This window comes from Bradyrhizobium sp. USDA 4452, assembly GCF_054063575.1.
This window is the reverse complement of sequence record NZ_JBSSGK010000001.1, coordinates 3955843-4011988: the sequence shown is the minus strand read 5'-3', so window position 1 is coordinate 4011988 and position 56146 is coordinate 3955843. Positions and strand designations below refer to the sequence as shown.

At 64.4% G+C, this 56146-nt stretch carries 51 protein-coding genes and 3 pseudogenes (2 of these 54 running past the window's edge); 25 read left to right on the top strand and 29 right to left on the bottom strand.

Annotated features, from left to right (window positions below; genetic code table 11):
- Both ACVISU_RS19305 and ACVISU_RS19300 read right to left on the bottom strand, forming a co-directional pair.
- On the bottom strand, positions 1–1116 hold the 5' portion of the coding sequence (locus ACVISU_RS19305; protein ID WP_456707972.1) for a recombinase family protein. 480 nt of this gene lie to the left of the window's left edge; 1116 of the gene's 1596 nt are visible here — the first part of the coding sequence; the start codon lies at positions 1114–1116; the stop codon falls past the left edge of the window.
- 497 nt (positions 1117–1613) lie between these two features.
- Positions 1614–2219, bottom strand: coding sequence for a hypothetical protein (locus ACVISU_RS19300; RefSeq protein WP_456707971.1), 606 nt, complete (start codon positions 2217–2219; stop codon positions 1614–1616).
- 199 nt (positions 2220–2418) lie between these two features.
- Between ACVISU_RS19300 and ACVISU_RS19295 the strand changes: the two genes are divergently transcribed.
- The 4 genes from ACVISU_RS19295 (at position 2419) to ACVISU_RS19280 (ending at position 6490) form a co-directional block, all read left to right on the top strand.
- The gene (locus ACVISU_RS19295) at positions 2419–3216 is read left to right on the top strand and encodes an enoyl-CoA hydratase/isomerase family protein (protein WP_456707970.1); all 798 of its coding nucleotides are present in this window, start codon (positions 2419–2421) and stop codon (positions 3214–3216) included.
- 210 nt (positions 3217–3426) lie between these two features.
- Positions 3427–3672 carry a hypothetical protein gene (locus ACVISU_RS19290; RefSeq protein WP_456707969.1) on the top strand — a complete coding sequence of 82 codons (246 nt, stop codon included), beginning with the start codon at positions 3427–3429 and terminating at the stop codon, positions 3670–3672.
- Positions 3673–3960: 288 nt separating this feature from the next.
- Positions 3961–6225, top strand: coding sequence for a fused MFS/spermidine synthase (locus ACVISU_RS19285; protein WP_050401791.1), 2265 nt, complete (start codon positions 3961–3963; stop codon positions 6223–6225).
- Positions 6226–6337: 112 nt separating this feature from the next.
- The gene (locus ACVISU_RS19280; RefSeq protein ID WP_456707968.1) at positions 6338–6490 is read left to right on the top strand and encodes a hypothetical protein; all 153 of its coding nucleotides are present in this window, start codon (positions 6338–6340) and stop codon (positions 6488–6490) included.
- 91 nt (positions 6491–6581) lie between these two features.
- On the opposite strand, the gene ACVISU_RS19275 is transcribed toward ACVISU_RS19280, so the two are convergent.
- The gene (locus ACVISU_RS19275; RefSeq protein WP_456707967.1) at positions 6582–8240 is read right to left on the bottom strand and encodes an alkaline phosphatase family protein; all 1659 of its coding nucleotides are present in this window, start codon (positions 8238–8240) and stop codon (positions 6582–6584) included.
- Between the two features lie 290 nt (positions 8241–8530).
- Between ACVISU_RS19275 and ACVISU_RS19270 the strand changes: the two genes are divergently transcribed.
- Positions 8531–9517: a tripartite tricarboxylate transporter substrate-binding protein gene (locus ACVISU_RS19270; RefSeq protein WP_456707966.1), complete on the top strand. Its 987-nt coding sequence runs from the start codon at positions 8531–8533 to the stop codon at positions 9515–9517.
- Positions 9518–9564: 47 nt separating this feature from the next.
- On the opposite strand, the gene ACVISU_RS19265 is transcribed toward ACVISU_RS19270, so the two are convergent.
- On the bottom strand, positions 9565–9687 hold the full coding sequence (locus ACVISU_RS19265) for a hypothetical protein (RefSeq protein WP_456707965.1): 123 nt from the start codon (positions 9685–9687) through the stop codon (positions 9565–9567).
- A gap of 154 nt (positions 9688–9841) precedes the next feature.
- Between ACVISU_RS19265 and ACVISU_RS19260 the strand changes: the two genes are divergently transcribed.
- From ACVISU_RS19260 to ACVISU_RS19235, 6 genes are all read left to right on the top strand, one after another.
- Complete coding sequence (locus ACVISU_RS19260; RefSeq protein ID WP_456707964.1) at positions 9842–10540, top strand: TetR/AcrR family transcriptional regulator; 699 nt, start codon at positions 9842–9844, stop codon at positions 10538–10540.
- A gap of 46 nt (positions 10541–10586) precedes the next feature.
- The gene (locus ACVISU_RS19255; protein ID WP_050401793.1) at positions 10587–10838 is read left to right on the top strand and encodes a hypothetical protein; all 252 of its coding nucleotides are present in this window, start codon (positions 10587–10589) and stop codon (positions 10836–10838) included.
- 477 nt (positions 10839–11315) lie between these two features.
- Positions 11316–12032: a septum site-determining protein MinC gene (minC, locus tag ACVISU_RS19250; RefSeq protein WP_456707963.1), complete on the top strand. Its 717-nt coding sequence runs from the start codon at positions 11316–11318 to the stop codon at positions 12030–12032.
- Positions 12033–12053: 21 nt separating this feature from the next.
- Positions 12054–12869 (top strand): septum site-determining protein MinD, encoded by an 816-nt coding sequence (gene minD, locus ACVISU_RS19245; protein ID WP_456707962.1) that lies wholly within the window; start codon positions 12054–12056, stop codon positions 12867–12869.
- Complete coding sequence (minE, locus tag ACVISU_RS19240) at positions 12869–13147, top strand: cell division topological specificity factor MinE (protein ID WP_050401856.1); 279 nt, start codon at positions 12869–12871, stop codon at positions 13145–13147. Before minD ends, minE begins: the two co-directional genes overlap by 1 nt.
- Positions 13144–13440 (top strand): hypothetical protein, encoded by a 297-nt coding sequence (locus ACVISU_RS19235; RefSeq protein ID WP_050401796.1) that lies wholly within the window; start codon positions 13144–13146, stop codon positions 13438–13440. The genes minE and ACVISU_RS19235 overlap by 4 nt, the downstream gene beginning before the upstream one ends.
- Before the next feature lie 94 nt (positions 13441–13534).
- On the opposite strand, the pseudogene ACVISU_RS19230 reads toward ACVISU_RS19235, so the two are convergent.
- From ACVISU_RS19230 to ACVISU_RS19220, 3 genes and pseudogenes are all read right to left on the bottom strand, one after another.
- A pseudogene (locus ACVISU_RS19230) lies at positions 13535–14341 on the bottom strand (NAD-dependent protein deacetylase); the annotation flags it as partial.
- 64 nt (positions 14342–14405) lie between these two features.
- Complete coding sequence (locus ACVISU_RS19225) at positions 14406–15569, bottom strand: LysM peptidoglycan-binding domain-containing protein (RefSeq protein WP_456707961.1); 1164 nt, start codon at positions 15567–15569, stop codon at positions 14406–14408.
- Between the two features lie 172 nt (positions 15570–15741).
- Positions 15742–16206 (bottom strand): Lrp/AsnC family transcriptional regulator, encoded by a 465-nt coding sequence (locus tag ACVISU_RS19220; RefSeq protein ID WP_050401799.1) that lies wholly within the window; start codon positions 16204–16206, stop codon positions 15742–15744.
- A 161-nt stretch (positions 16207–16367) separates the two neighbouring features.
- Between ACVISU_RS19220 and ACVISU_RS19215 the strand changes: the two are divergent.
- The 3 genes and pseudogenes from ACVISU_RS19215 (at position 16368) to ACVISU_RS19205 (ending at position 19376) form a co-directional block, all read left to right on the top strand.
- Positions 16368–17383, top strand: a pseudogene (locus ACVISU_RS19215) (1-aminocyclopropane-1-carboxylate deaminase).
- A gap of 280 nt (positions 17384–17663) precedes the next feature.
- Positions 17664–17909 (top strand): hypothetical protein, encoded by a 246-nt coding sequence (locus ACVISU_RS19210; RefSeq protein WP_456710858.1) that lies wholly within the window; start codon positions 17664–17666, stop codon positions 17907–17909.
- A 204-nt stretch (positions 17910–18113) separates the two neighbouring features.
- The gene (locus ACVISU_RS19205; RefSeq protein WP_456707960.1) at positions 18114–19376 is read left to right on the top strand and encodes a S1C family serine protease; all 1263 of its coding nucleotides are present in this window, start codon (positions 18114–18116) and stop codon (positions 19374–19376) included.
- Between the two features lie 154 nt (positions 19377–19530).
- Here the strand turns inward: ACVISU_RS19205 and ACVISU_RS19200 are convergent, their stop codons facing one another.
- From ACVISU_RS19200 to ACVISU_RS19185, 4 genes are all read right to left on the bottom strand, one after another.
- Complete coding sequence (locus ACVISU_RS19200; RefSeq protein WP_050401802.1) at positions 19531–20472, bottom strand: metallophosphoesterase; 942 nt, start codon at positions 20470–20472, stop codon at positions 19531–19533.
- Positions 20473–20555: 83 nt separating this feature from the next.
- Positions 20556–22304, bottom strand: coding sequence for a flavin-containing monooxygenase (locus tag ACVISU_RS19195; RefSeq protein WP_456707959.1), 1749 nt, complete (start codon positions 22302–22304; stop codon positions 20556–20558).
- Positions 22305–22524: 220 nt separating this feature from the next.
- The gene (gene recQ, locus ACVISU_RS19190; RefSeq protein WP_456707958.1) at positions 22525–24393 is read right to left on the bottom strand and encodes a DNA helicase RecQ; all 1869 of its coding nucleotides are present in this window, start codon (positions 24391–24393) and stop codon (positions 22525–22527) included.
- 243 nt (positions 24394–24636) lie between these two features.
- The gene (locus ACVISU_RS19185; protein ID WP_456707957.1) at positions 24637–25863 is read right to left on the bottom strand and encodes a DUF2235 domain-containing protein; all 1227 of its coding nucleotides are present in this window, start codon (positions 25861–25863) and stop codon (positions 24637–24639) included.
- Positions 25864–26196: 333 nt separating this feature from the next.
- Here ACVISU_RS19185 and ACVISU_RS19180 point away from each other — a divergent pair, with 333 nt between their 5' ends.
- Entirely contained in the window at positions 26197–26724 is a 528-nt protein-coding gene (locus ACVISU_RS19180) for a hypothetical protein (protein ID WP_456707956.1), read from the top strand.
- A gap of 12 nt (positions 26725–26736) precedes the next feature.
- On the opposite strand, the gene ACVISU_RS19175 is transcribed toward ACVISU_RS19180, so the two are convergent.
- From ACVISU_RS19175 to ACVISU_RS19135, 9 genes are all read right to left on the bottom strand, one after another.
- Positions 26737–28113: a vWA domain-containing protein gene (locus ACVISU_RS19175; protein WP_456707955.1), complete on the bottom strand. Its 1377-nt coding sequence runs from the start codon at positions 28111–28113 to the stop codon at positions 26737–26739.
- A 6-nt stretch (positions 28114–28119) separates the two neighbouring features.
- A complete protein-coding gene (locus ACVISU_RS19170; protein ID WP_456707954.1) occupies positions 28120–29067 on the bottom strand; it encodes an AAA family ATPase in 948 nt (315 codons plus the stop codon).
- 311 nt (positions 29068–29378) lie between these two features.
- The gene (locus ACVISU_RS19165; protein WP_456707953.1) at positions 29379–29690 is read right to left on the bottom strand and encodes a hypothetical protein; all 312 of its coding nucleotides are present in this window, start codon (positions 29688–29690) and stop codon (positions 29379–29381) included.
- A 173-nt stretch (positions 29691–29863) separates the two neighbouring features.
- Positions 29864–30496 (bottom strand): HAD-IA family hydrolase, encoded by a 633-nt coding sequence (locus ACVISU_RS19160; RefSeq protein ID WP_193791648.1) that lies wholly within the window; start codon positions 30494–30496, stop codon positions 29864–29866.
- 155 nt (positions 30497–30651) lie between these two features.
- Positions 30652–31338 carry a methyltransferase family protein gene (locus tag ACVISU_RS19155; protein ID WP_456707952.1) on the bottom strand — a complete coding sequence of 229 codons (687 nt, stop codon included), beginning with the start codon at positions 31336–31338 and terminating at the stop codon, positions 30652–30654.
- A gap of 96 nt (positions 31339–31434) precedes the next feature.
- Complete coding sequence (locus tag ACVISU_RS19150; protein ID WP_157113519.1) at positions 31435–31776, bottom strand: hypothetical protein; 342 nt, start codon at positions 31774–31776, stop codon at positions 31435–31437.
- Between the two features lie 36 nt (positions 31777–31812).
- On the bottom strand, positions 31813–31986 hold the full coding sequence (locus ACVISU_RS19145) for a hypothetical protein (RefSeq protein WP_172803598.1): 174 nt from the start codon (positions 31984–31986) through the stop codon (positions 31813–31815).
- A 57-nt stretch (positions 31987–32043) separates the two neighbouring features.
- Positions 32044–32238, bottom strand: coding sequence for a hypothetical protein (locus tag ACVISU_RS19140; RefSeq protein WP_050401861.1), 195 nt, complete (start codon positions 32236–32238; stop codon positions 32044–32046).
- 174 nt (positions 32239–32412) lie between these two features.
- Positions 32413–34872, bottom strand: a complete 2460-nt coding sequence (locus ACVISU_RS19135; protein ID WP_456707951.1) for a S8 family serine peptidase — start codon at positions 34870–34872, stop codon at positions 32413–32415.
- On the opposite strand from ACVISU_RS19135, the gene ACVISU_RS19130 reads away from it, so the two are divergent.
- On the top strand, positions 34871–35263 hold the full coding sequence (locus ACVISU_RS19130) for a hypothetical protein (RefSeq protein WP_456707950.1): 393 nt from the start codon (positions 34871–34873) through the stop codon (positions 35261–35263). The two genes, ACVISU_RS19135 and ACVISU_RS19130, sit on opposite strands and share 2 nt — an antisense overlap.
- Here ACVISU_RS19130 and ACVISU_RS19125 read toward each other — a convergent pair.
- Entirely contained in the window at positions 35222–35896 is a 675-nt protein-coding gene (locus ACVISU_RS19125) for a LuxR C-terminal-related transcriptional regulator (protein ID WP_456707949.1), read from the bottom strand. The genes ACVISU_RS19130 and ACVISU_RS19125 overlap by 42 nt on opposite strands.
- A 435-nt stretch (positions 35897–36331) precedes the next feature.
- Here ACVISU_RS19125 and ACVISU_RS19120 point away from each other — a divergent pair, with 435 nt between their 5' ends.
- Positions 36332–37093, top strand: a complete 762-nt coding sequence (locus ACVISU_RS19120; RefSeq protein ID WP_456707948.1) for a S1 family peptidase — start codon at positions 36332–36334, stop codon at positions 37091–37093.
- Between the two features lie 107 nt (positions 37094–37200).
- Here ACVISU_RS19120 and ACVISU_RS19115 read toward each other — a convergent pair whose 3' ends face one another.
- The 3 genes from ACVISU_RS19115 to ACVISU_RS19105 form a co-directional block, all read right to left on the bottom strand.
- Positions 37201–39423, bottom strand: coding sequence for an acetate--CoA ligase family protein (locus tag ACVISU_RS19115; protein WP_456707947.1), 2223 nt, complete (start codon positions 39421–39423; stop codon positions 37201–37203).
- Positions 39424–39590: 167 nt separating this feature from the next.
- A complete protein-coding gene (locus tag ACVISU_RS19110) occupies positions 39591–40160 on the bottom strand; it encodes a class GN sortase (protein WP_456707946.1) in 570 nt (189 codons plus the stop codon).
- Between the two features lie 202 nt (positions 40161–40362).
- Entirely contained in the window at positions 40363–42582 is a 2220-nt protein-coding gene (locus ACVISU_RS19105) for a marine proteobacterial sortase target protein (protein ID WP_456710857.1), read from the bottom strand.
- 252 nt (positions 42583–42834) lie between these two features.
- On the opposite strand from ACVISU_RS19105, the gene ACVISU_RS19100 reads away from it, so the two are divergent.
- The gene (locus ACVISU_RS19100; RefSeq protein ID WP_456707945.1) at positions 42835–43599 is read left to right on the top strand and encodes a helix-turn-helix domain-containing protein; all 765 of its coding nucleotides are present in this window, start codon (positions 42835–42837) and stop codon (positions 43597–43599) included.
- A gap of 10 nt (positions 43600–43609) precedes the next feature.
- Here ACVISU_RS19100 and ACVISU_RS19095 read toward each other — a convergent pair whose 3' ends face one another.
- The 3 genes from ACVISU_RS19095 to ACVISU_RS19085 all read right to left on the bottom strand — a co-directional run bounded on the left by ACVISU_RS19095 (position 43610) and on the right by ACVISU_RS19085 (position 47533).
- A complete protein-coding gene (locus ACVISU_RS19095) occupies positions 43610–44320 on the bottom strand; it encodes a DUF1614 domain-containing protein (RefSeq protein ID WP_456707944.1) in 711 nt (236 codons plus the stop codon).
- A 323-nt stretch (positions 44321–44643) separates the two neighbouring features.
- The gene (locus tag ACVISU_RS19090) at positions 44644–45864 is read right to left on the bottom strand and encodes an ABC transporter substrate-binding protein (RefSeq protein WP_456707943.1); all 1221 of its coding nucleotides are present in this window, start codon (positions 45862–45864) and stop codon (positions 44644–44646) included.
- 88 nt (positions 45865–45952) lie between these two features.
- Positions 45953–47533 (bottom strand): acyl-CoA synthetase, encoded by a 1581-nt coding sequence (locus ACVISU_RS19085; RefSeq protein WP_456707942.1) that lies wholly within the window; start codon positions 47531–47533, stop codon positions 45953–45955.
- 204 nt (positions 47534–47737) lie between these two features.
- On the opposite strand from ACVISU_RS19085, the gene ACVISU_RS19080 reads away from it, so the two are divergent.
- The 4 genes from ACVISU_RS19080 to ACVISU_RS19065 all read left to right on the top strand — a co-directional run bounded on the left by ACVISU_RS19080 (position 47738) and on the right by ACVISU_RS19065 (position 51839).
- The gene (locus ACVISU_RS19080) at positions 47738–48874 is read left to right on the top strand and encodes an acyl-CoA dehydrogenase family protein (RefSeq protein ID WP_456707941.1); all 1137 of its coding nucleotides are present in this window, start codon (positions 47738–47740) and stop codon (positions 48872–48874) included.
- A 134-nt stretch (positions 48875–49008) separates the two neighbouring features.
- Positions 49009–50178, top strand: coding sequence for an acyl-CoA dehydrogenase family protein (locus ACVISU_RS19075; RefSeq protein WP_456707940.1), 1170 nt, complete (start codon positions 49009–49011; stop codon positions 50176–50178).
- Positions 50178–50834: a glutathione S-transferase family protein gene (locus tag ACVISU_RS19070; protein ID WP_050401820.1), complete on the top strand. Its 657-nt coding sequence runs from the start codon at positions 50178–50180 to the stop codon at positions 50832–50834. Before ACVISU_RS19075 ends, ACVISU_RS19070 begins: the two co-directional genes overlap by 1 nt.
- A 174-nt stretch (positions 50835–51008) precedes the next feature.
- Entirely contained in the window at positions 51009–51839 is an 831-nt protein-coding gene (locus ACVISU_RS19065) for a helix-turn-helix domain-containing protein (protein ID WP_050401821.1), read from the top strand.
- A 13-nt stretch (positions 51840–51852) separates the two neighbouring features.
- On the opposite strand, the gene ACVISU_RS19060 is transcribed toward ACVISU_RS19065, so the two are convergent.
- Positions 51853–52383 (bottom strand): hypothetical protein, encoded by a 531-nt coding sequence (locus ACVISU_RS19060; protein WP_456707939.1) that lies wholly within the window; start codon positions 52381–52383, stop codon positions 51853–51855.
- Positions 52370–52798: a hypothetical protein gene (locus tag ACVISU_RS19055; protein ID WP_456707938.1), complete on the bottom strand. Its 429-nt coding sequence runs from the start codon at positions 52796–52798 to the stop codon at positions 52370–52372. The genes ACVISU_RS19060 and ACVISU_RS19055 overlap by 14 nt, the downstream gene beginning before the upstream one ends.
- 222 nt (positions 52799–53020) lie before the next feature.
- On the opposite strand from ACVISU_RS19055, the gene ACVISU_RS19050 reads away from it, so the two are divergent.
- The 3 genes and pseudogenes from ACVISU_RS19050 to ACVISU_RS19040 form a co-directional block, all read left to right on the top strand.
- Positions 53021–53887 carry a BKACE family enzyme gene (locus ACVISU_RS19050; protein WP_050401823.1) on the top strand — a complete coding sequence of 289 codons (867 nt, stop codon included), beginning with the start codon at positions 53021–53023 and terminating at the stop codon, positions 53885–53887.
- Between the two features lie 132 nt (positions 53888–54019).
- Complete coding sequence (locus ACVISU_RS19045; protein WP_456707937.1) at positions 54020–55648, top strand: acyl-CoA carboxylase subunit beta; 1629 nt, start codon at positions 54020–54022, stop codon at positions 55646–55648.
- Positions 55645–56146, top strand: a pseudogene (locus ACVISU_RS19040) (acetyl/propionyl/methylcrotonyl-CoA carboxylase subunit alpha); it runs 1479 nt beyond the window's last position. The gene ACVISU_RS19045 and the pseudogene ACVISU_RS19040 overlap by 4 nt, the downstream one beginning before the upstream one ends.

Sequence of the window (56146 nt, the reverse complement as noted above, 5' to 3'; positions counted from 1 at the left end):
TGCCCGGATAAGGCTTCCGAAACGGGAACGGTAGGCGCTGCTTGACGGCCCAAACTCTAACTCATCAATGATGATGCCGGACAAATAGCCGTGCTTCTCGAGTAGGCCCCGCAGCAGGTCCAGCAACTCTTCATCGGAGTAGGTCTTGGCGCGATCGTTGATGATCGTTTGTGCTGCCTGAAAGGTCTCGTCATCGACAATCGAGTCGAACGATTTGTCGTGTCGAACCCAGTGCTCGGGTGGGTTATGGACCCGGTGACCCTTCAGCTTGCAGGAGCAGTGGTTCCAGACATTGTTGCCGACATATTTTTCGTTGATCAGGATCTGGTGCACTGTGGCCCTACTCCAAGGGCGACCGAGATCAGTCAGGATTCTTCTGTCGTTGAGGACGCTCGCGATCTCGCGCTCGGCTTTGGCGTGATGCACGAAACTATCGTAGATAAAGCGGATGGTCTCGATTTCTTCATCCGGGCCCGGAATTAGGATGATGCGATCGGTCTGGATGCTCTTGTGTTCACCGCGAACTAGTTCTCCTTTGGGTACACCATTCTGATCGATCAATTGTCGCCGCAGCCCGAAGCCGGCCGGCCCGCCTTGACGATAGCCAAGTTCGATCAATCGGCGCTGCCCAGCAAAAACCTTAACGGATAGTTCGCGGCTGTATTCGCCGGCCATCGCCCGCTTGACACCCTTCACAATGGTCGAAACAGGGCTGCCATCATTCTCGAACTGTTCGGCGCAATAGCGTACCGAGATGCCGGCTCTTTTGCAGATGTATTCGTAATAGGCGCTTTCATCGGCATCCTGGAAGCGGCCCCAACGACTGACGTCATAAACCAGAATTGTCGAGAAGACTGCCGCGCCGTTTTGGACATCCTCGATGAGCTGCTTTAGCGCATCTCGATCATCTAGATTTAGGCCACTCTTGCCGCTGTCTTCGTAAGTCTTCTGTATCTGAAAGCCGTGCCGAGCGGCATATTCGCGAATAGCCTGTGATTGATTGGCGGTTGAGTACTGTTGATGGTCGGTCGACATTCGCACGTATTCGGCCGCAAGCGGCACTGCTTCCACGCGTGTTGCGGAAGTGGGTAAGTTTGATGATTCGAAGGCCGTCATGACTGCCCCACTAACGTCAAGAAGGGGTGATGATCTGTCTGGGAAGGCGAGACTATAGGCGTCTCCGGTGGAAAAATGCTTCCTAAAGCGGGCAGATCTCTTCCAGTGGATTTTGAGGCGCTAGCTGCTGATTACGCGCTGCTGATTGCAGAAGTGCTCCGCTCTGAGCTGGGTGATACACATCAAGCGCTCAAGCTGCTCATCCGTTGGACTGGTGCTAGCGAGAGGACTGCTAAAAACTGGCTAGCTGGAGTTAATGGTCCCAGTGGTGAGCATCTGCTAAGGCTCATGAGACACTCCGATGGAGTGTTCGAATGTATCCTGAAAGCGTCAGGGCGCCGGCCAATTGTATCCGACCGAAGGCTCGCGCGAGTCCGAGATAGTCTTAGCGAAACCGCGGCACTTTTGTCCGACTTGATCGAGCCAGCTGACACTAAACACTAGATGTCCCGATCACGATCTAATCGCAGCTACGAAAGGCGCGAATCTAGGTCTGATCAAGTTTCGATAATCTCGTCATTGTCTGAAACGAATAAAGCCGTGACCTTCAGACGATCTTTGACCATCTCAGGTAATTCAGACCACAGGCGCCGAAATTTTGGGACATCCGGAAAGGCGATAGAGTGCTTAGCGCGGTCGTCCGTCATACGCTGCATGAGTTCGCCGATCACTCCGACAAAATAATTGTTCTGCATTGGTGGGAGTGACCCGGTTCCTTTGCACTCAATAATCCACTTTTCGTTTCCCCGCGACGCTACGATATCAATGCCTCGCGCGCGTCCCCACGCGACTTGCACGGACCAACCGTCAGCTTCCAGCTTCGACTTGATTGCTGCTTTGACTTGATCTTCGCTCAGCGCACCTAGTGATTGCTTCGGAGCCAAGATCGTTAGATTGGGCACGGCCGTCATCCGCCCGGTCGCAAAGTTCACTAGTTTGCCCCTCGGTCCGCGCTCTCGTCGAATGGCATTGTTTTCGCACAAGCGTCGACAGATGATGTTTACCGTTTGTCGAGGTGTTATCTTGAGCGCAGCAGCGATTTCATCGTCATCCTTGCCAGGGAATCGCGACACAAATTCAAGCACGCGCTCAGAATTGTTCATTTCGAAGCTCGCAAATTCCATGAGATAAGGAGCCGTGGGCATACCTCTGCAGGGCGTCGGAAAGATTAGGGATGAAGCGCGCAGACGCAAGGTAATTGTGGGACGCCAGGTATTGATCAGCCTTCTAGGTGGGGCCAATCTGACTCAACCTGCCGGTCGCGTGTGAAGAGCCGGCGTCCGGCAACAGTGAGGATGTCCGATGCCCCTTATCTCAACCGAAGATCGCGGCGCGGTTCGCGTCATCACTTATGCTAACGCGCCATTCGGAACCATGACGGCCGCGGGCGCGGCCGAGATGTTTGATGCCGTCTTGGCTGCGGGCGAGGCGCTGTCGGTACGGGTGATTATTATCACAGGCGGTTTGCCCGGCATATTTATCCGTCACTACGAGGTTCAGGAACTCTCGGACGCTGCAGACGCGCTTGAGCGCGGGTTGCCGCGCGCGCCATCGCCATCCGGTGGTGTCCGACCGCCAGGCTTCCACGCACTCACGGACTTGATTGCGGCGGTCGAGAAGCCGGTTGTCGCGGCGATCAATGGTTTGTGTATGGGGGGAGGCTTTGAGCTTTCGCTGGCATGCGATCTGCGGATCGCGGGGAATGCCGTAACTGCTATCGGCCTCCCCGAGACGCGTATTGGTATCTTTCCTGGCGGCGGCGGCACGCAGCGCTTGCCTAGGGTCGTCGGGGAGGCCAGGGCACTCGAGATGATCCTACTGGGTTTGACCGTGACGGGAGCGCGGGCCCACGAAATCGGGCTGGTCCATGAGGTCGTCGCAGACCCCCTCGGGCGGGCTCTGGCGATCGCCGCCGAACTATCGAGCCGAGGGGCTGAGGGGCTGGCAGCCGCCAAGCGACTCACCCGCGCGGCCCTCGACCGTCCCCTGGCTGAAGGCTTGGCAGATGAGCGCAAGAGCTTTGGCGCTGTGATGAGGACGGCGTCGGCCCGTCAAGGCTTGCAGGCGGGCCGTCCCCCGGCCGAAATCCAGAGGCTTTAGGGTCAGGCAGTTGTCCCAAGGCGGGCGGGATTCGGGCCGATTTGCATGGCCTACGTAGTACGGAGAGCCCTGGAGATTCGGCTCTTCTCCCCTGGCGAGGGGACCTCAACCGCAGCAGATGAGCAATTCTTTTTCTAGATTCTCTCCCTCCGCCATTCGCACGATTTCGTACTTCTACGGTACTGGTGCGAACTCGCTGGCGGATGAGCTTTGATTGTCCTCGACCTGGCAGCGCCGGACGTCGTGGCTGCTGTGAGGCCGGCTCTACGGAAAGAGACCGCGCGCAGTCTTGGCAGCGCGCACCGCTGGACTCCGGTCAAGAACCTGACGTTCGCTGCGGACCTCGGTTACGTGATGCTCGACCAGAAGTACGCGAGCGGAAGCACGGTGACCCTGCCGGCGCAATCCGGCATCGCAAAGCCGGCCGGCGTCTACGAGCTCAAGGACCAAGAATAGCCTGGTCTTGATGCTGGGTGCCCGGCGCAATTGGTAAGGCCCTTGATACTTGGTGATGGCAACACCGGCGACAGCTCCTCGCCAACGGCTTGTCGGTGCACCAGGAATCTTGATCGCCGGGTCATAAATGTTGGGCGCTTTAAGGTGCCCAACACCGGCGATTGCTTTGCCATTCCACGCGATTTTGGGCGCTTGCTGGGCCGCCGATCCACGCTTCCTGAAGTCCGATTAACGCTTGCTTAGGCGCAGCTAATCTATCTTGCAAGCAGGGATTGCAGGGGCCGACGGATGTCACTTTTTGAGAACGCGCCGGAACCGACGCTTCCAGAGGTATCTTGTTCTGCCGATGATACGCGCCTGCTGCCGGTCCTCAGCGTGGCGACGCTGTTTGTATCCGCGCTGCTGCTGTTCCTGATCCAGCCGATGTTCGCCAAGATGGTGCTGCCGAAGCTCGGTGGCGCGTCTTCGGTCTGGTCGGTGGCGATGGTGTTCTTCCAGGCCGTCCTGCTTGTCGGGTATGCCTATGCACATCTGCTCGGCCGGTTGTTCGGGCCGCAGCGCGCGGGGCTCGTTCATCTGCTCCTGCTTGCCGTCACGGCCATGACCTTGCCGATCGCGATCGCACCGGATTGGGGTGCGCCGCCGGCCGATGGAACCGCGCTCTGGCTGTTCGGGCTGTTCGCGGCGTCAATTGGCCTGCCGTTCTTCGCGTTGTCGGCCAGCGCACCGCTGCTGCAGAGCTGGTTCGCCCGCAGCGGCCATCGCGAGGCCGGCAATCCCTATGTGCTCTATGCCGCGTCGAATCTCGGCTCGTTCACGGCCCTGTTTGCCTATCCCGTCGTTGTCGAGCCACTCCTTGCGCTGAATATGCAGGCGAGCATCTGGTCGTTCGGCTTTGCGGGCCTCGCGCTGCTCGTCATGGCGGTTGCCTTCGTGCTCGGACGTGGCAATGGCGCCGCAACGGCGACGGCGGCGCCAGAGACATCGGTCATCAGCGTGGCTGACAGGCTGCAGTGGATCGCGCTTGCGGCGATTCCATCGGGGCTCGTCGTTGCGGTGACCGCGCATCTGACGACCGACGTCGCGGCAGCGCCCTTTCTGTGGGTCATTCCGCTGGCGCTCTATTTGTTCACCTTCGTCGTCGTGTTCCGTGACCGGCCGTGGATCAGCCACGCGACCGTGGTGCGTCTCGTTCCGTTCGCCGCGGCCCCCCTTGCGATCAGCCTGGTCGGCGCCAAGGTGTTCTGGCTCACGACCATCGTGCTCCATCTCGTCGTGTTCACGCTGTTGACGTTGCTCTGCCATGGCGAGCTCTATGCCCGGCGTCCGCACCCGCAACGGCTGACCGAATTCTTCCTGTGCACCTCGTTCGGCGGGGTGCTGGGCGGCGCCTTCGCGGGACTGCTGGCGCCGCAGATCTTTTCCGGCAACTACGAATATCCGATCCTGATCGCGCTCGCATTGCTGGCGCTGCCCGGCATGTTCGCAGGCGGCGCGCGCCAGACGCTGATCAAGGCGTCGCCATGGCTGGCGGCGGCGATGGCGCTTGCCATGGTCTGGTACGTGACCCAGTTGCAGCTCCCGGCCTCCTTCGAACTGCCGTTCAGGACCCTATTGGTCCTGCTGGCGGCCTGCATGATCTTTTTGCGCCAGCGGCCGGTACCATTCGCCGGACTAGCGATCACCGGCCTGATGCTGACGACGTTCTGGCGCCCGGGCATGGCCCCGATCGAGACCGCACGCAGCTTCTTCGGGGTCCATACGGTGGTCGACCTCGCGGACGGCCGCGCACGGCTGCTGTACCACGGCAACACGGTGCATGGCGCAGAGCGGTTGCGGAACGACGACGGTACGCCAGTCGAGGGAGCGCCCCAGCCTCAGAGCTACTACTATCCGGGCAGCCCGCTGGCCGAAGGGGTTGCGGCGGCACGCGGCGCCCAGACTGGCTTCGGACGGGTTGCGGTCGTCGGTCTCGGCACCGGCACACTCGCCTGCCTGCGTCGCGGCGCGGAGAACTGGACGTTCTTCGAGATCGATCCCGAGGTGATCCGGATCGCGAGCAATCCGACCTTCTTCACGTTCCTGTCGCGCTGCGCGCCGGAGGCCAGGCTGGCGCTCGGCGATGCTCGTCTCACACTGCAGGCCTCACCCGATCGCTACAATCTGATCGTCCTGGACGCCTTCTCGTCCGATAGCATTCCTGTTCACCTGCTGACGCGTGAGGCGATAGCCGGCTATGTGTCGAAGCTGACGCCGCACGGGGTCATTCTCGTGCACATCTCCAACCGCCATCTCGATCTGGCGCCGATCATGGCGAATGTCGCGCGCTCGCAGGGATTGATCGCGCTCTTCAAGGAGGGGCATCCCGCCGGAGACGTCATGACCACGCTGAGGAGCGCGTCCCGGGTGGTGATGCTTGCGCGCACGCCCGAGGATGCAGGCGAGGCGGTACGGCATTGGTCCGCCATGCCGCCGGACCCGGCCAGCGCGCTCTGGACGGACGACTACTCGAATCTCCTTGGCCCCATGCTGCGGGCGAAGTTCGGCTCCTGAGCGCGCGCTGAAGTTGCGCCGCTGTTCTTCGCGTTCCTGTTCGTTGTCATCGAGTCGGGCTGTTGATGTGGACACAGGTGGGAATGCAGCACGCGGTCGCGGTCACGGGGCGGTGCGCCAGCGTCAATACCGCGCATTGCCCGACCTGCAGCCCGTGGCCGCGGCGTGCGGCAGCCAGGTCAATGCGAGCTATCAATTCCAGCTTCCGCAGATCCTCAATCCGGCGCCGTTCAAGCTGACGGCCGAGGCCTGCTTCCAGGCGTAGAAACTCGCCTCTCGAGGCGCCGCAAAGATATCGGCGCCCCGTGCCCGGGGCGCCGATCAGTAGGCCGTTCGGTGCGTTGTCCCGCTGCGCTTTATTTCAGCTTCAGGGGCTCGACGCCTTCGTCACGAACCGCCTGCAGGCTGCGCGGATTGAGGTCGAGCGCATGGAGGATGGTCGGCGCGATCTGGGTGGTGAAGGTCGTCTCCTCGACGACCTGCGCATGCTTGATGCGCGGCGAAGAGACCAGCAGCAGCACGTTGCGATCGTCGTTGGAGAAGCCGCCATGCTCGGCGAGCTTGCTGCCGCCGGTGCAGATCACGCCATGATCGGTGATGGCGATGAAGTCAGGCACCCGGCTGTTGTGGAACGGATCCTCGTACAGCCTGGTCAGTTCGTCGCGGTCGAGCAGCTTCTGGATATGCAGGTCGGCGGCGTGGGCGAGAATGTAGGCCTTGGCGTCTGCATAATAGGGATGACCGGTCGCCGGATTGGTCGCCTGCTGCAGCTCCGGCGACAACCAGACCAGCGCTTCGTCGTCGCAAATCTCGAAGCCGTTGGTGCCGAAGCCGGGCGCCTTGCTGTACAGCGCGTCGGAGATCGCCACGCGGTCCTTGACGTCGATCGGCGACTGGCCGTGCTTGGCGCTGACGATGATCAGCGTCGAATCGTAGAGGTTCTGCGCCTTGAGCTCGTTGACGAACTTGCCGAGCGCATCGTCGACGAACTGGAACTGCAGCGTGAGCGCGTTGCCGGGTGTCGCCTTGCCGTCGGCATAACCGCCGACCAGCGACTTGTCGGTGTCGGCATGGCCGGCCTTGGCAAGCTTCTGGCCGACGCTGACCGCCTGGAAGTTCATGCCGAAGATCGCGGGCACCGCCTGACGCTGGGTTCGCGAGCCGTCATAACCGTCGATCCAGTTCAGCACCGCCTTCACTTTCAGCGAGTCGTAGGAGCGGACGCCGGTATAGCTCGTGGTATAGTCGTCGCCGGGCTGGGCGCCGGGGTCGATCGTGTCCTGCGAATTGATCTCCGGCGTGAACAGCTCGTCGAGGCCCTTGCCCGACGGGCCTGCGAGGTCCTCATAGGCCGGATGCTTGTCGGACCAGGCCGTGCGCATCCCGGCTTCCTTGATGACTTCGAAGACCGTGTTGGTGCGCACGTATTCGTGGGGATAGACCGGCACGCACTGGCCGTTCACCAGCTTGCGCTGCATGTGATCCGGGTCGAGCTGGGTGTAGACTTGGCCAAGCGTGCCGCCGGCGGTGTAATCGGCGACCAGCCCGCTGGAGTAGTTGTAGGTCTTGTCGAGCGCTTCGAAATTGGTGAGCTCGGTCCCCGCCGGGCCCACGCAACCGGGGTCGCTAAGACCCTGGCTGGTATAGAACGCCTTGGCCGGATATTCGGTGCGGTCATAGCTGTCGTCGTAGAACAGGCCGCCACCCTTCGGCGTGGCGCCCGTGACTTGCGCGAGCATGCCGGGAAAGCTGTCGGATGGCGCGGTGGCGTAGGCGTTCGGATAGACGACGCCCTTTCCGGTGAGCTGGGCGAAGTTGCCGCCGGGGCGGCTTTCCACCCAACGCTTCAAATCGACGGCGTGCATGCCGTCGACGCTGATCAGCAGCACATGCTTGTAGCCACGGTGCTGCGGGTGATCATTGTCGTCATCCGCATGCGCAACTGCGACGTTGCAAGCCAGCACGGCCGACGCGATCGCGGCGGTCGATAAGAAATAGTCACGAAAACCACTCATGAGTTCGCCCCTCCAATTCTGGCCAGCTTGGATTCGCCTGCTCTGGCAGCGACAACTTGTCGCGGTCAATTGACGACGGGATGACGCTTTCTTGCGAGTTCGATGACCCGCGGTCGGGGCTGACCGCCATCCGAGGATCGTTGGAATTACCCAGTTCGAGCTACGCGCCGGCGGGGCGACGCCGCGCAACGGCAAGCTCCTGCCGTTCAAGCACGGACATCGCGTCTCTGACGTCTTGCGCTGGACCGCGCGACACTGCCGGCTCTATGAGAGCATGAGGGGGAACGCACATGCCCAGCCTTTCTCGCAGGCCATTCCTGCAACTCGCGCTCGGCGCGGCGACGCTGCCGCTGGCATCGCCCGGCGCGTTCGCCGAAACCATCGCGCGCCCGGTCACCATGATCGTGCCGTTCGCCGCTGGCGGACCAACCGACGTGCTCGCGCGGATCCTCGCCGAATACATGCGCGATACGCTCGGCCATCCCGTGATCATCGAGAATGTCACGGGCGCCTCCGGCACGGTCGCGGGCCTGCGCGCCTCGCGCGCAGCGCCTGATGGCACCACGATCACGATCGGGCATTGGGGCACGCATTGCCTCAACGGCGCGATCTATCAGCTGCAATATGACGTGCGCGAATTCGCACCGATCGCGCTGATCGCGAGCGGGCCGCAGCTGATCATCGGTCGGCCCGATCTGCCGGCGAAGAATCTGAAAGAGCTGATTGCCTGGCTCAAGGGCAATGCCGGCAAGGCCGCCGCCGGCACCGCCGGTCCGGGTTCGGGGGCGCATGTCGCAGGCGTGTTCTTCCAGCAGCTGACGAACACGAACTTCTCCTTCGTGCCCTATCGCGGCGCCGGTCCTGCGCTGAACGATCTGATGGCCGGGCATATCGACATCATGTTCGACCAGGCCTCCAACTCGCTGCCGCAGGTGAAGAGCGGAACCGTGAAGGCGTATGCTGTGACCGCATCGTCGCGGCTCGCATCGGCCGCGGAGATTGCGACGGTCGACGAAGCCGGACTGCCGGGTCTCTATATTGCGTACTGGCACGGCATCTGGGCGCCGAAGGGCACGCCGGCCGATATCGTGTCTGTTCTGTCGAAGGCGGTGATGGCAGCGCTCGCCGAGCCCGTCGTCCGGCAACGCTTCGCCGAGCTCGGCCAGGAGATCCCGTCGCCGGACAGACAGACCCCCGTTGCGTTGCGCGAGCATCAGGCCGCCGAAGTCGACAAATGGTGGCCGATCGTCAAGTCGGCCAACATCAAGGCGGAATAGGTTCGGCTGCAACGTTGCATCAAGCCTGGATGCATCGCGATCGATGGTCATCCCATGCCCGACAGCGTCGTGAAGCAGATCGAGAAGACCTGGCTGCCGACGTGACGAGCTGAGCCGCACCATTTCGGATAGCTCGGTTGCGCGAAGCCGGCGTCGATTGACGCAGGCATTTCTTAGAGCGAGTGCTCCTCACGTTCGCGTCATTCCGACTATCTATATGAAATTGATGGGCTTTCAGGTCGTTGCCCGCTCTTGAAAAGCAGCCTCGCCGAATTATATGTCCATTTGAACATATTCTGGTGAACGATGGTTGGAACGAAGACAATGGCCGCGCTGCCCGCCTCCCGGCCCAAGGGACGCCGCAGCAAAGACATGCCCGACGGCCGTCAGGCGCTGCTGATCGCGGCGACCGAGGCCTTCGCGGCCCAGGGCTTCGACGGTGCCGACCTGCGCAGCGTCGCCGCGGCGGCGGGCGTCGCGCCGAATCTCGTGCGCGTTCATTTCGGCAACAAGGCTGCGCTGTGGGAGGCCTGCGTCGACCGCATCGTCGCGCTTGCGATGCCCGTAATGGCCGAGGTGCACGCGATCGCGGTCGACGCCAACAGACCGCTGGGCGATCGCCTGCGTGATCTCATCGTCCGCGTCGCCACGTTTTACGCCGCGCATCCGCAGGTCCGGAATTTCGTGGTGCGCCATGGCGCGGAGGCGCCCGAGCGCTCGACGCTGGTGACGGAAAAGCTGTTGCGCCCGGCCTATGAGAGCGCGCGCGAGCTGTTTCAGGCCGGCATCGCGGCCGGCATCATCCGCAGTAGCCATCCGGCGCTGTTCTTCGCGCTGCTCAACGCGGCGCTCAACCAGCCGCCGTCATTTCCGATGCTGCTCGGCCGGTTCGCGCCCGAGATCGATCCCGCGTCCGCGTGGACCAAGCTGATCGACACCACGATCGCAACGCTTCTGCACCTGCCGCCGTCGCAAGCCGGCGCCGAACCCGCTGCCGGCAACGGCCGCGCGCCGCTGTCGTGACAACCGTCACGACCGACACTTCAACCTGCCATCCAGAGAGTGATCCATGAAACTTCGTCTTGCCCTCGTGCTTCTCGCTGCAACCGTCGTGCCCGCCATGGCCCAGTCCGGACCGAACGAATCGATGCAGCGTCAGGCCTGCATGGGTGATGCGGTCCGCCTGTGCGGCGCCTACATTCCGGATCGCGGCCGCATCAGGGATTGCATGGCGGCGCAAGTCGAGCAGCTCAGTCCGTCCTGCCGCGCGGTGTTCGATGCATCGGTGCAGGCCGAGCGTGCACCGTCGGCTCGGCGTTAATTCGCGCCCGGTCTCGAAAAGCCTGCGTCGTCGATGCGACGGCGCAGTGCGAGCCGGCCGTCCGTTACGGCATGGCTGGCACCCGGCAGTTCCTGCACTGAAAGTCGCTGCCGCGCTCGTCGGTGAGAATTTCGAAATTCTCCGAAACGCGCAAGATCCGATTGCGAAACGGGGCTATCTCGGCAAGCTCGGCGCAGCCCGTGCGCCGGCACTTCGGACACCGCAAAATCTCGGTCCAGCTGGATTTGGACATGACGTGACCCCGCGAATGCGCCGGAAGGATAAGCGATCAGGTTTGCTGAAATTTGATCCAGCTCAAAAACCGGGTCTCGTCGCCCCGGCCTTCTCCCATCTTCACCAGACCGTTGCCAAACGGCCACCCGTCCCAAATCAGTGAAAACCCCGACGTCCGTTAACCTTTGATTAACCATGCGGTCCGATTGTTAACCATTCGACAAGACAACCGAGTCAGAGGCGATGGACGCAACTCCACAGGTGGCACGTCAGCAGGTCCGCATGCGCGGCCGTTCCTATGTTGCGTTCGTCTTCACGCCCGTCGTGCCGGTCGTGTCCTGGCTCGCCGAGATCGACGCGACATTGGCGAAGTCGCCGGGCTTCTTCACCGGCAAGCCTATCGTGCTCGACCTCTCGGCGGTCGACCTCAGCCAGGCCGCGATCGCGCATCTGGTCGGCAGCCTCGCTGAACGCAACATCCGCATCCTCGGCATCGAGGGCGTCGAGGAGGAGAAGCTCGGCGCCAATTTGCCGCCGCTCCTGACCGGCGGCCGCGCCTGCGCGATCACCCATGTCGAGCCGAAGACGCCGCCGGCGCAGGAAAAAGCCAAGGACAAGGACAAGACCAAGCTGCCGTCGCTGCTGCTGGAGAGCCCGGTCCGCTCCGGCCAGTCGATCGTGTTTGCCGAGGGCGACGTCACCGTGCTCGGCTCGGTCGGCTCCGGTGCCGAGATCGTCGCCGGTGGCTCGATCCATATCTACGGCACGCTGCGCGGCCGCGCGATGGCCGGCATCAACGGCAATTCGTCGGCGCGGATCTTCTGCCAGAGGATCGAGGCCGAACTGCTCGCCATCGACGGCTACTACCAGACCGCAGATGAAATCGCCGACAGCTTGCGCAACCGGCCCGCCCAGGCGTGGCTCGAGGGCGAGATGCTGCGCATCACAGCTTTGAACTGATCGACCACAAGGAGAGAGAGAATGGCCAAGGTATTGGTCGTGACGTCTGGGAAGGGCGGGGTCGGCAAGACGACCTCAACCGCTGCGCTCGGCGCAGCGCTCGCGCAAATGGGCCAGAACGTCGTCGTCATCGATTTCGACGTCGGCCTGCGTAACCTCGATTTGGTGATGGGCGCGGAACGGCGGGTCGTGTTCGACCTCATCAATGTCGTGCAGGGCGTCGCCAAGCTGCCGCAGGCCCTGATCCGCGACAAGCGGCTGGAAAATCTCTGGCTGCTGCCGGCGTCGCAGACCCGCGACAAGGACGCACTGACTGAAGAAGGCGTCAAGCGCGTGATCGCCGACCTCAAGACCAAGTTCGACTGGATCCTGTGCGACAGCCCGGCCGGCATCGAACGCGGCGCGACGCTCGCGATGCGCTATGCCGACGAGGCCATCATCGTCACCAATCCGGAAGTGTCGTCGGTGCGCGATTCCGACCGCATCATCGGCATGCTGGACTCCAAGACGGTCCGCGCCGAGCGCGGCGAGCGGGTCGAGAAGCATCTTTTGGTCACCCGCTACGATGCCGGCCGCGCCGCGCGCGGCGAGATGCTCTCGATCGACGATATCCTGGAAATCCTTGCCACACCGCTGCTCGGCATCGTCCCGGAAAGCCAGGACGTGCTGCGCGCCTCCAATGTCGGCTGCCCGGTCACGCTGAACGCTGCGAGCAGCGCGCCGGCGCGGGCCTATACCGACGCGGTGCGGCGCCTGATGGGCGAGGCGGTGGAGATGATCGTGCCGGTCGAACGCAAGGGGCTGATGGACCGGCTGCTGCGACGGAGGGCGGCATGATGAACGTAATGCGGCTGTTTGGCGGCCGCTCTGCATCGGCGCCCGTCGCGCGGGAGCGGCTGCAGATCCTGCTGTCGCACGAGCGCGGCCGGACCGGCACGCCGGACCTTCTGGAGATGCTCCGCTCGGAAATCCTGGGCGTGGTCTCCAAGCATATCGACGTCGACCCCGACAAGGTCGTGGTCAAGATGGATCGCGGCAAGTTCGTCTCGATGCTGGAAGTCGACATCGAGGTTCCCAATGGCGTGCAACGATCGAAGATGGTGGCGGCCACATGACGGCAGACAGCGACAGTCACATCGCCTGGCAGCGCGCGCAGCTCAAGAAGCTGCGTGCGGCGTTGAAGGCGATCGAGGTCGATCAGCTCGGCAAGGCCAATTGCGGCCGCGCGACGCAGATGACGATCGATGAACTGCAGCGCAAGATCGGCGAGTCCGGCCGCTGCATCGCCGAGTACGAGCGCCGCACCCGTCGCCCGCTGGCAACCGACCTCGGCAGCCTCGCCAGCGTCAGCTGGACCCACTGGAACGCCAACATGCCGATGGCCAAGTCGCCGCGCCATCGCGCGTAGCGGGCGTGCGCATCGCCAAAGTCACGTCGGTCGTAACGGCATCGGAAGTTTTACCTCTCCCCGCTGGGGAGAGGTGAGCCGAAGCCGCTGTGACCTACAGCAAAAACGCCAGCGCCGTCTCGCAACTATCCTCGACCTTGAGCGTGAGCAGCTCGTCGGCGCGGGTGCGGCCGAGATTGACCGCGGCGATCGGCAGGCCAAGCTGCTCCGCCATCCGGACGAAGCGAAACCCCGAATAGACCATCAGCGAGGAGCCGACGATCAGAAGAGCGTCGGCCTGCTCGAGATGCGCCTGCGCCGACGCGACGGTGTCGCGCGGAACGTTTTCGCCGAAGAACACCACGTCGGGCTTCAGCACGCCGCCGCAGGCCTCGCAGGCCGGCACCACGAAGGACGAAAAATCGTGCTCGAGATCGGCGTCGCCGTCGGGTGCGTCAGTGGCGTCGAGCAAGAGCCAGGCGGGATTCAGCCGCGCCAGCTCACCCTGAAATTGCTCGCGCGGCATCGTCGCGCCGCAGCCGAGGCAACGGACGACATCGAGCCGGCCGTGCAGGTCGATCACGCGCTGGCTGCCCGCCGCCTGGTGCAGGCGGTCGACATTCTGGGTCAGCAGCAACTCACAGCGGCCCTGCTGTTCGAGTTTGGCCAGTGCGCGATGCGCACCGTTCGGCGTTGCCCGGCCGAACCGCCGCCAGCCGACCATGCTGCGCGCCCAGTAGCGCTGCCGCGTCGCCGCCTCACCCAGGAATGCCTGGATCGTGACTGGCCGTGTCCGCTTCCAGTTGCCGTCGCTGTCGCGATAGTCGGGAATGCCGGAATTGGTGCTGCAGCCGGCCCCGGTCAGGACAAACAGGCGCTGGTGGCCGGCGACGAAATCCTCGAGGGCGGGGTGCTGCATGGCAGCACATCTAGTGTAGCGCGCAGCCTTGCGCCAGACCTGCTACGCCGCCGGCAGGATGCCGGCCTCAACGAGTCGGCAGGACGAAGACCTGGCCGGGATAGATCAAATTGGGATTGCGGATCTGCTGCGAGTTGGCCCGATAGATCACGGCGTAGCGCTGGCCGGCGCCCAATGCGCGCTGGCTGATTCGCCACAGACTGTCGCCGCGGACCACGGTGGCCGTGGTGATCTTCGGCACGATCACCGCGGAGGGTGAGCTCGCTTCAGACGCGGCGGGTATTGTCGCCGCCGCGAGCTGCGGCGTGGCTACGCCCGCGCGGGCGGACGACGCTCCCGGCGCCGGGATCGATGCGGTCGTCGTCATGTCCGGAACGTTGAACGGCACCTCGGCACGCGCGCGGACCTTGCCGGAGCCGGCGTCGACGTCGTCAAGCCTAATCCGATAATCGCCGGTCGTTACGCCCTTGTTGATCGTGACCGAGAGGTGCCCCGCCGCGTCGGCAGTCGCGGATGTGATCAAGGCGTCGTTGAGATAGAGCCTGACGGTCGCACCGGGAGTTGCCTGAGCGCTCACATGGAGTTTGCCGCCCGGTTCGGTCTCGACGGCCTCGACGGCCAGCTTCCCGGCCGCCGGCGTCGTGGCTGCGGGTTGCGACAGCACGCGGATCGGCTTGTCCGGCGCCATCAGCGCCACCATCGGCCGCTCCCTTGCCGCAGCCTCGAGCGCCACTGCCACGCTCTGTCTGGAGGTCACCTGCTTGCCGTCATGCGTGATGCGCAGGGTCAGGTCGTAGTTTCCCGGCGGAAGCGGGCGCGGCACCATCACGAACTGGCCGGACTTGTCCGCCACGGCGTGATCGTGCACCTCGCCATTGCGCAGCAATTCCACCGTCGCGCCGGGTAGCGCCCGGCCGGCGACAACCGTCTGACCGGTCGGCTCGATGCTCACGACGTCGAATTCCGGCACCGCGTTGCCGTCCGGTATTGGCGACGGTCCTGCCAACGCGTTGGCAAGGGCCGCGGTCTCGGTCTGTGCCTTTGTCAGCGCAGTCTTGTCCTGGCTTGCCGCGTCTTGGTCTCGCGCGGTAGCCACTGGCGCCGTCGCCATCAGGCGCGTGTTCGTGCCCAGGATCTGCTGGGTTTGGTGGATGCCGAAGATAAGCGCCGCAGTGCCGCCGGCCGCAAGTGCCAGTAACGGTATGGCCAGTCGCATCGCCGTGACGTTCATGACTGTCATCCCCGGATGAATCTACCCGCGCATCCGCGCACGACTCTGCAGCCTGTGGGAGGCGGAGAGATTGCGCCGGTTTGCGGTGTCCAGCAAGTCGGATGAAAGGATTACTTCTCCCGGCCAGCCCGCGGTTCACCGCGAGCGGCCCGTGCGATGGTTCACGCCGGCCTCAGAACTCCAGCGCCGCATTGTCCACCACCTCCTTCATCACGAAGAAGGTGCGGGTCTGTCGCACGCCGGGCAACGCGATCAGCTGGTCGCCGTGGATGCGGTTGAAATCCTCCATGTCGCCGGCCCGGATCTTGAGGAAGTAATCGAAGTCGCCGGCGACGAGGTGGCAGTCGAGCACGCATTTGAGTTTCGCCGCCGCCTGCTCGAAGCTCGCAAAGCTCTCCGGCGTAGAGCGGTCGAGCACGACGCCGACCATCACGAGCGTGCCCTTGCCGACCTTGCGCGGCGCCACCATGGCGCGGACGCCGCTGAGAAAGCCCTCGTCGAACAGCGCCTGGGTCCGGCGATGGCAGGTGGCGGGGCTGACGCCGACCTGGTCGGCCAACTCGGCGTTGCTGAGCCGGCCATTCTTTTGCAGCAATCTCAACATCTTGAGGTCGATGCGGTCGAGCCGAGCGGACATGGAAGAATCTCTCACGATTGGTCAATCTGGTGAGAGAAAAGATATCATCTGGGTCAGATCAGGCAATATTCGATAAGCACGGCGCCCGAGTTAGAGAGCACCTTTCGCGCTGGGAGTGATAGGTCTGACCGCGTTCCAGAGACACCAAAGAGGATGCCAGCATGCTGGAGAAGTTCGCGCGCTACCCGCTCACATTCGGGCCGACCGCCATCGAGAAGCTCGATCGGTTGTCGAAGCATCTCGGCGGCAAGGTGGAGCTCTATGCCAAGCGCGAGGATTGCAATTCGGGGCTCGCCTTCGGCGGCAACAAGCTGCGCAAGCTCGAATACATCATCCCGGACGCGATCGCCTCCAACGCCGACACGCTGGTCTCGATCGGCGGCGTGCAGTCGAACCACACCCGCATGGTTGCGGCCGTCGCGGCCAAGATCGGCATGAAGTGCCGCCTGGTGCAGGAAAGCTGGGTGCCGCATGAGGACGCAGTCTATGACCGCGTCGGCAACATCTTGCTCTCGCGCGTGATGGGCGCGGATGTTCGCCTGGTCGACGAAGGCTTCGACATCGGCATCCGCAAGAGCTGGGAGCAGGCGATCGAGGAGGTGAAGGCGGCGGGCGGCAAGCCCTACGCGATCCCGGCGGGCGCCTCCGTGCACAAATATGGCGGGCTCGGCTATGTCGGCTTTGCCGAAGAGGTGCGCGCGCAGGAGCGCCAGCTCGGCGTCAAGTTCGACTACATCATCGTCTGCACGGTGACCGGCTCGACCCATGCCGGCATGCTGGTCGGCTTCGCGGCCGACGGGCGCGCGCGCGCAACGTGATCGGCATTGATGGTTCTTTCACGCCCGCGCAAACCAAGGCGCAGGTGCTGTCGATCGCGCAGAACACCGCGAAGCTGGTCGAACTCGGCCGCGACATCGTCGAGGACGACGTCGTGCTGATCGAGGACTACGCCTATCCCGCCTACGGCGTGCCGTCGGAGGAGACCAAGGCGGCGATCCGCCTCAGCGCGCGGCTCGAGGGCATGATCACCGACCCGGTCTATGAGGGGAAGTCGATGCAGGGCATGATCAATCTGGTGCAGAAGGGCTTCTTCCCGGCCGGCTCGAAGGTGCTCTACGCCCATCTCGGCGGCGCTCCGGCGCTCAACGGCTACGCCTACGCGTTCAGGAACGGCTGAGGGAGGGCACGGGTCACGCTGCTCCAAACCTCCCCTTGAAAAGGGGAGGTCGCTTTGCTCGCCAGAGCAAAGCGGGTGGGGATCTGCAGCCTCCGCGCGCGGCGTCGCTTGCGGCTGACCCCCATCCCGTCCTTCCCCCTTTCAGGGGGAAGAAGACGGACCGGCAGCCCGGATTACGCTTCGCTTCATCCGGGCTACGCCCGGCCCACGTCAGGTCCGCGTCAGCTTGGCTCGATATTTTCCCGTCTTGCCGGGCGAGTCAGGAGACCTTCGCGTGAGGATGATGAATGCGGGCGGCCGGGCCATCGCCGCGCTCGGCGTCGGCATCGTCGGGGTGGGGCATTGGTTTTGGGCTTGCCAAAGCCATGGCCATACGGCGCGCGCTCGCCTGCTGGCGATGAACAGCGAGGTCGAGCTCTGTGCCGGCATTTTCCTGATCGGCGTCGGCGTGCATGCCTTCGCATCGTGGTGCTGGCGCAGCGATCCAAATCCGCCGGCGCAATCCTCGGCTCGGGAGCCGCAATAGCCGCAGCTTGCACGGCGGTCGGAATATGTCCGGGTTGACATCTTTGGAACGAAATAGGAACATGCCCGCTGTAACCAGAGGATGTGGCGATTGCCTCATTCGCAGCGGTATTGCGTGGCCGCTGGACAAAAGGCCAAGCCGCGCACCACTTGCGGATGAATTTCTCCGCCTCCTATAAAGGGTTGTGGCTGGGGAGTGCGTGTCATGAGAGTTGTGATCTGGGCGGCGGCCATTGCGGCCGCGTGGCTGTTTGCGTCTGCAACTCCATCGAGCGCCCGTGGTCCCTACGGCTCGATCACGGTCGGCAATTGGAAGGGCGGCGCCTTCACCGACGACAAGAGCGGAGCGTTCACGCATTGCTCGGCAGGGAGCACCTACCAGAGCGGTATCTTCTTCATGGTGGCGATCGGCAACAATGGCAGCTGGCGGCTGGGCTTGGCTCATGACAGCTGGCGTTTGACGCCAGGCGAAGCCTTTCCGCTTGCGCTGACCTTCGACGGCCAGCCCGCGTTCAATGTCTACGGCATGCCGCTCGGCGAGAAGCTCGTGAATGTCGAGATGCCGGTGAATTCGGCGCTGATCAATCAGTTCCGCAAGGCGCGCCAGATGACGGCGTTCGCGCAGGGACAATTGTTTCAGTTCAACCTCAATCAGACTGCGCAATTGCTGCCGGCGCTGCTCAACTGCGTCGTCTCGGTGAAGAAGAACGGCGTCGCCAACGCCGGCGAGTTCGCGGTCGCGACCAAGCCTGCGGCTGCGCCGCCGCAGCAGGCTGCAGCACCCAACGCGCCGCCGGCGAAGCAGGCGCGATCAGGAACCGGCACCGGCTTCGTCGTCAGCGATAGCGGCCATGTCGTCACCAACCATCATGTCATCGAAGGCTGCAGCGAGATCACGGGAAATCTGAGCGGCGCGGCAGCCGTCAAATTGCGCCTGGTGTCCGACGACGAGACCAACGATCTCGCGCTGCTGCAGGCGCCGTCCCCGTTCAAGGATGTCGCGAGCATCCGGCTGAACTCGATTCGGGTCGGCGACGGAGTCGTGGCGATCGGCTATCCTTATCATGGCCTGCTGACATCCGATTTCACCGTGACCACGGGCATCGTCTCGTCGCTGAGCGGCATCCTCAACGACACGCGTCATCTGCAGATCAGCGCGGCGGTACAGCCCGGCAACAGCGGCGGACCGCTGTTCGATCTCGGTGGCGCCGTAGTCGGCGTGGTGGCTGCGAAGCTGGACGCCGTCAGGATGGCGCGGGCCACAGGATCGATCCCGGAAAACATCAACTTCGCCATCAAGACCGGCGCGCTGCGCGACTTCCTCGACAACAGCGCGGTGATGTACCGGACCGCCGAATGGCGCGATGGAACCAAGAAGGAGACATCCGATATCGCCAAGGATGCGCGCGGCTACACCTTGTTGATCACCTGCACGGTGAACGAGCAGAGCGCGAAGAAGGGCAATTGAGGCTTCGGCTGCCGTCTCCCTATCTTACGGCGGGCGACGGCATGCGGCCGCAAGAGGTATCATTACACCTGCAATTCGCCGTCCAAGCGCCCGCCGGCTACTGTGCATGGGGTTGTTTTCGATATTTGGCAACGCGCCTGCCACGTACGGGGGCTCAACCGAGCCGCCGCAGCGTATGCACCGTGATCTCGGCCGGGCAGTTGAGCCGCACCGGCGCCAGGCTGGTGCCGGCGCCGGCCGAGGTGTAGCCGGCAAGTTCACCGAACCGCCAGGCGCCCCGGCCCATCCGGCGCGGCAGCCGCGCCTCCAGCTTGATCGCGATGCCGCCGGGCAGGCAGAGCTGGCCGCCATGGGTATGGCCGCTCAGCATCAGGTCGAAGCCGGCCGCCGCCGCTGCGCGATAGGATTCCGGCGTATGCGCAAGCAGGATCGAGAACGCATCGCGCGGGATCGCCGCGGCAGCCTTTGCAATGTCGTCGGTGCGATAGAAATGCGCATCGTCGATCCCGGCGAGATGGATGGTCGCGCCATCGCGTGTGATCGGCTCCTGTTCGTTGAACAGCATCCTGATGCCCATCGCCTCCAGCGCAGGCGTCATGCGGATGCTGTCGTGATTGCCGAGGATGCCATAGAGCGGCAGCTTGATCCGCGCGCACAGATCCCGCATCAGCGCGAGACTCGCCTCGAACGGGCCGAACGTCTTGCCGCGATAATCGCCGGTCAGGACGCAGATGTCGCAGGCGACATAGCGCACGATATCAGCCAGATGCCGCATCGCGCCCTGGCTGATATCGGCGTGGAGGTCGCTGATGTGCAGGATGGTGAAGCCCTCGAACGCCGCCGGCAGCCGCGTCGACGTCACCAGATTGCGCCGCACCTCGACCCGGTCGGCGTTGCGCCGCGCACGGCCGTGTAGGCCCACCAGCTTGAGCGCGGTCTCGACGACCCATGGCGCCAGCTTCCAGTTCTCAACATTGAATACGAGCGTGCCCTGGCCGAACAGCTGCTTCTCATGCGCAGCCTCGATTCCAAGCCGGCGCACGACGTGATCCGCGCCGATCCGCTCGACCAATCCCTGCAATGCCGTGTCGGCCATCGTCCCCCGTGCGGCCGCGATGCGACACGCGGGCCGGCGCGACACTATCACGCGCAATCCCGGCGCGGATACCGCCGGCCGACTCAGACCACAGGAACCCGTTTGGCGGCGACCGCTGCCGGCGAGATCACCTCGATGTCGAGCGGCACCTGCCAGCGCTCGGTAAAGCGGACCTGCGGCGGTGCATTGCCGTTGCGGCCGCCCTGCAGCACGAAACCGTCATAGCCCGAGTTCATCACCTCATTGCATTTCTGCACATAGATCGGGAAGCCGCCGATATAGGGCATGAACACGCGGGGGCGGCCCGGGATGTTGGCGCCGACATACCAGGAGCTGCAAGTCGAGCGCAGCGAGACCGTGGAGACGTCGTTGACATGGGCGACCCAGGCGTCCTCGTCGTCGCGGACCGCCTCGATCGTGGCGGCGCCGATATCGCGCATGTGGCTGATGCAATCCGCCAGCCAGTCGACATGCTGCTCGATCGCCTGGATCATGCTCGCGAGCACCGACGGGCTGCCGGGCCCGGTGATCATGAACAGGTTCGGAAATCCCTCCGAGGCCAGCCCGAGATAGGCGCGCGGGCCGGCGCGCCATTTTTCGGCGAGCGTCCGCCCGCCGCGGCCGGTGATCGCGATCTTGTCGAACGAGCCCGTCATGGCGGCAAAGCCGGTGGCGGACACGATCGCATCGAATCTATATTCGATGCCGTCGACCACGATGCCTTCGGTGGTGAAGCGTTCGATCGGCGTCTTCGACACGTCGACCAGTTTCACATGGGGCAGATTGTAGGTCTCGAAATAGTTGGTATCGACGCAGAGCCGCTTGCAGCCGAACACGTTTTGCGGGCACAGCAGCTCGGCGGTGGCGGGATCCTTGACGATGCCGCGGATCTTCTCGCGCGCGAAATCGGCGATGGTGTCGTTGGCCGCCTTCTCGAACAAGAGGTCGCCGAACGCGCCGAGGAAGGGCAGGCCGCCGCGCTGCCAGGCTTCCTCATAAAGCCGCTCGCGTTCATGCTCGCTTGCCTGCAAGGCGGGCTGGGCGTTGAACTGAAAATAGAAGCCGGTCGGCCGCGCCCGCGCTTTCGCGCGCAGCTCCGGATAATGCGCCTTGGCTTCCTTCAGATACTCCGCCGACAGCCGCTCGTTCCATGCCGGCACCGACCAGGTCGCGGTGCGCTGGAATACGGTGAGCTCGGACGCCTGTTGCGCGATGATCGGGATCGACTGGATCGCGGACGATCCGGTGCCGATGACGCCGACGCGCAGCCCGGTGAAGTCGACACCCTCATGCGGCCATTCGCCGGTGTGATAGATCGGCCCGCGGAAATCCGCCATGCCGGGAAAGGCGGGACGGTTCGGCGCCGACAGGCAGCCGACTGCCATGATGCAGAATTTGGCGGTGACCTTGTCGCCGCGATCGGTTTCGATCGACCAGCTGCCCGCCTTCTCGTCGAAGGTCGCCGCGGTGACGCGGGTGTCGAACACGATCTGGCCGCGCAGGTCGAAGCGGTCGGCAACATGGTTGGCGTAGGCGAGAATTTCGGGCTGCGGAGAATATTTCTCCGACCAGCTCCACTCCTGATCGAGTTCCTCGGAGAACGAGAACGAGTATTGCAGGCTCTCGACGTCGCAGCGCGCGCCGGGATAGCGATTCCAGTACCAGGTGCCGCCGACGCCGCCGCCGGCCTCATAGACCCGCGCGGTGAAGCCGAGCCCGCGCAGCCGATGCAGCATGTACAGACCGGCGAACCCTGCGCCGATCACGACAACGTCGAACGTTCCAGTTTCGGCAGGGCGCGCAGCCTTGCGCGCGGTGCTCTCCTGAGCCATGGCCCGTCTCTTCCCTGTATCGTTATGTCTTGTCCGCGCCTCGTTGGACGCGGCGACCGAAAGCTTAGGGCGAGGGCGACGCGGCCCGCAAGCACATGAGTTGCCGCGCCGGGTATGGCTCCTATGCTGCGGGGCCGAGGGCTGCGGTATCGGGCGCTGCTTCGGGCGAGACTCGTTGCGATGAAATCCGCAATCGGCGGGCAGTGCCAATGCCGATTGTTCAACCGTCGTTGGCCTTCACGATCCGGATCAGCTCGTCGCCGTAATGCTCGAGCTTCTTGTCGCCGATCCCGGCGATATTGCGCAGATCGTTCAGCGTGTCCGGGCGCATCGCGGCGATGCCGTCGATGGTCGAATCGTGCAGCACCACATAGGCCGGCACGCCGCGCTGGCGCGCGACCTCCGAACGCCAGGCGCGCAGCGCTGCATGCAGCGCGGGGTTGACGGCGCCGCCGGGGCTGTCGGCGGCCGGCGCCAGCCCGCCACGGCGCGATTTGCTGCGGCCGGCGCGGCTGCGCGCGCCTTCCGGCTGCTCGCGCAGCATCACCGCGGTCTCGCCCTTCAGCACGCCGCGGGCGCTATCGGTCAGCTTGAGCGCGCCAAAGGCGTCGCTGTCGGCGCGCAGATGGCCCATCGCCACCAGCTGGCGCAGCACGGCGCGCCATTGCTTCTCGTTGAGCTCGCGGCCGATGCCGAACACCGACAATTGGTCGTGGTTGAACTGCTTGACCCGCTCGGTCAGCCGCCCGACCAGCACGTCGATCAAATGCATGGCGCCGAAGCGCTGCCCGGTGCGGTAGACGCAGGACAACAGTTTCTGTGCGAGCACCTTGCCGTCGCGGACCCGCGGCGGCGTCAGGCAGTTGTCGCAATTGCCGCAGCTTTCGTCCGTGCGGGTCTCGCCGAAATAGCCGAGCAGGCGCTGCCGCCGGCAATGCACGGTCTCCGCGAGTGCGACCAGCGCGTCGAGCTTGCCGATCGAGACACGCTTGAAGGCGTCGGAGCCGGTGGATTCGTCGATCATGCGGCGCTGCTGCACGATGTCGGAGAGGCCGTAGGCCATCCACGCGGTCGACGGCTTGCCGTCGCGGCCAGCGCGACCGGTTTCCTGGTAGTAGGCCTCGATGCTCTTCGGCAGATCGAGATGCGCGACGAAGCGCACGTCGGGCTTGTCGATGCCCATGCCGAAGGCGATCGTGGCGACGATCACGATGCCGTCCTCGTTGAGGAAGCGGTCCTGATGCCGGGCGCGCACGCCGGCGTCGAGCCCGGCGTGATAGGGCAGCGCGGGAATGCCGGCCTCGCTGAGCGCCGCGGCGACGTCCTCGACCTTGGCGCGCGACAGGCAATAGACCACGCCGGCATCGCCGGCATGCCGCTCCCTGATGAAGCTCTTCAGTTGCGTGGTGGCGTTTTGCTTGTCGACGATCTCGTAGCGGATGTTGGGCCGGTCGAAGCTCGCGACGAACTCCGGCGCATCGGTGAGGGACAGCCGCTCGGCGATCTCCTTTCGCGTCAGCGCGTCCGCGGTCGCCGTCAGCGCGATACGCGGCACTTTGGGGAAGCGCTCGGCGAGTGCTGACAGGCCGATATATTCCGGGCGGAAGTCGTGGCCCCATTGCGAGACGCAATGCGCCTCGTCGATCGCAAACAGCGCGATCTGCGCCTGGCCGAGCAGATTGAGGCAGCGCGGCGTCAGCAGCCGTTCCGGCGCGACATAGAGCAGATCGAGATCGCCGGCGAGCAGCCGTCGCTCGACCTCGGAGGCTTCCTGATAGGACAGCGTCGAATTCAAAACCGCGGCGTTGACGCCGGCCTCGGTGAGGCCCGCGACCTGGTCGCGCATCAGTGCGATCAACGGCGACACCACGATGCCGCAGCCGTCGCGCAGCAGCGACGGCAACTGGTAGCACAGCGACTTGCCGCCGCCGGTCGGCATCAGCACCAGGCAATTGCCGCCATCGGTGACGTGGCGGACGATCTTTTCCTGTGCGCCGCGGAAGCCCGGCAGGCCGAACACGGAACTGAGCACGGACCGCGCGTCGCGAGGCGAGCCGGATGCACGATCGAGGGCGGGCTGGGCGGTCATGATCCCTGAGCGGGCGATTCGGATTCCCGGATCGAACGATTCCGGAACGAAACGTGTTAATACACGGTCCTGCGATAAACTCAATTAAGGCAATGGCTGCCGATCACCGCGCATGCCCGTACCGACGGCTGAACCCAGCCGCGCGCCGATCAAGGATGCCAATCGATGCGTACAGCGCCTTCGGCCGAAGGGGATGCTGCTTCGCGTGCAGAAAACACATCGAAACGGGAAACTCGGACGCCGTCAGGCCGTCGGAGCGGGTGGCGACGGGGGCGGCGTCATTGGCTCGACCTTGTAGGTCTTCGGCAGGTTGATCGGCTTGTAGGCCGGATCCTTCTCAATGCGCTCAAGCACCGAGGCATGGATGGTGGCCCCTTCCGGAATCGGCCGCGGCTCGCCGCGCGGCAGATAGAAGCCGAGGAACGACTTCCGTTCCAGCCACTCCTTCCATTTGTCGCGCTTCGGAATCCATTCCAGGATCTCCCAGGCCGCGGTCAATGAATTGTGCAGGGGATCCGTCGCGCTCGGCGGCACGTAAACGTGCGTGCGTGGCGGCAACGGCATTCCCCAGGCGAGATGAGCGATCATCGCCCGGTCCATATGCAGCCCGGCCGCAGCGGCCTGTTCGAGCATCCAGATCAGCGGGAATTTTGACGGCCCGCTCTCGGTCTCCGTGTAGCCGCCGCCGACGTCGGAGTGCACGCCGGCGAACCAGACCTGGCGAATGTCCTGCGGCCCATCCGTTGCTCGATCGAACGGATTCGATCTATGGGACTGCGGCTCCTTCCAGCAGTTGAGGCGGAACATGCGCCGGCGCTCGTCGATCGAGATTGCCTGGCGGAATCGCTTGACGCTCGAATTGGTACGGGTGAACAGCAGCGTCTGCATGTCGAAGTCGAGCAAGAACCTGTCTTGCCGCGGCACAATGATCGACGCGACCGTGTCCCAGACCCCGACGAACTCGATATCGATGTTTCGACCGCCGGCGATCTGGCTGAAATGCCAGGCCTCCTTGAGCGCCGCCGCGCTAAAGACGTCTTCGGACTTCTGGGCATCGGCGCTGGCCTTCTTGTAAGTCGAGAACGCGTAGTCGGCGAGGTCGAGTTGGTCGACCGGCAGCAGGCCCATCACATGGACGAAGGCTGCCAGCACGCGCACTGTGTAGGCGCCGCGGCTGAAGCCGAACATCCAGACCCGGTCGCCGGGTTCCCACGTCCGGCACAAGAATTGATAGGCGCCGAGCGTGTCCTCATCGAGACCGGCGCCGAAGGCCAGTCCTAACAGGCCGCGCACCTGCTGCTTGAAGCGGCCCCAGCTGCTCTGCAGGCCGACCGTGCCGAGACCCGGATGATAGTAGATCCGCTGCTGGTCGTCCTTGTCGGCGACGCGAAACAGCTTCAACACGTTGGAAATATTGGCGCCGATCTCGTTGCCGGTGCCGTCGCAACAAATCACAATATCCTTCGGCATCCGTTGCCCCGCGGCCGCCGTGAAAACGTGTGATCTCAATGTACGGCAGAACACGGGGAAGATTCAATCTTCAATTGAAGACGGCTCCGTGTACGCGGCATGAACGCCGGCTGTCGTTCCGACGTCTGCGGCCGGCATCCGGCGCGCGTGCACGCTCCGACCGGCGATCCGCAGAATTCAATTGCAACACTTCGGAAAAGGTGGGAATCTCATTCGACAGTCATTGCGATATTGCGTCGATATTTTTTGCCCTTCAGGGGTTTCCCCGGTGCGCGCGATCATCTTGCCTGCTGCTTCCCGTAGCTTCCACACCATGGACTGGAATGGATCGGCATGAGCCACCAAGCTCTCGTGACGGTCATTCTCGCGGGATTGGTGGTGGGTGCGTTCGGGCTGTTCTGGTGGGTCGGCAGCTACTCCGATCGCGTTTTCGTGGGCAGATTCCGGACTCGCTTTCCAGAGAAGACGCTGAGCTACACCGGCGATCAGCTCGGCGAGCTGGTGCAATCCGATCTGCGGATGAAGTATGTCTTCCCGATTCTGTTCCCGCTCGATCTCATCGTCATGCTGGCGTTGGCAGGCGCGATGGGCGCGGCGTCATCACATTGGCTCAACCAGATCCGTCCGACTGCTGCGTGGCTCGGCCTTGTCGTGCCGGCGGTGTATCTGCTGAGCGACCTGATCGAGGATTGCTTGCTGAGCTGGCTGTTGCTGCACGGCGATCCGAATGCAGCGGCACGTTCAGTCTCGATCCTGAAGGCGATCACGACGATCAAGCTCGTCAGCATCTTTGCCTCGATTGCGCTGACGCTGGTTGCGTTCGTCGGATGGCTATTTCACAGCGACTCGCTTCGCGTCTAAAGCGCTGGCGATCTACTGATACGTCGCCACGATGTCGGAGACGGCGCGCTCGAGCTGCTGCGCGGTCGCGCATTGGCGCACCACGGTGCAGAAGGTCGCGTAGCGCGGCATCTCGGAATCGCCAAAGCCCCAGACCATGCGGCCTTCGGGGTTGAGCCACACCAGTCGCTTGGAGCGCTCGCCGATGCGGCGCAGGATGTCGGCGCGCGGGTCGAGATTGTTGCTGCGAGCGTCGCCGAGCACGATCACCGTGGTTTGCGGCGTGATCGCGCTCATCCAATTGTCTTCGAAATCGGCGAAGGAATTGCCGTAGTCGGACGAGCCGAAGCCGACCTTGGACATGATCTCTTTCATCGCTTCTTCCGGCGAATTGGATTCCAGGATGCCGCTGACCTCGATCAAATGGCCCGAGAAGGCGAAGGAGCGGACGTCGTCGACCACCTCATGCAGGCTGTGGATCAACAGCAGGAAGAAGTCCGAGACGCGCGCCACCGAGCCGGAGACGTCGCACAGTGCCACGATCTTCGGCCGGTCGCGATGCTTGCGCTTCCACGCGGTGAGGAACGGTACGCCGCCCCAGGCCGCGTTGCGCCGCAGCGTGCGGCGGACGTCGAGATGGCCGCGGCGCTGGCGCTTGCGCGGCTTGGAATAGCGCTCGCGCAGGCGGCGCGCGATCTGGCGGATCAGCGCGCGCATCTGCTCGACCTGGCGCGGTTCGATCCGCGCCAGCGGAGCGTTGCGCAGGATCTCGTTGCGCAGGTTTTCGGCCTCCTCGCGCCCATAGAGCAGCAGGGCTTGCGAGACCGCATCGCGAACGGTGCCGCGCAGGCCGTTGAGCGCCTCCTGCAGCCGCTCGGCGAGCGCCGGATTGCGCGCGGTCTGTTCGTCGATGTCGTCGCGCAGACGCTGGATGCCCATCGCATCGAGGATGCGGGTCTGGAAGATGCCGCGCTGGGTGAAGTAGCGGATGTCGGGCAGCGAGGCGGCGCCGGACGCATTGGCGATCGCGGTCGATATTGCGGATCGATCCTGCGACAGCAGCATCTGGGCCAGCGGTCCGAGATTCTCGTTGGCGGCGCCGCCCGCCGCATCGCCATGTTCGTCGGCCGACGGGTTGGCGCCGGATTCGCTGGTGTCGTCGGTCTTGTTCTGCTCGGCGTTCTCCTGCTGCGGCTCGGGCTGGCTGAAGAACAGGTCGAAGCATTCGCCGAGTGCACGCTTCTCGTCCTGTGTCTTGGCCAGCGTCAGCAGGAAGGTGTCGCGCAGGATGTCGCGGTCGGCAAAGCCGACCTGGGCGACCGCCCGCATCGCATCGATGCTTTCGGCAGGCGAGACCCGGACCCCGGCTCCCCGCGCCGCACGAAAGAAGCGATGCAGGTTCTCGCGCATAATGGTTTAGCTGAACACGCCCTGGCGCGACGCTTTGGCGATGAAGGACGAAATCTGCGGCGTCGCGGCCTCGATATCGGCCTCATATTTCAGGAGCACGTTGAGCGTGTCCTTGACGATCTCGGTGTCGAGCTCGCTCGCCTGCAGCAGCACCAGCACGCGCGCCCAGTCGATCGCCTCGCTGACCGAGGGTAGCTTCTTCAGGTCGAGCGAGCGGATCTCGTGGATGAAGCCGACCATCTGCTTGCGCAGCGTCTGCGAGATGCCGGGCACCCGGCTCTCGACGATGCGCTCTTCCAGCTTCTGCTCGGGGAAGCCGATATGCAGATGCAGGCAGCGCCGCTTCAACGCGTCGCCGAGATCGCGCTCGCTGTTCGAGGTCAGGATCACGGTCGGCGGCGCCACTGCGGAGACGGTGCCGAGTTCGGGGATCGTGACCTGGAAGTCCGAGAGGATCTCCAGCAGCAGCGACTCGAATTCGGCGTCCGATTTGTCGATCTCGTCGATCAAGAGCACGCAGCCGGCCTCTTGCTCCAGTGCCTGCAGCAGCGGCCGCGGCTCGACGAATTCCTTGGAGAAGAACACGTCGCCGAAGGTGTGGAGCTGGTCGAGCGCCGCCGCCAGCGACTGCGCGCCGCCGAGCACCTCGCCGAGCTTGTCCTTCAGGATCTGGGTGTAGAGCAGCTGCTTGGCGTATTTCCACTCGTACAGCGCCTTGGCCTCGTCGAGGCCCTCATAGCATTGCAGGCGGATCATCTTCATGCCGCGCCAGGCGGCGATCGCCTTCGCAAGCTCGGTCTTGCCGACACCGGCAGGACCCTCGACCAGGATCGGCTTCTCGATCTGCTGCGACAGATAGACCGCGGTCGCAATCTGCCGGCTCGCAATATAGCCTTGCGCGGCGAGGCCGCTTTCCACGGCCTCGATCGAGGCGGTGGGCCTGCTGTCAGCCACGAGGATCAACTCCGAATTGCCTTAAACCCGGACCTGTTCTGCGCCCGTTGCGGGCAAAGCACAAGGCTCGTTTGGCCCGCAAAGGCATGGAGTTGGCGCATGGTTCTGGGGTATTCCGCCGAGCGCAATACGGGCTACGGTTCTGCACGCGTCGTTCGAACCTCCCCTTGAAAAGGGGAGGTCGCTTTGCTCGCCAGAGCAAAGCGGGTGGGGGTCTGCTCTCTCAATAAACGCCGGCGTCTACGGCTGACCCCCATCCCGACCTTCCCCCTTTCAGGGGGAAGGAGAAGAATCTCGTAGCCCGGCTGCCGTCAGCCCGCGCAGCTCTTCACGAAATCCTTGCGCTGCGGGCCGACGATCTTCTGGTCAATCGCCTGCTTCAGGCAGTCGAGATGCGCCTGCGCCATGCAGAGCTGCATCTGGTCGTGCCGGTCCTGACCCTTCAGCGCCTTCGCCGCGCTCTGGCAGGCCGCGCGCTTGGCACCAGGGACGGGCGCTGCCGCCGACGTGCTCTCTTGCGCGGGAGCTGCTGCCGGCGCGGGGGTTGAGGCTGATTGCGCGAACGCTGCGATCGAGACCAGCAGCGAACCGGCCGAGACCAGGGCGACGAAGAGACGTTTCATGGATATGCCTCCGCGGGGTATGATCCGGAGAGGTGGAACGTCGGCTCTCCGGAACGTCATGCTCAGACAAGGAAAGGGATCACGATGCGATTTCATGGTCGCGCCGTGGCCCAGGGGGGCCGAGAATTAGAGACCGTCGCCTGAATGCGGCGTGAATATGCCGGGAGGCCGCTTCACCTCAGCGTGAGGCCGGATGCCGCCTCGAGCTCGGAGATCGCCTGCGCGGCGCTTGCGACCTTGATCGTGGTCATGCCCATCTCACGCGCCGGCTTCAGGTTGACGCCGAGATCGTCGAGATAGACGCAGTTCTTCGGGTTCACCTGCAGTGTCTCCACCATCATCTGGTAGATGCGCGGATCGGGCTTGCGCAGGCCGATCTTGGCGGACTCGATGACATGGTCGAACAGCGCCATGACTTCCGCGACATAGAGCGTGCGCCCGCTATGGCTGCCGATTGCGTTCGACGGCAGATTGTTGGTGATGCAACCGGTCTTGAACTTCGCCTTGATGCGCTTCAGCGCCTCGACCATTTCGGGCCGCAAGTCGCCGGAGAGCAGCGGCAGCACGTCCTTGCCGCGCACCTCGGCGCCGAGCGCCTTCGATTCCGTTGCGAACTGCGCGTCGAACGCGTCGATCCCGATCTCGGCGCGCTCGAACTTGGCCCAGGCGTTCTCGAGATGGTTGGCTGCGTTGGTGCGGCGGATGATGTCGATGGGCAGGCCGCGCTCGGTCTCGTAGCGTGCGAAGGCCTCGAACGGCGAGGTGGTCAAGACGCCGCCGAAATCCCAGATCACTGCCTCGATCATCAATGTCCTGCCCGTTGCAAAGCGGCGGCTTCGCCCCGGGTCGTCCGGCCGTTTTTGCCGAAGACAGGGCAACGCGCGCTCAGCCTTCTTTATTGGAATTGCCGCCGATCAGGCAAGCCGCCAGTTCGCAGCAAACTCCGCCATACGGAACGGGCTCACCAGATCATCGGAACCAGGCGATAACGCACGCGCCCGAGATACTCGGCATAGCCGTCGAGTTCGGCGGTGAGCATCCGCTCCTCCATCATGGACCGCAGGCCGAGCAGCGCAGCCATGACCGGCACGATGGCAAGGCCATACCACGACCCGAGCAGCAGCGGCGTGCCGACATAGGTCAACAGGCCGCTGGCATAGATCGGGTGGCGCACATAGGCGTATGGCCCCGTAGTCACCGCAGCATGGCCGCGCTCGCGCTGCATCTTGACGACGAGCGCAGCATAGCTGTTCTCCCGATAGGTCCGGTAGGCGACGTAGAACGATGCCACGATCAGCACCGCGCCGGCGCATCGCAGCCAGGAAGGGACGAGCGACGTCTGATAGCGGATAGCGTCGAGCGCCATCAGCGGCAGCCATATCAGCCACAAGAGCGGCATGATCGATGTGATGACGCGATCCCATCCGACCTGGCCGCGCAATGTGCGCCGCTCCGCCAGCAGACCCGGATCGTGCCTCGCGAGCCATGCCTCGGTGATCAGCCCGCCGATCGTGATCTCGAGCAGGAACATCCAGGCGCCGGCCCATCGCATGGTGCCGGCCGCGAGAAACAGCAGTGTCCCGAGGCCCACAAACGTGCCGGCGGCGCGGCGCAGATTGATGCGAGGGGGATTGCCATTCTGGTTCATGTCTCTCTCTCCGGCGGGCGGCAACGGCGGCGCCGCTGGATCAGGCGGCCGTTGCGTGGGGTGCGGATCGAAGCGCGGCTCAGTACGTAGGTCCGGTCACGGTCTGCGGGTCCAGTTTCGCGCCTGCCCGGAATAGACCTTGCTCGGCAGCGCGCGTGCCGTGGGATCGAGCAGGATCTTCATCGCGGTGTTGAGCCGCGCCTCCGAATGCGGCGAGCCGTCATGGCGCATCTGCTGCGGAGCACCGGGGCCCTGCGGCGGCGCCATGTAGGCCGACGTTGTCGGTGGGGCGGGCGTGGTGGCGATCTTCGGACGGGCGACAACAGCTGCCTCCAGCGGGCGCCGCGCGTCGGTGATGCTTGACGCTGCGGATGGTGTTTCCGCCGACGGCGGAGAAGCCGCGCTGTCGGATCCGGATTTGCGGGGCGGTCTTGCCATGGCATCGGCTCCATATGTTCGGTGATGACGACGATCTCAGGATCTCTCTTCGTCGGATGTGGTGCGTTTGGCGATGATCGGGTTGCGATCGCTGATCGCGGCGAGCAGCGAGGCGTGGCTCACGACGGACCCTACGACGATCTTGCCGGAGGGCTCGATCCGGCGATCGTTCTGCTGCTGTGGGCTCCTGGCGGTGGATTTCTGCATCATGTCGGCCTCCTCGAGGGTGGAGTGGGGCCCGACCGCGTCGGGCCCCACGTTTGGCGATCAGATGCCGAGTACGCCGCCGAGGGCGGGCAGAGCCACCTTCGCGATGCCACCGAGGATATCGCCCCAGTCCTGCGGGTTGACCGACCCGTTGGTCGCCACTTCAGCAATCCGCTTCGGACCGCGCTCGATGCCCTCACACTGGATCGGGCTACGCACGCTGCCGAAGGTCTCAAAGTCGTTCCTTGCGTACATGTTCAGCTCCTTCTTTCGGTTTGAATTGACGGCAACCACGGGAGGTGGGCACCGACCGGGGCCGCCGTCGCTGGACGTCGCCCAGGGGATCGCTCATCGCGTCGGTCCCCTGGACCACGTGACGCCAATTCGCGCCACGTTCTGATCTCCTCCGGACGCAGAGGAGCAATCGAGTCAATAGACCTGCCACTGCCGCAATGGTCCGACCGCCACCGGCACCACGTCGCTGACGTCGATCGTGTACTGATAGACTTCGCGCGCCTGGGTCAGGACCTGCGTCGGGTTGAAGAAGCGGTAGGTCACGTCGTGGCAGATCGATTCCGGACGGCAGATCAGACTCTGGTCGACTTCGACGCTGTCGAGCCGCAAGCCCTTCTTGGCGACGTCGGTGAAGATCTTCCGCGTGTTGTAGGCATTCATCGCCGAGTAGTTCAGCGCGCGATCCTGCGGTGAAAGACCGACATTGCGGAATTCGTTGTAGATGCGCTCGAGGAAGCCCTCGGCGCCGTCCGGCCAGGTGTTGGTGTCGGGCCCGAACAGCGTGTAGAGATCCCACTGGTAGAAGCCGCGCCAGTCGGTCACCAGCGTCGGAACGACCGTGCCGTTGAGCAGCCTGGTCGTGTTGGTGCTGTCGACCCAGCCGGCCATCGAGACCCGCGCCACGCCGCCGCGCGGCGGGAATGCCGGGGGTGTGATCGGTCGTGCGTCAGCGTCGGCGGCGGCCGCCGCCGCCTGTGCCACGGTGCGGGTCGTCGCGGGATCGTCATGCGAAACCTCCTGATGCCAGAGCGCCAGGATGAGCGCGGCGAAGAACCCGAGACCGAACACGTCGAGCGGCTTGATCGCGTAGATCGGGATCGAATCGATCGTCATCGTCCAGGTGATGGCGTCGGCGTCGGGGAAGTTGTTGCCGGCGCCGGCCGGCGTCGCGGCCTCACCTTCGGCCTGGTTCAACAAATAGCGCGCCATGATCGCCGGATTGTACGGCGCCGAGGTATCGCCGGAGCGATCGCGCTCCGGTCCGAACGCGGGATCGCCGCGGCCGATCAGGCTGTCGCGCCAGTTGGCGATCGCCTGCACGAAATAATCGAGGCGGGCCTCCTTGCCGAAATCGTAGAACAGCCGGCCGATCGGGAAGGCGAGTTGACCGGTGGACTCGGCCGTAGCGCCCTGCGGACGCATCCCGCCGCCGCAACTGCAGTTCTTCTCGCTGGCTCGAACCGCGGGGGCTTCGTACATCGGCAGCGCCTGGGGCATTGCGACGGGAAGCGCGCTGCTCGGCGTCAGCATGGGAAGTTGCTGCGGCTGCAGCCAGGTTTGCGGCATCATGCCGGCTTGAGGCATCGCCATCTGCGGCATCATCATCGGTGGCATGACCATCTGCGGTGCCGGTGCCGGCATCCAGACCATGTCGCCGCCCGCATGAGGTACGTGATACGGATAAGGCGCGGGCGCTGCGATCGGCGCGGCGGCGACACCGTGATCAACAGGAGCGGCCATGGCCGCAGGTGCTGCCGGTGAGGCGGGCTGCGCCTCGCTTGGCATCATTCCGGCGCTGCTTCGCAGGACCGAGCCGTCCGGCCCGAATATGCGCGGAGCCGATGGTGCAGACATTGCTGATAGATCTCCCATGGAACCCTCTCTGGTTGCAGTTGGCTGAGCGGCGGATGACGGTTGGACGAATGGGCGCGCGGACACTCCCCGGAAGCGGGGAGGCGCGGCCGTGGTACCCGACGGCATAACGGCGTCCGCCTGCTCGCCAAGCAGGGCGGCGACAGCCGCGGGAATATCGAGCCGTCCGGCGAGGCAGCGCGAAGCGCCGCCGTCGTTGCGGCACGGCGCTGCGCTTTCAAGCAGCGCGGTACGGACGGCTTGCGGGTCGGCCTTGCGTCCGTTCTGGCGCAGGCATGAGAGCAGCAGCGCGACGACGCCGGACACGATCGGCGCAGCGTAGCTCGTTCCGGACCGCAGGCTGACGTTGCGGACCGGCGAGGCGCCGGCGATGTTCTCGCCCGGCGCCAGGACGCCGTTCTCCAGATAGGCGTCGCCGAAATTGCTGAACGGCAGCGGATTGCCGGCGAGGTCGCAGGCGCCGACCGCAAGCACGGAGGCGAGGCTGCCCGGCACCTGCACGCAGCGGCAGCCATCATTGCCGGCGGCGGCGACGATCAGCTTGCCGGCGCGTTCGCAGGCGCGCACCGCGTCGACCAGAATGCGATCGGCCTGTCCCGTCGCGGATTGCTGACCGCTGCTGATGTTGATGATGTCGGCGCCCACGGCCAGCGCCTGGTTGATCGCGAGCGCCAATGTGCTTTGCGAGGACGGCTCGATCTGTCCGGCGGCATTCTCGCGATAGATCGAGAACACGGTTGCGCTGCAGTTCGGCGCGATGCCGAGCACCGGGCTGCCAGGTGTGCCCATCAGCACGCTCGTGACATGCGTGCCGTGCTCTGACTGGATCATCGATGAAGACGGCGCGACGAACTCGCCGCCCCTGGCGACGCGGGCCTGGCTGAGCGAGGGATGATTGAGATCGACCGGGCCGTCGATGATTGCGATCTTCACCGCGGGGTCGCCACCCGACGTGCTCTGCCACAAGGCATTCAGACCAGCGATGTCGGCAACTGGATTCATGAAATCGATCCTGGCCGGTCTGCTGCGAGTTCGCGCAGCCGATCCGCCTTCCACGGCAATCTGCAACCCGCGCAGCGAACGAAAAGAGCGGCATGTCGCTGCGTTGGTGCCGTTGTGGCAGGTGCGCCGGGAAAGGCCTATTCACCGCGGTGGATCAGAAAGGATCGAGGCGATGATGCGGATCGACCGATCCATGAGATCGATGTTGCGGCTCGAAAGATCGATCAAGGGGTTTAGTCGGGATCGTCTACGGCGTGATGCGTCCCCTGCGTGCAAGGCCGCGCCGCATCTCTGCAGCGATGCGTACACGCGCTGCGGTCAGCCGAATACGGAATTCAGGTTGCTGGTGTCAGTCGAGCTCGCGGCGGCGATCGAGAACCGGCGCAGATGATGCGATCCACGGCGCTTCGCGCACCCGCCGCATCGCCTGCGCCCGGCGCGGCAGGCCGAGTTTCTGCAGCACGTGATGGACGTGATGCTTGACGGTGGCAAGACTGAGATTGAGATCGCGCGCGATCTCCTTGTTCGACATGCCTTGCCCGATGAGCTTGAGAACCTCGCCTTCGCGGCGCGTCAAGCCCTGGTCCGTGTCGATAGCATCCGTCTGACGTTCCATGCAAAATAGCGCGCGCAGCAGTCCGCCGGAGATCTCGGCGCTGCAGGCGAGCCGCCCGGATGCCACGTCCGACAGCGCGCGGCACAGCTCGTCGAAACTGGCATTCCGGGAAATGTAGCCGCTGAACCCGGCCCGGCCGCAGCGGACCACGTCGCGCCGGTCCTCGTTGAGGCCGAGCGCCACCAGCGCGATCTCCGCATGCTCACTCGCAATCACGCGCACTTCGTCGAGATCGATGCCCTGCGTGACGTCGATCAGAATGACGCTCACACTGCCCGTCTGGAGGGTCGCGCGCAGGCCGGAGAGATCGGAAACCGCCGCCTCGACGGCAAACTCGGCGTGGTTCTGGAAACTCGAGGTGAGCCCCTCGCTGAACAGCCTGATCGGCGTGACGACCGCGATCCTCATATTATCCTCGAACTCAACAAAATGGCGGATGGAAAGCCGTCTGGTGGTCGACGGTACCGGCATCCAGAAAGTCATGAAGGTAAGTATGCGGTATGCTGCCAGAGGTTGTATCGATATCGGGTCGAAATTACGGCGTTGATGCGCGCCGGATCAAGAGATGCAGTTCACATTGCCGCGTCGTCGGGAATTGCGCAGCCCGATCTGATGTGTTGCATATCGCGACAAGACGAAGACGCGGGGAGCGGGCGTGCGATGGCGATGCAGGAAATCTGAAGGCGACTTCAACGCCGTAGTCATCGACCGCTAGATATTTAGACAATTGACGCGTGCGGGCCCGGATGCTCTGTACAACATTGTGTGTTCTCCAAGATGCGGCGTGAGCGAGGCAATGCGCGCCTCGCACGTGCTTAGATTCAGGCAGATCGGCAAGGTTCCATGACGAGATTTATTCGAGCGGCAGCCCTTCTGACCCTGGTGATGGCAACGCCGGCGGTAGCGATCGTCGGTGGTGGCGCACCATCGACGGATGGCGTCGCGCGCGCCGTCGTCACCATCGTCGGCTCGCGTGGCAATTTCTGCACCGGCGCGCTGATCGCGCCGAAGGTGGTGCTGACTGCGGCACATTGCGTGCAGCCCGGTGCCGACTACAAGATCGTCGAGTATGGGCCGGACCGGCAGCCGAAGCTGCAGGACGTCAAGACGGTTGCGATCCATCCCGGGTTTCGGATGCAGGCGATGACCAATCATGTGGCGACCGCCGATGTCGCGCTGCTGCAGCTTGCGGCGCCAGTCGCTGGCAAGGCGCCGGCCGTGCTGGGCATGCCCAACATTCCGATCCAGACCGGCGGCCGCTTTACCGTCGCGGGTGTCGGTGTCACCGTCAGCGGCGACGGCAAGAGCGGCGGCAGCATTCGTGTCGCGGGCCTGATCGCGAGCGGTAAGCCCGGCACGCTGCAGATCCGTCTCGTCGATCCGGTCGGGCAGGGTGTGCGCGACGGACTTGGCGCCTGCACCGGCGATTCCGGAGCGCCCGTGTTCGAGGACAAGCAAGGCGGACCCGTCATCGTCGGCGTGGTGAGCTGGTCCACCGGCCCGAACGGCACCGCCGGCTGCGGCGGCATCACCGGCGTGACGCCGCTTACGCTCTATCGCGACTGGGTGATGCAGACCGCGCTGCAGTGGGGCGCGAGCTTTTAGCCCAAAATTGTATGCTTCGGACGGCTCGCACTCGCAGTTCCGTCATCCTGAGGCTCGCTCCGCTCGCACCTCAGGATAACGGAACGTAGAGCGCGCGCGTCTGAAACCTAATGCCCCGCCGCCTTGTTGGCGGCGGCGTTGTTCAGCACGATCAGGCCGTCGACGGCGACGCCGAGCTTGCTGTTGATCAGGAACGGATTGACGTCGATCGAGGCGATGCGGCCATTGGCGTCGGCCATCAGGTTGGAGAGCCCGACCAGCGCCTTCACCGCCGACGCCTCGTGCAGCGCAGGCTTGCCGCGATAGCCCTTCAACTTGACTCCGGCCTTGGTCTTGGCGATCAGCTCTTTCGCCTCGGCGGCATCGAGCGGCGCGCCGGCAAGGGCGACGTCCTTCATCAGCTCGATGTCGACGCCGCCGGTGCCGAACAGCACCACGGGGCCCATCTCGGCATCGAGCGAGGCGCCGACCACGAGCTCGAGGTCGGCCTTGACCTGCTGCGCGATCAGGATGCCCTCGAGCTTCGGCTTGCCCTTCAGCTTCTTCACCCGCGCGGTGATGTCGTTGAACGCCTTCTTCACCTCTGCGGCGTTGGCAAGGTTCAGGACCACACCGCCGATATCCGACTTGTGCAGGATATCGGGGCTGACAACCTTCGCGACCACCGGGAAGCCGATCGTCTTGGCGATCTTCACGGCCTCGGCCGCGGTCTGCGCGACGTCTTCCTTCGAGATCGGGATGCCGTAGGCCTTGAGCAGTTGCTTCGAGGCGACCTCGTCGAGCGCGGCGGCGCCGTTGGCGGCCTTCAGCGTCTTCTCCAGCACCGCGCGCGCGGAGGCCTTCGAGCTCGACACGATGTCGGGCACTTCCTTGCGCAGACCGGAATATTCGATCAACGACTTGATCGCGCCGACCGCGCGGTCGAGGCCCTGCAAGACCGCGATATTGGGCAGCGACTTGCGTAGTCCCTTGGTAAAGTCAGTGAAGCCGATCGACATCGCGCTGATATAGATCACCGGCTTGTTGGCCTGGCCCGCCATGTCGTTGACGATCCGCAGATTGCGCTCGCGCAGCTCGTGCGGCGCCTTCGGCAGCTCGGCGTCGATGATGACGATGTCGGTGTCGGGATCGTCGATCATGATCTTGATCGACTTCATGTAGACGGAAGGATCGACCACCGCGGCGAAGCCGGCGTCGAGCGGGTTGCCGACGATGCTGCCGGGCCCAAGCATCTTCGCCAATTGCTCCGATGCATTGGGGCTCAGCGGCGCGAAATTCAGGCCGGCGGAATAGAACGCGTCGATCAAGAGGCCGCGCTTGCCGCCCGACAGCGACACCGCCGCGAGGCGGTTGCCCTTCGGCGGGTCGGCATGGACGAAACATTCGGTGGTTTCGATCAATTCATCCAGCCCGCGCACGCGGATCACGCCTTCGCGGGTCGAGATCGCATCGAATGTCTCGATCGAGCCGGCGAGCGCGCCGGTATGTGCCATCGCGGCGGCCCGGCCACCCTCGGAGGCGCCGAGCTTGAGCGCGATCACCGGCTTGCCCGCGGCGCGCGCCGCCTTGCAGGCATCGCGGAATACTTTGGTGTTCCTGACGCCTTCGAGATAGACCACGATGACCCGGATGCTCGGATCGGCGGCGAAATAGCTCATCAGGTCCGGGGTCTCGAGCCCGGATTCATTGCCTGTGGTGACCATGTAGCCGACGCCGACGCCGCGATCCTCCAGAGCCTGGCGGATCGCCATCACGATCGCGCCGGACTGGCCGGCGATCGCAACCTCGCCCGGCTCCATCGTGACGATGCGATCGTCGATATTGGTGAACAGGTTCTCGCCGGCGCTGAGATTGCCGAGGCAATTTGGGCCGGTGACCGCGAGCCCGGTCTCCTTGATCGCCTGCTTCAGCTCGACTGCGAGCCGCTGGCTTTCTTCGTCCTGCAGCTCGCTGAAGCCCGATGTGACGATGGTCGCCGAGCGGGCGCCGGCAGCGGCCGCGTCGCGGATCACCTGCACGGCAAAGCGGGCCGGCACCAGCACCAGCACGTGGTCGGGCTTTTCGGGAAGGCTGGCGAAATCCTTGTAGCAGGTGACGCCCCAGATCGTTTCGCGCTTGGCGTTGATCGGAAACAGGCCGCCGGCATATTGGTATTTGATGAGATTGTTCCAGATCCGTTCGGCGTAGTTGCCGGGCTTGTCGGTGGCGCCGACCAGCACAATGTTGCGCGGGTGCAGCATCGCATGGACGCTTTTGACAATGTCGCTGGCGTCAGCGGGCGGTGCCCATTTGCGGGACGAGTGTGACGTGCTGCCTGCGAAAGCTTCCATGGAGCCTGCCCTTATCCTTGTTCTGTTCGTTTCCTCTGGCCCACGGCGGGTCACCGCAGAACGTGATTTTCATTGTTTTTATGGCCGATGGAAGGGGGTAGCAACTCACGCTGCTGCAAGTCAGGGCAACGCTTGCAATATCCCGGCAGGCGCAAAATCGGTGCGCGTCAGGAACCGGATTCGATCATGGTCGCGTGCAGCAGATAGCGTTCGGGGCCCGAGGTCAGCGCGTCGAATGGCCAGCAGGTCGAGAGCACCAGCTCATACCGGTCGGTGAGCGGATCGATGCCGGACTGGTCGAAGCGGACGACCGCGCTGCGATCGGCGCGGTAGCGAAACATCCTGCCGTCGCTTCGCGTGACGTCGATCTCGTCGCCGATTGTGACATCTTTCAGAAACCGGAAATGGGTGTCGCGATGCGCGGAATAGACCGCGACGCCCGGCTGGCCGGCATCGACGCTCTGCTCGACATGGCCGGGACCGAACGCCAGCGCCTGGCCGCTGCTCCCGGCCAGCACGATCGCGGAAGCATGCAGGCGCTTCACCTCGATCCTGGCCACCGGCCAGGTGTCGGCCCAGCGCCACGGTTTTACCGGATGGCCGGTTGCGATGCTCTGTGTAAAGGCGCGCTCCAGCAGCACCTGCGCAAGCAGCGCCTTGGCATGGATGTAGGCGCCCTGGCCGAACAGGATCAGGCCGATGAGGGCGAAGGCGAGGGGCGGGATGAAGCGGGGCATGCTCTTACTCCCGTCATTGCGAGCGTAAAGCGAAGCAATCCATCGAGCGGCATGTGCGGACCCATGGATAGCTTCGTCGCTTCGCTCCTCGCAATGACGCTTGGTGAGAAAAGTGGCGCGCGCGGCCCCCGGGGGGACGGGTGAGAAGGCCGCGCGCGCTCTGAAAGAGAAGGTCGGGGGCACCTCCTCCTTTCATCCGACGTCAGTGGGACGACGTCTGACGCCGGTTGAACACCAGAAGCAGAAGGCTGACCGTGAGCAGGATCACGCCTGCGATCATCTTCAGCTCGGCATCGGTCGCGGTCTTCGGCAGCTGGATGATGCCGGGATCTGGAGCTGCGACCGGTGATCGCTTCAGCGCGGCGAGCTGCAGCTTGCCGTCGCCGGCGTCGGCGCGACGCTCGCCCAGGGCGGCCGGCAGGCGCGGACGCTCACCGAACACCTTTGCGAAATCCCAGCCAGCAGGCAGGTTGAGCGGCAGTTCGGAGAGCTTCAGTGGCTCGCCTTCGGGACGGCTCGGCGTCTTGTCGACTGCAACGAGGCTGGTCAGCCGCGTCACAAGCTGATGCTCCAGCGCCAGCGCAAGGATGGTCTTGTCGGCGTCCTCCGGGCTCGCCTGCCGCGTGGTGCGCGCAACCTCGGCGTCCGCGATCTTGCGGCGTGCCCACAGCTTGGAGAGACCCTTGCCTTCGGCGGCATTCGCGAGCGGCAGCGTCACGCTCCACGGACGATCGCCGATGCGGCCCTTGATCTCGACCGAGCCGGTGAGCTTGTCGAGCTTCGCAGCCAGCACCAGCGGCTCGTCGCGATAGATGTCGGGGAGCGCCGACGGCGTCAGGTCGGCCGTCGCCTCGGAAAATTTTGCGGCGAGGTTGGTCACCGCGGGATTCTCCAGCTTGGCGAACAGGTCACGCATCCGCTCGTCGACCTGCTCGACGGAGCCGATATGGGTGAAGGTGCCGCGGCCGAGCTCGGCGGCGCGCGTCATCAGATAGGTGTTCGGCGCCGAGCCGATCCCGACCATGAAGATGCGCGAGCGGCCGCGTAGCGCGCTGATGGTCTCGAACAATTGCTGCTCGTTGCCGATCGCGCCGTCGGTCAGGAACACCACCTGGCGGACATGGTCGGCGTCGTCATGGCTTGTGTCGGAGAGAGCCGCGCGCATCGCCGGCACCATCTCGGTGCCGCCGCGGGCCTGTATCGCACTGACGAACGACGTCGCGTTCCGGAGATTGTCGCTGGTCGCCGCGACCGGCGTTGGAAACAGCGTGTCCATGGTGTCGTCGAAGCGGATCACGTTGAAGCGGTCGGTCGGCTGCAGGCGGCCGAGCGCGTAAATGAGGCTCGCCTTGGCCTGGATGATCGAGGTGCCGCCCATCGAGCCGGAATTGTCGATCACGAAGATCACCTCGCGGGGGGGCTGCTTCTGTTGCGCCTGTTCGACCGACGGTGGCGTGACGAAGGCCAGCAGATAGTTGGAATTGCCGACATGCTCGCGGAACAGCCCGACCGACGGCGCCTTCTCGGCGGCCGGCTTCCAGGTCAGCTCGAAATCGCGATCGGCCGGTATCGGGCCTTCGGCGAGCTTGACGATGCGCGTCGTGCTGTCGGGGCTCTCGATCCTGACCTGGTGGAAATGGCTCTTCACCTCGCCGAGCGCGAAGCCGGCGTTGAGGTGCACCGTGATGTTGGTCGGATTGACCGGGCCATTCGTCGCGGGATCAAGCACCTCGGAGGCGATGCGATCGCGGTCCGGCACCGGATCGGTCGTGGTGGCGCCCCAGCCGCTGCCGTCTGCACGGAGGTCGACGCTCTGCACGACAGGACGCGGATTGTAGCGGGGGCCGACCACCATCGGCACCCGCAGCGAGAATTCGTTGCCGTTCTGCTGCACCGGCTCCTGATACTCGATCTGCACCAGGACGGTTTCGCCGGGGCCGATATTAGCCACGGAGTTGGTGAAGATGTTCGGCCGCTCCTGCTCGGTGAGCGCGGCCTTCTGGCCGTTCTGCTTGGCCTGCTCGTAGATCGCGCGGGCCTGCTGCCGCTCCTTGATGTCGCCGACCACGATGCGATCGCCGACCACCATCCTCAGCGTGTCGACCGCGCCGCCGGCCGGCAGCGGATAGACATAGGTCGCTTCCACCCAGTCCTTGGTCGGGTTGCGGAAGATCTGGGTGACGCGGGCGCGGACGGTCGGCCCCGACACCGCGAGGTCGACATCGACGCCGAGCCTCAGTGCATCCCTGTAGCCGTCGTCGGTCTTGAACAGCAGCGAGCCGGAGCGCGCATCGCTTGGCCGCAGCACCGCCTGTTGCGGCACCTCGGCCGACCACACCGGATCAAAGCTCACGAACAGCGCCGCAAAGCCGATCGCCAGCGCGGCCACACCCTCCACCAGGAAGAACAGCGCAATGCGCATCCGGCGCGACATCCGGATCTGCGGGCTGCTCTCACATGCATCGTAAATCGTCATCTTCGTCACTCCCGAGCGAGGCTTTCGCTGCTTCGCAATCATGGAGAGCGGCGGTTTCGGCGCGAGCAGAATGATCGGCAATGATTGGCCGCCGTCCGGCGCGGCCCGCCGCCGGCCGAGGCGGGTTTGTGCGGTTTTGTGATGGATTGTCCGGTCTGCTAGACTGCCTGAATCGAGGGGAACCGGGCAGGAATCTGGATGCCGACGCCTGACAAGCAGCTATCCGCGGAGCAGAGCCGGCAGGTCGCGGAGACCATCCGGGAGGAAATCGCGCGCCGCCGCATCTCGCGGCAGACGCTGGCCGAGCAGGCCAAGCTCAGCCTGTCGACGTTGGAGAAGGTGCTTGGTGGCCGCCGCCCGTTCACGCTGGCGACCACCGTGCGGCTCGAGCAGGCGCTCGGCGTGTCCTTGCGCAAGCTGCCGGAGACGATCACGGTAACCGCGCCCGTCAATGGCGGCATCGCGCCCGACAGTCTCGGATCCTATTCGCGCCGTGCGGTGGCACGGATCGAAGGGACTTACATCACGGTGCGTCCGTCGTTCGGCGAGCCGGACGCGTTGTATGCCTATCGCACCGAGATCGCCTGGGACGATGCGGCGTCATCGCTCGGCTTCCGCGAGGGCGAGCGGCAGGATGCCGATTACACCCAATATGGCGAGGTGGCGGTGCCCAATGAATCCGGCTTCGTCTATCTCGTCACCAACCGGCATGGCCAGCATCGCGTGATCACGGTCTCGCGGCCGCGCAATTCCGGCGAGATGTACGGCATCATCACCACGCTGCTCGCCGGCCGCGGCTCGCTGCTGACGCCGGTCGCTGCGCCGATCGCGTTCCTGCCGGTGAAGAACGTGCCGAAGCCGAGTCTCGGCCGGGTATCGGCCGATGACGCGAACTTCGCGCTCTATCGCGAGCACCTGCGGCGCACGATCGACGAGCCGTTCGCGATTTTCTTGCCGGGATAATGAGGCAAGGTTACGCCGCTCTCGGACGCGCAGGCGCGACCATGCCGGCGATCAGCACGGCGAGAATGCCGGTCAGGAAAATGCCGTCAAACGTGCCGGCGCCGCCGATCGATGCGATCGGCGCACCGAGGCTGCCGATCTTGTCGAGGTTCAACAGGTCCGCGCCGAGCAGCGTTCCCATCGAGCCGCCGATATAGGCCAGCGGCGCTGCATATTCGCGCGACAGCAGCAGGGCGAGGATCGCCGTGGCCGCCACCGGAACGAATACCGGGACAGCGATGCCCATGCCTGGCACCGGCGTCGCGCTTGCATGGACGATGGCCGCGATCACGGCGGTCGCGATAGCGGCCCTGAGCCAGAGCTGATAACGCAGCATCAGATAGGCGGACATCGCGGCCGGAATCACCGCGCCGCCAACGTTCACGGCAAGGATCGTGCTCGGCGATGCAAGGTAGGGCACCACATAGCGCATGCCGAAGAAATCGACGATCTGCCCCGCTCGCACCGGCGGGCCGGACAGCACCGTGATCGGAATATTGAAGTAGCTGCCGATCAGCGACCCGAACAGCAGCAGCAATGCGACGCCGGGACCGACGCCGAGCCGCATATAGGCGTAGCGCAGGATGCGAAGCTGGATCAGGACCACCAGCGCGATGGCCGCGAACACCAGGATCGAGAAGAATCCCGGCGTCAGCGGCAGATAATGAACTTGGGAATGCATCGGCTAGACGATCCGGCTTCGGATTGGCTCCTATGTTACGTAGGGTTCTCTTGGTGGGATCACAAGGAAGGTGCCGATTCCGTCATCCTTGTAAGTCTCGAATCGCTGAGGTACGAGCTCTTGCGAGCCTCGAAGGATGCACGGCCACGGCCGGGGCCGTCGACCCTTCGAGACGCGCGCAAGGGCGCGCTCCTCAGGGTGACGGTGTAAGAGTGGTCGACGGCGGAATTAACTCGGCAGGCGCCAATCTGCGAAGGGCCGTAAAAACGAAGCCGCCCGGATGGGCGGCTCCGCGACGCTGACGTTCCGTAACGCGATCAGTCCTAGCCGCCGGTCTCGGCGCTGATGATGTCGCCGAACAGCTCCCATTGCCCGTTCTTGAACTGCATCATCTTGAGCTGCTCGACCGGCGCGAAGTCGGTCGCGCTGGTGTTGATCCGGATGCCGGGGATCAGCGTGTCGGGCGTGAAATCCTTCAGGCTGGCGGCCTGCTTCATCACGTTCTCACGGGTCAGATTGTCGCCGCACTGCTTCAGCACCTGCACCATGGTCTGCGCCGCGGCGTAGCCATAGACCAGATTGGCGTCGGACAGATTGGCGCCGGGCATGTACTTCTCGGCGAAGGCCATGAACTTCTTCATGCCCTCGTCGTTCTTCCACTGCGGATCGGAGGCGTCCTTGAGGTAGCCGGCTGACAGCACGCCTTCGGAGGCTTCGAGACCGGCGGGTTTCATGACCGCGCCGATCGAGATCGAGACGTCGGTCATCACGTGCATCGGCTTCCAGCCGAGCTCGGCGATCTTCTTGATCGCCTGCGCCGCGAATTTCGGCGTCGAGATGTTGACGAACACGTCGGCGCCGGTGTCCTTCAGCTTGACGATGTGGGAATCGATCGACGGCTCTGTCGTCTCGTAGCTTTCCTCGGCGACGATCTTGACGCTCGACTTGTCGAGCACCTCCTTCAGGCCGACCAGGTAGTCCTTGCCGAAATCGTCATTGGCATAGAAGATCGCAACCTTCGCGTCTGGCTTGGCCTTGAGGATGTATTTGCCGAAGATCCGCGCCTCGACGCGATAGCTCGGTTGGAAGCCCATCGTCCACGGGAAATCCTTCGGATCGTTCCACTTGCTGGCGCCGGTGGCGAGGAAGAGCTGCGGCACCTTCTTGGCGTTGTGATACTTCTGCACCGCAGTCTGGGTCGGCGTGCCCAGCGCGTTGAACACCAGGAACACCTCGTCGCTCTCAATCAGCTTGCGGATCTGCTCCACGGTCTTCGGCGGCGAATAGCCGTCGTCATAGGAGATCCAGTTGATCTTGCGGCCGTTGATGCCGCCCTGTTCGTTGATCATCTTGAAATAGGCTTCTTCGGTCTTGCCGATGATGCCGTAGGCGGAGGCAGGACCGCTATAGGCCTCGACATTGCCGATCTTGATCTCGGTGTCGGAGGCGCCGGTGTCATATTTCTTCTGTGCAAAGGCGGCCTGGCTGGAAAGCAGGCAGAGCGCCGCGGCGGCGGCCAGCAGCGACAGTTTTGTGATTTTCATAAAGGCAATTTCCTCGATTGATTCTGGTTGGGGACTGACGCAACGAACCCGCAGCCGGTCCCGGCAGACGGTTGCGGGGCAATTCCTGTCACAGCGGAGTCCGGGCCGCGCGAGGCGCGTCTCGGATCACGCCGCGGTATCGGTCGGCTTTCGGCTGGCTGAATTGCAGCCGGAGCGTCGGCTTATGAATTTTGCCTGTCGCATTCCGCGGCAGGGCATCGATGAATTCGATCAGGCGCGGACATTTGAACCGCGCCAGATTGGCCTGGCAATGCGCGTGGATCTCGGCCGGGGTCAGCGTATGGCCCGGCTTCACGGCGATCACGGCCATCCCGACCTCGCCCCATTGCTCGTTCGGGATGCCAATCACGGCGGCTTCGGCCACGGTTGCCAATTGATGCAGCACGCTCTCGACTTCGGCCGGATAGACGTTCTCGCCACCAGAGATGTACATGTCCTTCCAGCGGTCGACGATGTAGTAGAAGCCGTCCTCGTCGATCCGCGTGGCATCGCCGGTGTGCAGCCAGCCGTCAGTGAAGGAAGAGGCGTTGGCGTCCGGCCGGTTCCAATAGCCCGGCGTAATGTTCGGGCCCCTGACCCAGAGTTCGCCGAGCTCGCCCACTGCGGCATCGCTGCCGTCGGGTCGCACGATCCTCACTTCAGTATGCAGCACAGGCTTGCCGGATGAGCCGGCCTTGCGCGCGGCATCCTCGCGGTCGAGCACCATCACCGCCGGCGAGGTCTCGGTCATGCCGTAGCCCTGCTGCAGTGCGACGCCGCGCGCCTCCCAGGTCTTGAGCAGCGGCACCGGCATCGGCGCACCACCGACCCCGCCGATCAGCAGGCGGCTGAAATCGGCGGTCGCGAACGCCGGATGCTGCGCCATGAACTGGTAGATCGCGGGCACGCCGAAGAACACGTTGATGCCGTGCGCGGGATCGCCGATCAGCTTCAAGGCCTCGCCGGGGTCGAAATTGCGCATGATCAGCACGGTGCCGCCGGCATGCAGCACCGGGTTGGTGTAGCAATTCAGCCCGCCGGTGTGGAATAGCGGCAGCACCGTGAGCAGCACGGAGGCCGGCGAGATGTAAGCGGGGCCGCCGAGATTGACGCAATTCCAGAACGTCATCCCGTGCGTGATGATCGCGCCCTTGGGCTGGCCCGTGGTGCCCGAGGTGTACATGATGGTCGAGATGTCATCGAGCGTGACCTCTTCGAACCGTTCGAGCGGTTTGGCCGCGGCGATGCCGGCCTCATAGGCGCCGCCGGGGCCGAGCCGCACGGTCGAAGCGACGCCGCAGAGCTTGGCGACCGCAAGCGCGGTCTCGGCGAGCTCGTCGTCGTGGATCATCACTTTGGGCGATGCGTCGCCGGTGATGTAGCGCAGCTCGGGAACGGTGAGGCGGGTGTTGAGCGGCAGGAAGACCGCGCCGATCCGGAAGCAGGCGAACTGCACTTCCAGCGTATCCGTGGTGTTCAGCGCCAGCACCGCGACCCGGTCGCCGCTCGCGACCCTCAAGGCGTCGCGCAGATGGTCCGCGAGCCGCGACACGCGGGCGTCGAGCTCCGCATAGGTGAAGCGGCGACGGCTTGCGAGATCGACAAGCGCCGTCTTGTCCGGCGTACGCCGGCGATGATGCGCGATCCAGTCGTAATAACGAACCGGCAATTTTCCCTCCTCCGGAACGGCAGTCTTGCGCCGCCTGTCCCTGGCTCGATTGATGCCATGAATTGGCAGTGGAGGGGGCGTATCGGGATACTGTCTTGCGTTTAGTGGCTGGCGGGAAACCCGGTCCGGCCGGCAGCCACTCGACGCAAGTGAACCGGGAAAAATCCGGACATCGTCAGCCGCAAGAATCAACGGAGCACGCGGATGGCAAACCCGTTCTACACCGGCGAGCATGAAGCCTTTCGCGAGGTGATGCGGCGCTTTGTGGCGAAGGAAATCGAGCCTTATTCCCATCAATGGGACGAGGAGGGCGAGTTTCCGCGCGAGCTCTATGCCAAGGCGTCCGAGATCGGGCTGCTCGGCCTCGGTTTCCCGGAGGAATATGGCGGGGTCGCCGCCGACCAGTTCATGAAGATCGTGGCCTCGCAGGAGCTGGCACGCGCCGGCGCCGGCGGCGTCTCCGCGAGCCTGATGAGCCACACCATCGGCTCGCCGCCGATCGCTCGTGCCGCCCGCCCCGAGGTCAAGGCGCGGGTGTTGCCGGAGGTGCTTGCGGGCAAGAAGATCTCCGCGCTCGCGATCACCGAGCCGAGCGGCGGCTCCGATGTCGCCAATTTGCGGACCAAGGCGCGGCGCGACGGCGATCATTATATCGTCAGCGGCGAGAAGACCTTCATCACCTCGGGCATGCGCGCCGACTATCTGACGGTCGCGGTGCGCACCGGCGGCGAGGGCCCCGGCGGCGTCAGCCTGCTGCTGATCGAAGGCAATACGCCGGGCCTGACGCGCACCAAATTGAAGAAGATGGGCTGGTGGGCGTCGGATACCGCGACGCTTCATTTCGACGAATGCCGCGTGCCGGTCGAGAATTTGATCGGCGAGGAAGGCCAGGGCTTCAAGCAGATCATGTACAACTTCAACAGCGAGCGCATGGGCATGGCGGCAAGCTGCACCGCCTATGCGCGGGTCTGCCTCGACGAGGCGGTTGCCTATGCCAAGGAACGCAAGACCTTCGGCAAGCCGATCGCCCAGCACCAGGTGATCAGGCACAAGATCGTCGACATGGCGCAGAAGGTCGCGGCCTCGCAGGCGATGCTGGAAATGCTGGCGTGGCGGCTCGGCCAGGGCGAAAGCCCGGTCGCCGAAATCTGCATGATGAAGAACCAGGCGACGCAAACCATGGCGCACTGCGCCTCCGAGGCGGTGCAGATCTTCGGCGGCGCCGGCTTCATGCGCGGCATCAAGGTCGAGCGCATCTATCGCGAGGTCAAGGTCAACGCGATCGGCGGCGGTACCGAGGAGATCATGAAGGATCTCGCGTCAAGGCAGATGGGACTTTAAATGCGCTCAGCACAATCGTCGTCATTCCGGGGCGCGCGGAGCGCGAGCCCGGAATCCATCAGGCCGCAGATTGGATATGAAATGGATTCCGGGCTCGCCGCTTCGCGTCGCCCCGGAATGACGAGGTAAGAACCATGCTCTTCACGGCCGACCACGACGAGCCCCGCCGGCTCTTGCAAAAGTTCATCGCGGCCGAGATCAATCCCCATGTCGACGAATGGGAGCAGGCCGGCATCTTCCCGGCGCATGAGCTGTTCAAGAAGCTCGGCGATCTCGGCTTCCTCGGCCTCAACAAGCCGGTCGAATTCGGCGGCCAGGGACTGGATTATTCCTACGCGCTGATGATGGCCGAGGAGTTCGGGGCGATCACCTGCGGCGGCGTGCCGATGGCGATCGGGGTGCAGACCGACATGGCGACGCCGGCGCTGGCGCGGTTCGGCTCAGACGAGGTGCGGCGCGAATTCCTGGCCCCCGCGATCGCGGGCGATCAGGTCGCCTGCATCGGTGTCTCCGAGCCCGGCGCCGGCTCCGACGTCGCCTCGATCAAGACCCATGCGCGCTCCGACGGCGATGACTACGTCATCAATGGCGGCAAGATGTGGATCACCAACGGCACCCAGGCTGATTGGATTTGCCTGCTTGCCAACACCAGCGACGGCCCGGTCCATCGCAACAAGTCGCTGATCTGCGTGCCGATGAAAACCAGGGGCGTCCAGGTCGCGCGAAAACTCGACAAGCTCGGCATGCGTTCCTCCGACACCGCGCAGATCTTCTTCGACAATGTCCGGGTGCCGAAACGCAACCGGATCGGCGAGGAAGGGCAAGGCTTCACCTACCAGATGATCCAGTTCCAGGAGGAGCGGCTGTGGGGCGCGGCCGCCTGCCTGAAGGCGCATGAATTCATCATCAACGCCACCATCGACTACACCCGGAGCCGCAAGGCGTTCGGCGGCTCGATCCTCGATAACCAGGTGGTGCATTTCAAGCTCGCGGAGATGCAGACCGAGGTCGAGCTGCTGCGCTCGCTGGTTTATCGCGCCGGCGAGGCGCTGGTGGCTGGCGAGGATGTCACCCGGCTTGCGACCATGGCGAAACTGAAGGCCGGCCGGCTCGGCCGCGAGCTCACCGACGCCTGCCTGCAATATTGGGGCGGCATGGGCTTCACCAATGAGACGCCGGTCAGCCGGGCCTATCGCGACAGCCGCCTGACCTCGATCGGTGGCGGCGCCGATGAGGTGATGCTGATGGTATTGTGCAAGATGATGGGCACGCTGCCCGGCATGAAGCAAAAGGGAAATGCCTGATGATCACGCTCTATCACTGCGATGCCGCGCGCTCGTTCCGTCCGCTGTGGATGCTGGAGGAGCTCGGGCTGTCCTATGAGCTGAAGATGCTCCCGTTCCCGCCGCGCGTATTCGCCAAGGAATATCTCGGCATCAATCCGCTCGGCACGATTCCGTTCATGGTCGATGGCGAGACCAGGATGACGGAGTCCTCCGGCATCTGCCATTACCTCGGCACCAAATATGGACCGACGCCGCTGATCGTAGGTCCCGACGAGCCGGCCTATGGCGCGTTCCTGAACTGGATGTATTTCTCCGATGCGACGCTGACCTTTCCGCAGACGCTGGTGCTGCGCTACAGCCAGCTGGAGCCGGAGGAGCGGCGCAGTCCGCAGGTCTCGGGCGACTATGCAAAATGGTTCCTGGGCCGCTTGCGTGCGGTGGAGGCCGCCGCCGCGAAATCGGAATTCCTCTGCGCGGAACGCTTCACGGCCGCCGACATCACCAACGGCTATGCGCTTCGGCTTGCCAGCAATATCGGCCTCGCCAAGGATTTTGGGCCGAATGTCGCGGCCTATTGGGCGCGGCTGCAGCAGCGCGAAGGTTACCAGCGCGCGGTGGCGTCGGAGCAAAAAGCCGGGCTGGAACAGAACGTTGCGCCGCGGGCGCGGCCTTGATTAGTCCGTCGTTCCGGAGCAATGCGCAGCATTGAACCCGGAACCTCGTCATTTCCGGGTTCGATGCGTCGCATCGCCCGGAATGACGACAATTCGCGTCGATGACAGCTTACGAATTTGCGCTATGGTAGCTCCGCCGCAGCGGCCCAAAGAGCCGCGCGAGGAGGAACCGCCATGGACGCGATCGTGGACGCGAAGTGCCAGAACTCCGGTCAGCCATCCGGCCACCGGATGCTGATCACGCCGGAACGGGTGTTCTATGCCGGGCTGCTCGGCCGCCCGCGCGAGCGCTGTCCCGGCGCATTCCACGTCTATGTCGCGATCCGCGACGGCCTGCATCTGTCGACCAGCGAAGGCCGCGAGTCGCATGGCGAGCTAGCCGTGACGATGCCGAACCTGCGCCACACCATCACCAGCGAATATCGATCCGCGATCTGCGTTGCGATCGAGCCGGAAAGCGTGCCCGACGGCACGCTCGAAGCCGTCGCCCGCCGCCTGCAAGGGCCCGATTCTCATCTGTTCGCGAGCCGGATTCGCAACGCCTATGGGACGCTTGCCGAGATGCAGCATCGCGACGCGATCGCCAATGCCGAGTTCGACACCATGTGCTTCGGCGACGCGCTGCCCCAGCGCGTGCTCGATCCGCGCGTCGTTCGCGCGATCGGCCGCATCGGGGAATTCTCCGGCGAACCGGTGACCGCGGCAGGCTGCGCCGCCGAGGCCGGGCTGTCGCCCTCGCGCTTCCTGCATCTGTTCAAGGAGGAGACCGGAATCTCGTTCCGCTCCTTCCGCGCCTGGAAGCGCGCGCGGCATCTGCTGCACTTCGCCAACCAGGACATCAACCTCGCGCATCTCGCGCAGGATATCGGCTATCCCGACTCGACCCATTTCAGCCACTCGATCCGCCGCTTCTACGGCCTGAAGCCGCGCGCGATCTTCTCCGGCTCGCGGGATCTTGCGATCTATCGCACCGGACAGTCGGCGAGTGAGAGGGCGGTGACGTAGCAGGAAGCGAGCGTCAGTGCGCCACCGCCTGGACGATCACTGAGGTCAAGGTGTCCCGATTGCCATCCGGCAGCATATGGGTCGGTCGAGGCTGCCAGCTCTGGATGATGAAGGCGTCCGGCGAAATCGCGGGATCGGCGACCAGCTCACGGTATCGTTGAACAGCATGGCTCGTCCACGCCAGGTCGTTGCGGTCGGCCGGATCGCCGTCGATCACGACACCATAGCTGAGGCCTGCCGCGTGCAGCCGTGTCTTCCAGACCATGAGCTGTGGCCGCCAGTTGCTTTGCCAGATCAAGTCGGCCTGCAGAAAGGTCAAGGGCTCGCCAGTCTTCGCCTTGAACAGCTCGGCAAATCTCAGAATTTCATCGAAACGTCCCGGCGTCTGATCCGTTACGGGCTTGATGTCGCCGAATTGGACGTGCGGGAACGCCGCTTTCAGGGTCCGGATGTTCGGCGCGATGTTATCGACCAGGTCCTCGGTCTTGTATCGGCAACCGCTGTGCGCGAGATGCCCCCCGGTCATCGGCTCATCGAACGCCACATAGGCGATCTCGCCGCCTTGCGCCGCGACGCGGTCCGCAGCCTTCTTGATGACGGCTGCGGTGGTATAAGCCGGGAACGCCGTTTCCGCAGCGGGTCGTGGCGACCAGAATCTCGGCCTCCATGGCGAGTGCGATGTGGCGGCGGCGAAGGTCGCGGATCACGGCGGCGAGGTCCGCATCGCTCGATCGGTGCAGGAACTGGGTGGAGAGCTTGAAGACCTGGATCGCCGCAGCCGCGCGGTGCCAATCCGCGTTTGGGGAAAATAACGTCATGAAGTCGCTCGCCACTCGCTCGCCGCGATCGGCCTGGACAACTGGGTCGACGCCTGAGAGCCAGATTTGCTCTGCCGCTGCAGCCGATGTCGAGAACATGACGGCGCCAAGGATGATGGCAGACAGGGATTTGAGCTTCATCATTGCATCGCTTGCCTGCGCCAGATGATGTGGAGGATGTTTCGACCACACCGGCCGCGACGAGTCCATACCGGTCGGGCGTGGTCGGCCCGGATGACGATCAAATCAATCGTTGGCTGAGCGCGCGAGCGTTAGCCAGTCAACGCAAGATGGCGCGAAGGCAAAGTTCTCATCATGGGAAAATCAGCAGCGCAGGTGCGCTGCAAAGCGGACAACAGACTCATGAGCGACAAGGCCGTCATCACCTGCGCGCTGAACGGCGTGCTTACCGACCCGAAACAGCACAACGTCCCGGTGACGCCGGAACAGATGGCGCGCGAGGCCAGGGCCGCGTTCAACGCCGGCGCCAGCATCATGCACATCCACCTGCGCCAGCAGGAGCCGAACAAAGGCCATCTGCCGTCATGGGACGTCGGCGTCAGCAAGGAGATCCAGCAGGCGATCCGCGAGGCCTGTCCCGGCGTGATCATCAATCACACCACCGGCACCTCAGGCCCGAACTACCAGGGCGCGCTCGACTGCGTCCGCGAGACAAAACCCGAGATCGCGGCCTGCAATGCCGGCTCGCTGAATTATCTGAAGGTCAAGGCCGACAACACCTGGGCCTGGCCGCCGATGATGTTCGATAACGCCGTCGAGAAGGTGCAGGATTATCTCGACGTGATGAAGGTCGCCGGCACCATTCCCGAATTCGAGTGCTTCGATGTCGGCATCGTGCGCTGCGTCGGGATGTACCGGCAGACCGGCATGTACTCCGGCCCGCTCGAATACAATTTCGTCATGGGTGTCGCCTCGGGCATGCCGGCCGATCCGGAACTGCTGCCGATCCTGCTCAAGCTGAAGGCGCCGGAAGCGCATTGGCAGGTCACCGCGATCGGTCGCGCCGAGATCTGGCCGCTGCACCAGCGCGCCGCCGACCTCGGCGGCCATCTGCGTAGCGGCCTGGAAGATACATTCTATCTCGGCGACGGCACCAAGGTGACGTCGAACGGGCAGCTCGTCGAAGGCCTCGCGGCATGTGCGCGCCGGGCCGGCCGCGAGATCGCGAGCCCTGCGGAAGCGCGGCAAATCTTTGGTGTCAGGCACTGATCGTCATTCCGGGGCGCGCGCAGCGCGAGCCCGGAATCCATAACCGCGATCGGAGTATGGATTCTCTGACGTGCAACTGCACATCGTAGCCCAGCTCTTCGGGCTGCCCCGGAATGACGAAGAAGGTTAGCCATGGCCATCATCGAAAACACCATCGCCCTCGGCAGCGCCGCGTTCCAGGGCAATCGGGACGGCATGCTGGCGCTGATCGCCCGGATGCGCGCCCTCGAGGAGCGCGCGCGCGCCGCATCCGCTGCGGCCAAGGACCGCTTCCACAAACGCGGCCAGCTGTTGCCGCGCGAGCGCGTCGCGCTGGTGCTGGATCCCGGCTCGCCGTTCCTCGAACTCTCGACCCTCGCCGGCTACATGTTCGATGTGCCGGATGCGGACAAGAGCGTGCCCGGCGGCGGACTGGTTGCCGGCATCGGCTTCGTCTCCGGCATCCGCTGCATGGTCAGCGCCAACGATGCCGGCATCGACGCCGGCGCGCTGCAACCTTACGGCCTCGACAAGACGCTGCGGGTGCAGGAGCTCGCGCTGGAGAACAAGCTGCCTTACGTACAGCTGGTCGAGAGCGCCGGCGCCAATCTGCTGCGCTACCGCGTCGAGGATTTTGTCCGCGGCGGCAATATCTTTCGCAATCTGGCGCGGCTGTCGGCGGCCGGGCTGCCGGTCGTGACCGTGACCCACGGCTCCTCGACCGCGGGCGGCGCCTACCAGACCGGCCTTTCGGATTACATCGTGATGGTACGCGGCCGCACCCGCGCGTTCCTTGCAGGGCCGCCGCTGCTCAAGGCCGCCACCGGCGAGATCGCGACCGAGGAAGAGCTCGGCGGCGCCGAGATGCACACGCAGATCTCCGGGCTCGGCGATTATCTCGCCGAGGACGACCGCGACGCGCTCCGCATTGCGCGCGAGATCATGGGCAAGTTGCCGTGGGACCGTCCTCGGGATCGGCCGGCACCCAAACCCGCGGCGTTCAAGCCGCCGCGCTACGATGCGGAGGAGCTGCTCGGCATCATGCCGATGGACCACAAGCGGCCCGTCGACATGCGCCAGGCGATCGCGCGCTTCATCGACGATTCCGATTTCACCGAGTTCGGCGCCAATTACGGCCCGGCGACGGTGTGCGGCCACGCCCGCATCGAAGGACAGGCGATCGGCATCATCACCAACAACGGCCCGCTCGACGTGCCCGGCGCCAACAAGGCGACGCATTTCATCCAGTCCTGCTGCCAGTCGCGCACCCCGATCCTCTATATGAACAACACCACCGGCTACATGGTGGGCAAGGCCTATGAAGAGGCCGGCATGATCAAGCACGGCTCCAAGATGATCCAGGCGGTGACCTCGGCGACGGTGCCGCAGATCACGCTGTACTGCGGCGCCTCGTTCGGCGCCGGCAATTACGGCATGTGCGGCCGCGGCTTCCATCCCCGGTTCTGCTTCTCATGGCCCAATGCCAAGACCGCGGTGATGGGCGGCGAGCAGGCCGCCGAGACCATGGCGATCGTAACCGAGGCGGCAGCCGCGCGGCGCGGCAAGCCGATTGAGAAGGAGAAGCTGGAGGCGATGAAGGCGCAGATATCAGGCGTGTTCGACAGCCAGATGGACGTGTTCTCGACCAGCGCCCGCGTGCTCGACGACGGCGTGATCGATCCGCGCGACACGCGGACGGTGCTGTCAGAGGTGCTGGCGATCTGCCGCGAGGCCGAAGCGCGAAGCCCGCAGCGCATGCAGTTCTCGGTGGCGCGGCCATGAGCGGAGCCATCGTGAAGCGAACGCCGTTCTTCAAGATCCTGATCGCCAACCGGGGCGAGATCGCGCTGCGCATCATGCGCTCGGCGCGGCGGCTCGGCTATGGCGTGGTCGCGGTCTACTCCGATGCCGACCGCGACGCATTGCATGTGCGCGAAGCCGATCAGGCGGTGCGGATCGGCGAGGCGCTGCCTGCGCAATCCTATCTGAAGATCGACGCGATCATCGCAGCCGCCAAGGCGAGCGGCGCCGGGGCCGTGCATCCCGGCTATGGCTTCCTCGCCGAGAACGAGGACTTTGCCCGGGCCTGCCGCGATGCGGGGCTGGTGTTCATCGGCCCGTCGCCGGAGGCGATCCGTGCGATGGGCAACAAGGCCGGCGCCAAGGAGATCATGCAGAAGGCCGGCGTGCCCTGCGTGCCCGGCTATCAGGGCGCCGACCAGAGCGATACCGTCATGCTGGCCGAGGCGAAGAAGATCGGCTTCCCCGTCATGATCAAGG

Excerpts from the sequence above, each read along its gene's own strand:
- ACVISU_RS19210 (WP_456710858.1), top strand. The coding sequence starts at position 17,664 with ATGATGAATGCGGGCGGCCGGGCCATCGCCGCGCTCGGCGTCGGCATC.
- ACVISU_RS19140 (WP_050401861.1), bottom strand. The coding sequence starts at position 32,238 with ATGTACGCAAGGAACGACTTTGAGACCTTCGGCAGCGTGCGTAGCCCG.
- ACVISU_RS19260 (WP_456707964.1), top strand. The coding sequence starts at position 9,842 with ATGGCCGCGCTGCCCGCCTCCCGGCCCAAGGGACGCCGCAGCAAAGAC.
- ACVISU_RS19065 (WP_050401821.1), top strand. The coding sequence starts at position 51,009 with ATGGACGCGATCGTGGACGCGAAGTGCCAGAACTCCGGTCAGCCATCC.
- ACVISU_RS19135 (WP_456707951.1), bottom strand. The coding sequence starts at position 34,872 with ATGAATCCAGTTGCCGACATCGCTGGTCTGAATGCCTTGTGGCAGAGC.
- ACVISU_RS19130 (WP_456707950.1), top strand. The coding sequence starts at position 34,871 with ATGAAATCGATCCTGGCCGGTCTGCTGCGAGTTCGCGCAGCCGATCCG.
- ACVISU_RS19075 (WP_456707940.1), top strand. The coding sequence starts at position 49,009 with ATGCTCTTCACGGCCGACCACGACGAGCCCCGCCGGCTCTTGCAAAAG.
- ACVISU_RS19275 (WP_456707967.1), bottom strand. The coding sequence starts at position 8,240 with ATGAGTGGTTTTCGTGACTATTTCTTATCGACCGCCGCGATCGCGTCG.
- ACVISU_RS19205 (WP_456707960.1), top strand. The coding sequence starts at position 18,114 with ATGAGAGTTGTGATCTGGGCGGCGGCCATTGCGGCCGCGTGGCTGTTT.
- ACVISU_RS19110 (WP_456707946.1), bottom strand. The coding sequence starts at position 40,160 with ATGCCCCGCTTCATCCCGCCCCTCGCCTTCGCCCTCATCGGCCTGATC.
- ACVISU_RS19300 (WP_456707971.1), bottom strand. The coding sequence starts at position 2,219 with ATGAACAATTCTGAGCGCGTGCTTGAATTTGTGTCGCGATTCCCTGGC.
- ACVISU_RS19100 (WP_456707945.1), top strand. The coding sequence starts at position 42,835 with ATGCCGACGCCTGACAAGCAGCTATCCGCGGAGCAGAGCCGGCAGGTC.
- ACVISU_RS19165 (WP_456707953.1), bottom strand. The coding sequence starts at position 29,690 with ATGAAACGTCTCTTCGTCGCCCTGGTCTCGGCCGGTTCGCTGCTGGTC.
- ACVISU_RS19115 (WP_456707947.1), bottom strand. The coding sequence starts at position 39,423 with ATGGAAGCTTTCGCAGGCAGCACGTCACACTCGTCCCGCAAATGGGCA.
- minE (WP_050401856.1), top strand. The coding sequence starts at position 12,869 with ATGAACGTAATGCGGCTGTTTGGCGGCCGCTCTGCATCGGCGCCCGTC.
- ACVISU_RS19155 (WP_456707952.1), bottom strand. The coding sequence starts at position 31,338 with ATGAACCAGAATGGCAATCCCCCTCGCATCAATCTGCGCCGCGCCGCC.
- ACVISU_RS19175 (WP_456707955.1), bottom strand. The coding sequence starts at position 28,113 with ATGCGCGAGAACCTGCATCGCTTCTTTCGTGCGGCGCGGGGAGCCGGG.
- ACVISU_RS19160 (WP_193791648.1), bottom strand. The coding sequence starts at position 30,496 with ATGATCGAGGCAGTGATCTGGGATTTCGGCGGCGTCTTGACCACCTCG.
- ACVISU_RS19185 (WP_456707957.1), bottom strand. The coding sequence starts at position 25,863 with ATGCCGAAGGATATTGTGATTTGTTGCGACGGCACCGGCAACGAGATC.
- ACVISU_RS19285 (WP_050401791.1), top strand. The coding sequence starts at position 3,961 with ATGTCACTTTTTGAGAACGCGCCGGAACCGACGCTTCCAGAGGTATCT.
- ACVISU_RS19080 (WP_456707941.1), top strand. The coding sequence starts at position 47,738 with ATGGCAAACCCGTTCTACACCGGCGAGCATGAAGCCTTTCGCGAGGTG.
- ACVISU_RS19180 (WP_456707956.1), top strand. The coding sequence starts at position 26,197 with ATGAGCCACCAAGCTCTCGTGACGGTCATTCTCGCGGGATTGGTGGTG.
- ACVISU_RS19295 (WP_456707970.1), top strand. The coding sequence starts at position 2,419 with ATGCCCCTTATCTCAACCGAAGATCGCGGCGCGGTTCGCGTCATCACT.
- ACVISU_RS19050 (WP_050401823.1), top strand. The coding sequence starts at position 53,021 with ATGAGCGACAAGGCCGTCATCACCTGCGCGCTGAACGGCGTGCTTACC.
- ACVISU_RS19235 (WP_050401796.1), top strand. The coding sequence starts at position 13,144 with ATGACGGCAGACAGCGACAGTCACATCGCCTGGCAGCGCGCGCAGCTC.
- recQ (WP_456707958.1), bottom strand. The coding sequence starts at position 24,393 with ATGACCGCCCAGCCCGCCCTCGATCGTGCATCCGGCTCGCCTCGCGAC.
- ACVISU_RS19045 (WP_456707937.1), top strand. The coding sequence starts at position 54,020 with ATGGCCATCATCGAAAACACCATCGCCCTCGGCAGCGCCGCGTTCCAG.
- ACVISU_RS19145 (WP_172803598.1), bottom strand. The coding sequence starts at position 31,986 with ATGATGCAGAAATCCACCGCCAGGAGCCCACAGCAGCAGAACGATCGC.
- ACVISU_RS19270 (WP_456707966.1), top strand. The coding sequence starts at position 8,531 with ATGCCCAGCCTTTCTCGCAGGCCATTCCTGCAACTCGCGCTCGGCGCG.
- ACVISU_RS19255 (WP_050401793.1), top strand. The coding sequence starts at position 10,587 with ATGAAACTTCGTCTTGCCCTCGTGCTTCTCGCTGCAACCGTCGTGCCC.
- ACVISU_RS19150 (WP_157113519.1), bottom strand. The coding sequence starts at position 31,776 with ATGGCAAGACCGCCCCGCAAATCCGGATCCGACAGCGCGGCTTCTCCG.
- ACVISU_RS19220 (WP_050401799.1), bottom strand. The coding sequence starts at position 16,206 with ATGTCCGCTCGGCTCGACCGCATCGACCTCAAGATGTTGAGATTGCTG.
- ACVISU_RS19090 (WP_456707943.1), bottom strand. The coding sequence starts at position 45,864 with ATGAAAATCACAAAACTGTCGCTGCTGGCCGCCGCCGCGGCGCTCTGC.
- minC (WP_456707963.1), top strand. The coding sequence starts at position 11,316 with ATGGACGCAACTCCACAGGTGGCACGTCAGCAGGTCCGCATGCGCGGC.
- ACVISU_RS19095 (WP_456707944.1), bottom strand. The coding sequence starts at position 44,320 with ATGCATTCCCAAGTTCATTATCTGCCGCTGACGCCGGGATTCTTCTCG.
- ACVISU_RS19055 (WP_456707938.1), bottom strand. The coding sequence starts at position 52,798 with ATGAAGCTCAAATCCCTGTCTGCCATCATCCTTGGCGCCGTCATGTTC.
- ACVISU_RS19225 (WP_456707961.1), bottom strand. The coding sequence starts at position 15,569 with ATGAACGTCACGGCGATGCGACTGGCCATACCGTTACTGGCACTTGCG.
- ACVISU_RS19195 (WP_456707959.1), bottom strand. The coding sequence starts at position 22,304 with ATGGCTCAGGAGAGCACCGCGCGCAAGGCTGCGCGCCCTGCCGAAACT.
- ACVISU_RS19070 (WP_050401820.1), top strand. The coding sequence starts at position 50,178 with ATGATCACGCTCTATCACTGCGATGCCGCGCGCTCGTTCCGTCCGCTG.
- ACVISU_RS19125 (WP_456707949.1), bottom strand. The coding sequence starts at position 35,896 with ATGAGGATCGCGGTCGTCACGCCGATCAGGCTGTTCAGCGAGGGGCTC.
- ACVISU_RS19265 (WP_456707965.1), bottom strand. The coding sequence starts at position 9,687 with ATGCCTGCGTCAATCGACGCCGGCTTCGCGCAACCGAGCTATCCGAAA.
- minD (WP_456707962.1), top strand. The coding sequence starts at position 12,054 with ATGGCCAAGGTATTGGTCGTGACGTCTGGGAAGGGCGGGGTCGGCAAG.
- ACVISU_RS19200 (WP_050401802.1), bottom strand. The coding sequence starts at position 20,472 with ATGGCCGACACGGCATTGCAGGGATTGGTCGAGCGGATCGGCGCGGAT.
- ACVISU_RS19105 (WP_456710857.1), bottom strand. The coding sequence starts at position 42,582 with ATGCGCATTGCGCTGTTCTTCCTGGTGGAGGGTGTGGCCGCGCTGGCG.
- ACVISU_RS19120 (WP_456707948.1), top strand. The coding sequence starts at position 36,332 with ATGACGAGATTTATTCGAGCGGCAGCCCTTCTGACCCTGGTGATGGCA.